The following is a 41,834-nucleotide window of genomic DNA, read 5'->3' on the forward strand; positions in this document are numbered from 1 at the left end:
CTTGCGCTTCATTCATTGTTTGTATCCGAAGATACGTTTTTTGCCTCATCGTTCAGTTTTCAAAGTTCGTCGTGTCGTTTTCAGCGACTTTAATATCTTACCAAGTCACCAACACGATTGTCAATAACTTTTTTTGATATTTTTTTCGGTGTGTCACAACCATTTGCGGCACAAGAAGTAATATACCATGGAGTTTTTATTTGTACAAGTGTTTTATTAGAAAAACATTTAAAAATTTATTGTTCCCGTTTCTAACTAAGAATAATCTCACTTCCCTCTCAAAACATTCCTTGTTAATAAAGAAGAAAACTCTCCACTTCCTTCTATAAAGAAGCGGAGAGTCCAACGTTCATTAGTTTTGTTGATGACGCATTGTCGGGAAGAGCAAGACATCACGAATTGAAGGCGCATTTGTCAATAACATGACAAGGCGATCAATCCCGATACCGAGTCCTCCTGTTGGTGGCATACCGTATTCAAGGGCTTCGATGAAGTCATTATCCATTTCATGCGCTTCATCGTTCCCGGCTTCTTTTTCAACAAGCTGTGCTTCAAAACGTTCACGTTGATCGATTGGATCATTCAATTCCGTAAAGGCATTGGCGTGTTCCCGACGAACGATGAACAATTCGAATCGATCCGTAAAACGAGGATCTTCCGGATTTTTCTTCGCGAGCGGTGAAATTTCAACCGGATGGCCATAGACGAATGTCGGCTGAACCAATGACTCTTCAATTTTCTGTTCGAAGAATTCATTGAGGATATGACCTGTCGTCATATGCGCTTGGACTTCGACACCGTGTTCATGCGCCAGTTCATGTGCACGCTCTTTCGAAATCTCTTCAAAGAAATCAACACCTGTTGCTTCTTTGACAAGATCCGCCATGTGCGCACGTTTCCAACCGACAGACAAGTCGATTACATCTTCACCGTAGGTCACTTGTGTTGTACCAAGTACTTCTTGTGCGACGTGGGCAATCAAGTTTTCCGTCAGATTCATGATATCGTTGTAATCCGCGTAAGCTTCATATAGTTCAATCATCGTAAATTCAGGGTTATGGCGTGTCGAGATTCCTTCATTCCGGAAGACGCGACCGATTTCGTAGACTTTTTCGAGTCCGCCGACAATCAAACGCTTAAGATGCAACTCAATTGCAATCCGCATGTATAGTGTCATATCAAGCGCATTGTGATGCGTAATGAACGGACGGGCTGATGCACCACCTGCAATCGTATGCAACATTGGTGTTTCGACTTCCAAGTATCCGAGGCTGTCGAGATACTGACGAATCCCACGAATGACTTTACTGCGTGCGATGAATGTCTCACGCGATTCCGTATTCGTAATCAAATCGAGGTAACGCTGACGGTACCGTTGTTCGACGTCTTTGAGTCCGTGATATTTATCCGGAAGCGGACGTAATGCTTTTGTCAGTAACGTAAACGATGTGACGTGAACAGATAGTTCACCGACATTCGTTTTGAACACGTAACCGCTGATTCCAACGATGTCACCTAAGTCACACGTTTTGTAGATTTCATACGCTTCTTCGCCAACATCGTCCTTACGTACATACAATTGAATTTGGCCATTCACGTCTTGTACGTTTGTAAAACCGACTTTCCCTTTACGGCGTGTCGTCATAACGCGACCCGCGATCGAGACGTCCGGCTTCAGTTCTGCCAATTCTTCTTTTTCATGTTCGCCGTAAGCGGCACGAATACTCGTCGTATCTGTCGTGCGTTCGAAACGGGCACCGAACGGATCGAGTCCTTGTTCACGCATTGCGTTCATCTTACCGAGGCGCACCTGCATTTGATCGTTCATTTCCATGTCCTGACTCACTGTCTTCACTCCTTTTATAATGGTTCACGACGGTTTTTACTTCTTCGATGAAAAAGCTGCCGGTATGACCGACAGCTCTTAGCAAAACCGATTCGCTCATCTTCAATGGCATTAGCGTACCATAAAACGGGTAATCCCGACTATACTTTACCTGTCACACATGTACTGCATTCATTTCCAATGTTTCGACATACTCATGCAACAACTTTTGCAGTCCGACATGAGTATCCGTATCAAATAATGCTTTTCGAACATGCCCGTTCCCACTTAATCCTTTTAAGTACCACGCGACATGGGTTCTCATTTCCCGCACCGCAAGTGCCTCTCCTTTAAGTGCGACAAGACGTTCGGCATGCAGCAGACAAATATCAATTTTCTCGCGTGGCGTCGGCTCGGTCGACAATGTGCCCGACTCCAGATATTGAATCGTCTGATACAACATCCACGGATTGCCAAGCGCCGCCCGCCCGATCATGACACCGTCCACCCCGATTTCGTCAATCATCCGTTTCGCATCTTGCGGGGTTTGAACATCACCATTTCCGATGATTGGGATATTAACGGCCCGTTTCGCTTCACCGATGATCTTCCAATCCGCGACACCTTCATACTTCTGCGAACGGGTCCGACCATGGATGGCGACAGCTTTCGCTCCTCCGGCTTCCGCAGCCCGGACGTTGTCGACACAATAAATATGATGGCTGTCCCATCCCGTCCGCATCTTGACCGTGACAGGTTTATCAACCGCTTGCGATACGGCATGAACCATCTCGTAGACTTTATCCGGATCAAGCAACCATTTGGCACCAGCGTCACACTTCGTCACTTTTGGTACAGGACATCCCATATTGATATCAATGATGTCCGCATTTGTATTGGCATCGACATATTGAGCCGCTTTGACTAACGTTTCCTTCGATCCTCCGTAAATCTGCAAACTGAGCGGCTTTTCCCGATCATCCACATATAACATCTGCATCGTTCGTTCATTTTCATAAAGAATTCCTTTATCACTGACCATTTCTGCACAAACTAGACCTGCCCCGAATTCTTTTGCGATCAAACGAAACGCAGGATTACAGACACCCGCCATCGGTGCTAAAATGACACGGTTATTCAATTCGACTTCTCCAATTTTAAATCCTGTCATTCTTTTTTTCCCTTCTTCCTTCAATCGATCCCGACTCAATCCGTCTGACATCTGTTCGTTCTGTTTCCGGTAAATCCTGATAGAGTTCAGCAACCGTCCGATTTAAACCGGGAACAATATAAGAGGATACGAGTTCGTCAAGCGGAGCCAATACGAATGCCCGATCCTGCATACGTGGATGCGGTACTGTCAGTCCATCCATATGAATCATCTCACTGTTATATAAAAGGATATCGAGATCTAGTGTCCGCGGCCCATTTTTAAACAGACGTTTTCTTCCTTCCTGCTGTTCAATCTGTTGGAGAACGTCCAACAGTTGTTCCGCCGGTAAATCTGTCTCCAGTTCAATCACCATATTATAAAACAGATCTTGATCAGTATAGCCGACAGGAGCCGTCTCATAAACGGATGAAGGACGGATTGCCTGTGTCGTCGGAAGATGACGCAGAGCGTCAATCGCAGCTGCCAAATGTCCCGCTTTATCACCGATATTCGATCCCAGTGCGACGTAGGCACGATTCATGCATAATCGCCCCGCTTCCGGTGGATTTCAACGGCAACATGTTCATAATGTCCCGCAATCGGCGGATCCGGTTTAATGACCTTGATCGTCGTCTCAAGAATTCGGGAATCGAGTAACAGCACCTGCTCTGCAATCCGGTCTGCGAGCGCTTCGACGAGTTGCAACGGCTTCCCCTCAACGACCTGCTTCGTGACTTCGTACAACTCCGCATAATTGACACTTTCGCGTAAATCATCCGTCTTACCGGCACTCGATAAATCAAGACCAATCGTCAGATCAACGTTAAAGCGTTGACCCAACTTCGTTTCTTCTGCAAACACACCATGGTATCCGTAAAAACGCATACCGGTCACCTGTATCCGATCCATTTTCATTCTCCTCCCGGTAATTCCGCAGCCAACATCGTATCCATCATGACGGCTGCCCGTTTAACTGCCTGCACATCATGCACCCGCATCCATTCACACCCTTGTTGAATACCGTAGCAGACTGTCGCAATCGTCCCTTCGACACGCTGATCCGCTGGCAAGCCAAGCGTCAGACCAATCATTGACTTCCGGGATGTCCCAAGCAGGACCGGATAACCAAAGTCCGTCGTAATCGACAGATGACGCATTAAAAATAGGTTTTCTTGATGCGTCTTCATGAAGCCGATCCCGGGATCCAACCAGATGTGGTTTTCTGACACTCCGGCTTGTTTCGCCAATCGAATCGAATCTTCCAAATCGGCCCGTACTTCAGCCAGCATATCTAGTCCATGAGGTTCTGAGCGGTTGTGCATTAAAATGATCGGGACGTCATGCCGGGCTGCCACCTCGACCATCGATCCATCCCCCCATTTCGATCCCCAGACGTCGTTGATGATATCTGCCCCGGCACGAACAGCGGCTTCGGCGACTTCCGGTTTATACGTATCAATCGACACCAATATATCCAGTTCACGTTTCAAGCGCCGAATGACCGGGACAACACGGTCGATTTCGTCTTCAGCCGAGACAAATGAAGCGCCCGGTCTAGTCGATTCACCGCCGACATCAATCGCGTCCGCTCCATCCGCGACGAGTTGTTTCGCATGCCGGACTGCTTGTTCGATATCCACATAGTTTCCACCATCAGAAAAGGAATCCGGTGTCACGTTGAGAATCCCCATGATTTTCGTCATCCTTTTTCCCTCCTTGACCACTTCGACTGGACGGCATCATCAAACAATCTCCGGACTGCTTGATATCCGTGTCCTTCGAGACCCGGGAATGTTCGACCATCCAAGGAAGAGACCGCGACCGCTTCTTGAACCGAGTTCGTATAAAGGATTTCATCCGCTTCCGTCAATTGCGGCAACAACGCCAGTCGTTCCTCGACAGGCAACTCTTCCATCAGGAATTGACGGGTGATACCATTGAGGGCACCTGTCTCAAGTGGTGGCGTATACCATCTTTCTCCGTAACGCCAAAAGATATTGGACGTGATGCCTTCACAGATGAAACCGTCTTTTGTCAAAAAGAGACCTTCTGCCTCTTGATTAAACAACTGACGTTTGGCGACCAAATTGTTCATATAGTGATGTGATTTCAACCGATAACTTGTTTCCGGTGTACTCCGGGGCAAACGAACGGTTTCAAGCGCCCGTTCCGCCATCTGTCTGGAACCGATCGATTTCGCATACAACAGAACGGTCGGCTGCTCATACGGTTCAATCGAAAGACCGATTTCACGTGCTCCGGCAGAGACGTTTAAGCGAAAGTACAGATCTCCCGTTCCATTCATACGACACAACGCTTCAACAGCCGCCAATAAGTCATCACGTACGTAAGGTAATTTGATACCGATTGCCGCGCAACTCATCTGCAGACGCTCGATGTGATCATCAAAGAGAAACGGATGTCCCGCATACGTCCGGAATGTCTCGAAGACCCCCATCCCGTATAGATATCCATGATCGAGCGGCGAGATGCGTACGTCTTCTTCTTGTTTTATCTGTCCATCATGCCAAAGATACATAGTGTGTCAACTCCAAAAAGTTTTTTAACATCTGTTTCCCGTCACGTGTCAAAATCGCTTCCGGATGGAACTGGACGCCGACGATCGGCAACTCCTTATGACGAAGGGCCATGATTTCCCCGTCTACTTCTGCCGTCATCGTCAAGGCGTCCGGGAAACTTTCCCGTTCGACGACAAGCGAATGATAGCGCGTCACCGGTGTCTCCTGTTCAATTCCGGCAAACATACCGGAACCGTCATGGGTAAGCAAAGACACTTTCCCGTGCATCAATGTCTTTGCCCGGACCACCTTTCCACCAAACACTTGACCGATTGCCTGATGCCCAAGGCAGACACCGAGGATCGGCAGACGACCGGCAAAGTAGCGGATGGCTTCTAAACTGATTCCGGCTTCGTTCGGAGTGCATGGTCCTGGGGAAATAACCAAATGATCCGGAGCGAGTTCTTCAATTTCCTCAATCGTAATCGCATCGTTTCGGAAAACACTTACCTCTTGTCCAAGCTCTCCAAAGTACTGTACTAAGTTATACGTAAATGAATCATAATTATCGATCAGTACAATCATGTCGTTCCCTCCGCTAATTCTTTGGCGACCCAAAGCGCCTTCGCCTTACTGAGTGATTCTTCATATTCGCTTTCCGAATCGGAATCTGTCACGATTCCGGCTCCCGCCTGAATATACGCCATCCCGTCTTTTGCGACAAGCGTCCGAATCAAGATATTAAAAATCGCATCATCCGCCCAGCTGATAAAACCGAGTGAGCCGGTATAAATTCCCCGACGGACCGGTTCAAGCTCTTCGATGATTTCCATCGTCCGGATTTTAGGTGCGCCGGTAATCGTGCCTCCCGGGAACATGGCGGCAAGGACACTGCTTCCGGTCTCCCCTTCCGCAATCTCACCCCGGACGTTCGAGACGATATGCTGAACGTGTGAATATTTCTCAATCACCATCAACTCATCGACATGAACCGAACCGTAGCGGCTGACCCGTCCTAAATCATTTCGTTCAAGATCGACGAGCATCACGTGTTCCGCCCGTTCTTTTTCGTTATCGAGCAACGTTTTCGCTAAAGCGAAATCCTCTTCCTCATCTTTGCCGCGCGGACGGGTTCCTGCAATCGGACGGGTCGCGAGGGATGAATCGATTTTTTCGACGAGCAACTCAGGTGACGCCGACACGAGAACCAGTTCCTGATCTGCAAAATAGCCCATGTAGGGAGACGGGTTGACAGTTCGCAAGACGTCATAAATGTGCGCTGGTGTCGTCTGGAGCGGCTCTTGCTGGCGGACAGCGAGATTCACTTGAAAGACATCGCCCGCCTCGATATACCGTTTGATCCGATCGGCGGCGTGGATGAAATCATGCCGTTTAAAGGAACGGTCCCGCTGAGGCCGCTTGACGTCTGGAACCTGAAAGACTGGTGCCGGACTCATTTGCCGCCACGAGGCGACTTCTTCGACTAATGCCAGACGGGCTTCCGCTTCTGTCTCACGGGTGACGGCAACAAATAATTGACTTTTCTCATGATCAAAGACGGCCACCTCATCATACCAATAGAGGGAAAGATCAGCCGTCTCCAGGTCGTCCGCCGCCTGATGCGGCAGGCGTTCTAAATAACGGACAGCATCATAACTGACGTATCCCGCCAGTCCTCCAAAAAACGGTGGCATTCCCGTCGGTCGAGCCGAAGCGTAACGTGAACGGATGTCCTCCAAGATCGTAAATGGAGCATCTGTCGTCTCTGTTCGTTCCCCGGACACCGTTACCGTCGTGAGACCATTTTTTGTCCGAATGTGTCCCACCGGTTGGATCCCCGCCATCGTATAAGCTCCGATTCGTCCGCTTTCAAGCCAGACGTGTCCGGTCTGGTTTGCCGTCAATTCGACGTACCGGTTATAAAATTGTTCCTTCGTCCATGTAAATGCTTCGTATACTGTCTGTCGCACGCTTGTTCCTCCACTTCCGAGCTATTCTGTTTTCATTATACGCAAAAAATCAGTCAGACGGACGACTCAAACGCAAGTCCTATTCTTTCCGACGAGGAAAAAGAGGTCCATTCCGAACAACCGGAATGGACCTCTGAGTCTGTTAAGATTATAGTTTTGAACTGTCCGCCTCTTCTTCCACTTGATACAGTGGCGTGCTGAGGTAACGTTCTCCGTTCGACGGGATGATCGCGAGAACCGTTTTTCCTTTGCCTAGACGCTTCGCTGTTTTCAAGGCAGCCGCAATCGCAGCACCGGAAGAAATTCCGCCAAGTACCCCGTTCGACTTCGCTGCACGACGGGCATGATCAAACGCTTCTTCCGTCGTCACCTGCTCGACACTGTCATAAATCTGCGTATCAAGAATCGACGGAACAAATCCGGCTCCGATTCCCTGCAATTTATGAGGTCCCGGTTTTCCGCCTGAAAGAACAGGAGAATCCGTCGGTTCAACAGCAATGATTTCGATGCCCGGGAATGCCTCGCGTAAAACTTTCCCGGCTCCTGTAATCGTACCGCCTGTTCCGATTCCAGCGATGAAGGCATCGAGCGTCAATCCTTCGAACGCTTCGACGATTTCCGGTCCGGTCGTCTTTTCATGAACAACAGGGTTCGATTCATTGTTGAACTGTTGCGGCATGAAATAGCCGTGTTCTTCTGCCTCTGCCGTTGCTCGAGCAATCGCACCCTTCATTCCTTCTGGACCGGGTGTTAAAATCAACTCCGCACCGTACGCACGAAGAAGAGTTCGGCGTTCCATGCTCATCGTTTCCGGCATGACGAGAATCGAACGGTATCCTTTGGCAGCAGCGACCATCGCTAATCCAATTCCTGTGTTGCCACTTGTTGGTTCAATGATAGTATCGCCTGCTTTTAAGTGACCCGCTGACTCTGCTGATTCGATCATCGCTAAGGCGATTCGGTCTTTGACGCTTGACCCCGGATTCATATATTCCAATTTCAAGTACACGTCCGCATCTTCCGGTCCTGTTAAATGATTTAATTTAACGATCGGCGTGCGGCCGACTAAATCTAATACTGAATTCGCAATGCGCATGACCATTCCTCCTCATAATGAAAAGCTTTAATTCCAAGTAATCCGATAGATCAATTATCCATGGACTGGATGGAAATTGTCAATCAAAGCGCTCCACGGTCGGCTTCGATCCATTTTTCGACTGTTTTTCAACTGCTTCCGCAATCAAACGGTCAATCGTCTCCCGTTCATGATCTTTTTTCATGACCTGATAGACATCAGCCCGTGTGATTTCCTCGTCTCCGACTTTGGCGACGACTTCTTCGAGTGGTCCGCCAATGCTGTCTTGGACAATTTTCGGTGAATCGACTTTCGGCAATTCACCCATGAACGCGTAAGCCCCTGTCAAAAAGTTCGTCAGTAACAAAATGAAAATCAACATCCACAAGTACTTAGAGTTTACAGTTCCCATTTTCAGACCCTCTTATGCTCTTTCGAGTGATTTTTCGCGAAGTGATTGTAATTCTTCCACATCGTATTGGTAATGTTCCGAACAGAAGTGACAGACAGCTTCCGCGCCGCCATCTTCGTCAATCATCGCCTGGATCTCATCAGGTCCCAGTGCGACGATTGCTGTGGCTAGTTTTTCACGCTCGCACGTACAGTTGAAAGCAACCGGAATCGTATCGAGCACTTCGAATGATTCACCGAGAACCAGACTGAGCATCTCTTCCGGTGTTTTTTCTTCACCGACTAGAATCGAGATTGGTTTCAACGCCGCGACCCGTTGTTCCAGCGCCGCAATCGTCTCTTCCGATGCACCTGGCATCAATTGAACGATCAGGCCGCCCGCTGCGATGACTGACTCATCTTCTGGATAGACGAGGACACCCGCTCCAACGACAGACGGACTTTGTTCAGACACAGCGAAGTAATACGTAAAGTCTTCACTGATTTCACCTGTCTGAATCGGAGACTGGCCACCGACGAAATCACGGAGACCTAAATCTTTGATGACGGAAATGTTTCCGCGACCAACAGCATCGCCGACTTTTAATTTCGTCAAACCGTCACTGTTAACGTACGTATCCATCTCGACACGCGGGTGGCTGACATATCCCCGGACTTGTCCTTTTGCATCGGCATCGACGATGATTTTTCCGATTGGACCATCACCTTCGACTTTTAATGTGACGCGGGTGTCACCTTTTTGCATCGTTCCCATCATGGCGCCGATCGTCAATGTCCGGCCGAGTGCTGCCGTAACGACAGGTGTCGTCTGATGACGGAGTTGTGCTTCGTATACCGTTTTGGTTGAACGGATCGCAAAGGCACGGACTTCCCCGTTGAACCCTAATGCTCTTACCAAATAATCCTCTTTTAATTGTGCCAATAATTCTTCACGTTTCATTATTTTTCCCTCACTTATTTCGTTCGTAGATAATCCGCAACCCGTCAAGCGTCAAAAATGGATCGACGATTTTAATCGTTGCAGATTCCTCACTGATTAGTCGGGCGAGTCCACCTGTCGCGATGACAGTTGCCTCTCCCATTTCTTCTTTCATCCGATGGACGAGTCCATCGACTTGCGCGACGTAGCCGAAGTATGTTCCGGACTGCATCGCATGTACCGTATTGCGGCCAATCGTTGATTGCGGTTTGGCAATTTCAATCCGCGGTAATTTAGCCGCCTTATTATAAAGTGCTTCTGTCGACACCATGACACCCGGTGAAATGATTCCACCGTAGTAGCGTTTTTGTGCGTCGATATAACAATAGGTCGTTGCCGTTCCAAAATCAACGATGATCAAAGGACCATCATATTTGACCGTCGCTGCGACGGCATTGACGATCCGGTCGGCTCCAACTTCTCTTGGATTGTCGACTTTCAGGTCAAGTCCTGTCTTGATTCCGGGTCCGATTACGAATGGGCGCCGGTTGAAATAACGGACGCACATGTTTTCGAGCGGAAACACGACAGGGGGTACGACAGATGATAACACGATTCCCTCAATGTCTTCCACGTTTAACTCTGCATCACGAAACAGGGCTTTTACCAACATCCCATATTCATCGGTTGTCCGGGTACGGTCCGTCGCAATCCGCCAATGTTGAACAAGTGTTTGTTCATCATATACCCCAAGTACGATATTCGTATTTCCTACATCGATTACTAAAATCATCTGATTCCCCACTTTTCTCTGACGATAACTGATATATACGTTGTGATTATACCATGCAGTTTAGGCATCACCTATCGAAGTGCGTGCTGCGGATTGGCGCCTCCACCAAAAAAAGAGGTCAGCACCCCGGTTGGGAATGCTGACCTCTTGCTCGAACGAATCATCCGTCTTATTCCTATCGTCACCCCGGTCGATTAGACCGGGAAGATAGAAAATCAGATTTGATCATCCCGACGTGGTTGATCTGGTTTTTCAGTATCGACATTTTGTCCTTCGTCGATGACAGAGCCGCGTTGCGTCGGAGATTCTGTTGGTTGATCGATGACAGGTGTCGTCGATTCCGGCGTTTTCTCGTCTGCTTTTGGTTCTGTAATAGCCGCAGGCTCATGTTTTTTATATTCGCCTGTCTCTAAGAGATGGTGAATTTGTTTTTGATCCAGTGTTTCGACTTCAAGTAACGTCGTCGCAATCAAATCAAGCTGATCGCGTTTCTCCGTCAAGATCGTCTTCGCCTTTTGGTAACAACGGTTGATGATCGCTTGAATTTCCATATCGATTTCATGGGCAATCGCATCTGAATAGTTCTGTTCGTTTTGGAAGTCACGTCCTAAGAAGACATTTCCACCTTGACCGGAACCAAACTGAAGCGGTCCGAGTTTTTCACTCATCCCGAACTCCATGACCATCTTACGGGCAAGTCCTGTCGCACGTTGGAAGTCATTGCTTGCGCCAGTGGAAGCTTCACCAAAGACGACATCTTCCGCAACACGACCACCAAGTAATCCGGTGATTTTGTCTTCAAGTTCAGGTTTTGTCATGAAGTAACGATCTTCTTTTGGAAGCATGATGACGTAACCGCCTGCATTACCACGAGGAACGATCGTTACCTTATGCACTTCATCCGCGTCATCGAGTGTGACACCGATGATGGTATGACCTGCTTCGTGCCATGCCACGATTTTTTTCTCTTTCGGTGAAATGATCCGACTCTTCTTCGCAGGACCTGCGATGACGCGGTCGATCGCTTCTTCCAAATCAACGATTGAAATCTTATCACGGTCTGTACGAGCTGCGATAAGTGCCGCTTCGTTCAACAGATTTTCAAGATCTGCACCAGAGAAACCTGGTGTACGTTGCGCGATGGCTTTCAAATCAACTGTTGTATCGAGTGGCTTGTTGCGTGCGTGTACTTTAAGAACCGCTTCACGTCCAACGACATCTGGACGCTCAACCGTGATTTGACGGTCAAAACGACCCGGACGGAGTAAAGCTGGGTCCAGGATGTCCGCACGGTTAGTTGCTGCGATCATGATGATTCCTTCATTTTCACTGAATCCATCCATCTCAACAAGAAGTTGATTCAATGTTTGTTCGCGCTCATCATGTCCACCACCGAGACCGGCGCCACGTTGGCGACCGACGGCATCGATTTCATCGATAAAGATGATACATGGTGCGTTTTTCTTCGCGTTTTCAAATAAGTCACGGACACGGGATGCCCCGACCCCAACAAACATCTCAACGAAGTCAGAACCTGAAATCGAGAAGAACGGGACGCCGGCTTCGCCAGCTGCCGCACGTGCTAACAACGTTTTACCTGTACCTGGAGGACCTACAAGGAGGACACCTTTTGGAATACGGGCGCCGAGACGTGCAAACTTACGTGGATCTTTCAAGAATTCAACGACTTCGACGAGTTCTTGTTTCTCCTCATCTGCTCCTGCAACGTCGTCAAACGTAATCTTTTTCTTTTCTGTATCATACAGGCGCGCCTTCGATTTACCGAAGTTCATGACACGGCCGCCGCCGCCGCCACCTTGTGCTTGATTAATCAAGAAGAAGAACAGGATGAAAATGATGATGAATGGCACGATTGTCGTCAACAGTGCAATCCAACCACCGTTTGTTTCTGCTGCTTTGAAGTCCATCTTGACGTTTTGACTACGCAATTGCGTATACAAATCCGTCAGTTCTGTATCAACAGCTGGTACGACCGTTTCATATGTCGTATCTTTTTCACGTAATTCACCTGTGACATTGTACGTCTGTCCCTCATACTGGAACGTCGCCGTCTTCACATCACCTTTTTCAACAGACTCGACAAACTGTGTGTAATTGATTTCTTTGCTTTTGTTCACTGGACTCTGCAAGTATTGCAGAAACAAGATCAAAGCTAGAAAAATGACCCCAAACACAAGGGTATTCTTCACTGCTCGGTTCATCGTAGGCCTCCTCTCCGCATCAACTGATTGGTTTTCTTCAATCGATACGAATCCTAACGCGGCAAAGCGCGCTTTGTAATTGGTTTCATCTTATCATGTGACAGTCAAGATTAAAAATAATTAGCCGCCGTAGACTGCTGGTTTCAAGACACCAACATAAGGAAGGTTACGATATTTTTCTTCATAGTCAAGACCATAACCAACAACGAACTCATGTGGAATAACAAAACCGCTGTAATCCGCATGTAAATCGTTTTTACGACCACTTGGCTTATCAAGCAATGTTACGATTTTTACCGACTTCGCTTTCCGGTATTTAAAGAGGTCCACGAGGTAGCCTAACGTTAATCCGCTGTCGATGATATCTTCGACAATCAGGATGTCACGTCCTTCTACGGATGTGTTTAAATCCTTCTCAATCTTCACTTCACCCGTCGATGTTGTACCGCCGTGATACGTCGATACATCCATGAAGTCCATTTCAAGATGCATGTCCATCTTTTTGACGAGATCTGACATGAACGGCATTGCGCCTTTCAGGACACAAACGAGGAGCGGGAAACGATCTCCGTAATCCGCTGTCAGTTCACCCGCTAGTTCACCGACTTTATGTTGGATCTCTTCTTCTGAAATCAGTACTTTTTCCATATCATTCATTAAGGTCATGCTAGGTATTCCTCCTCCATTTTAAACACTACATTACCATTCTATCATTAAACACGATTCTGCGAGGAGTTCAAATGACCCGAATATTGCAATTCGATGTCCGATGACCGCCAGAACTTGTCCTGCCGCATCCACGACAACCGGAATTTCCGTCCGTAACACCCGTGGAACCTTAGCATCCACAAGAATCCGACTCACTTTTTTCGTACCGACCGCTAACCGAATCCGATCACCTGGTAAAGGTCGTCGAATCGTTAGTGGAAAACGAATGGCCGAAAGTGGAATACCGGTCGTCGAGCGTGAGAACGTAATCGTTTGTTCACCATAATGATAAGTGCCCAAATCCATTCCCACCTCCAATGCTTCCGGGAGCAGGTTCTTTTCCGGACAACGGACACATGTCACATAGCCATATGTACGCTGTATCCTCCAGTTTCCATAATACACTTCACTGGACGGCATATCTACTCGTAACAATGTCAAAAATTGATTGTATTCCTCGGAAGTAAAGTCGCGTTCCGGCAATAAGGAACGCAGGACAAGCCGCTTGAAGTCTGACGGTAGTGTTTGAATCGCTTCAAGAGGAAGCCCGCGGTCCGTCATCTGTTTTTTAACAAAGGACATGACGTACGTGAAATGTTCCTGTTTTTGTTCATGACGGGACATCGCCGCCTGAACCGTTGCTTCTTCATAACCCGGACGAAGTTCCGCAAGCAACGGCAGGATCCGGTGCCGCATCTGATTCCGTAGATATTTTGTGCCGGCATTCGTCTCATCCTCATACCATGTCACATGATGGGCTCTTGCATAGTCATACAGTTGTTGTTTCGAGTACGTCAATAACGGACGATAAATCTGTCCCGTCGCAAAGGAACGGATTCGGGGAATGCCGTCGACACCTGCCTCCCCTCGGATCAATTGAATCAACAGCGTCTCCAATTGATCGTCCCGGTGGTGTGCGAGTACAAGATGCCGCCGTCCGGTCTCAGCCATGACCTCTTGAAAAAAGGCATAGCGTCTCGTCCGGCAAGCCGCCTGGCTCGGTGTTTGATTATCCCACTCGAGGCGTATCATCCGAATCGCCACTTGTCTGGCATTCGCCCAAGCCCGGACTGCTTCTGCTTCTTTATCCGATTCTTTGCGCAAACCATGATGAACATGAACAATCATTAGATCATGATTCGCTTCATACAAAAGATGTGCCAGTACCATTGAATCACAGCCGCCGGAAACAGCAACCAATAACTGTTCTTTCGGAAGATTAATCTCGAATCCCATGCCTGGTCCCCCTTGATCCATAAATGAATTAAACGAAAAAAGCTACCTCTATATAAATAGAGATAGCTTTTTTACAGAATGACCCGTACGGGAATCGAACCCGTGATACCGCCGTGAAAGGGCGGTGTCTTAACCGCTTGACCAACGGGCCAAAAAATATGGTAGCGGCGGAGGGAGTCGAACCCACGACCTCACGGGTATGAACCGTACGCTCTAGCCAGCTGAGCTACACCGCCATATTTTGAATGCGTGCGTCTTAAGCACATTTTCTATAATACGGTGGAGTCAAATAATTGTCAACGCTTTTTATAAAAATAATTTCAAAAAAATAAAAGATGGAATGAACAGCGTCATTCCATCTCTATTCTTATAAAGAACAGGTCAGCAAGTTATTGACGTTTAGCACCGCGTCCGCCACGTTTTGAATCGGTTTGTCGTTTCAATGTCGCAAGACGATCTTCACTATCTTTGAGGAAACTAGTCATCAACGTATCGAACGTTTGCTCTTTACGTGGAGCTGGTGCACCACGGCCACCTTTGTTAAAGCCACCGCGGTTTCCACCGCCGCCGCTTCCGCCACGTGGTCCTTTGTTATCGAACGAACGTGGTCCACGGTCTTGACCTGCTGGACGTGGTCCGCGATCAAATTGACGAGCTGGAGGACGAGGACGTTCGCCTTCTGGACGATCGACCGCTTTCTTAATCGAAAGACCAATCTTACCGTCGTTCTCTACACTCAGCACTTTAACCGTGATTTCTTGTCCGACTGTCAAGACATCATTGATATCTTTGACGTAAGAATCGGCTACTTCACTGATGTGAACAAGACCTGTCTTACCCGTCGGTAATTCTACGAACGCGCCGAAATTGGTGATGCCTGTAACTTTCCCTTGTACTTTGCTGCCTACTTCAATCGACATAAATTGTATTGCTCCTTTTTAGTTGATTCTTTCTTATTATACGAGTGATTCTACATTTTTTCAATCAATCGAGAACCTTCGTTTAATCTTCCGGTGAAAAATAGAAAATCGTTTCGCCTTTTTTCGAGTATAACAGTTCACTTCTCGCTAAGTTCGCAACATACTTCTTATCATTCAATCGTTCAATCTCTTCTTTCAGACGAACAGTTTCTTTCTCTGCTTTCGCCTGTTCTTGGTTCGCAACCTGAAACGACTGCTTCTGTTCAGCGATCAGTTGTTTTTTTTCGATATATGACCACCCCATCAGGGACAGGACAATAAGAAAGATCGACATACAGACTAAGAAGCGCCTCTTCAGACGTAAACGGTTTTCGATTGCATTTTGACTCAACTGTTTTTTCCGGTCATTAAGCGGTTTGATCTTGGGCGGTGTATCACGCCCTGATTCCAACGGTGCTGGCATATCATCCCTCCTTATCCGAGTGGTCATCTCTGACACTCTCTAGTATACTTCCTTTTTCAACCAAATTACATCGATTCTTCGGAATTCACTTTTTCTTCACGAATGATTTGATACATATCCGATGCTTCTTCTTTTTTCGCGTGTTCTTTAATACTGTCGATTTGAACGGTGACAATCTTATTTCCGAACCGGATTGTCATCTCGTCTCCGACCGCAACCGTGCTGCTTGCTTTTGCGACAAGCCCGTTGATCGTGATCCGACCTTGGTCGGCAACCTCTTTCGCCAGTGTCCGGCGTTTGATTAAACGAGATACTTTTAAAAATTTATCGAGTCTCATGACTGTTCCTCCTGCTTTGATTGATTCCATAATGCATCTTGTTCCGCTAGAGACAACTCTGTTAACGGCCGGGCCGCCAATTGCTCCATGCGTGTGAAACGACGAATGAACTTGTCATTCGTTTGCTGTAAAGCATCCTCTGCGGATAACTCCATGTATTTGCCGACGAGTGCGAGCGAAAACAGGATATCACCGAATTCACCCAACTGCTCCTCTGCCGGAGCCTCTTTTAATTCTTGAATCTCTTCCTGGACTTTATCGAGTGCACCGGCAACCGTCTCCCATTCGAATCCGACCCGGGCGACCTTTTTTTGAATCTGTTCCGCACGCAATAAGGCAGGTGCTCCCTTGGTGACGCCGTCCAACAGATAAGTCCGTTCCGATTTTTCCTGCGCTTTAATTTCCTGCCAGTTCGTGACGACGTCCGCAGCCGAGTTGACTTGGACATCTCCAAAGACATGCGGATGTCTGCGAATCATCTTGTCGCTGACACTCCCAATGACATCACGTACATCGAAATACCCTTCATCCAGACCGATTTGAGCGTGTAGCATGACTTGCAACAAGACATCTCCTAATTCTTCTATCATTAAGTTATCGTCCTGAAGGTCGATTGCTTCCAGTAATTCGTAGGATTCTTCGATTAAATGTTTTTTGAGCGATTCGTGCGTCTGTTCTTGATCCCACGGACAGCCGCCTTCTCCACGCAAGCGGGCGATGATTTGCTTGAGTGTCGTAAAATCACGATTCAAGATCGTTTGATCCGTGACCGGCGGTACATAAACCGTCGTCAAGTTACTGAGTGTCGTGATGTGATCCAGTTCATAAAGCGGAACCGTCATGACGTTTTGGCGACTCGTTCCTGCTGCCGTCACAAGTGTCACGTCATGTTCATCGGGATAACGCTCCATCAACATGACCTTTAAATCACCTGCAACCAATTGATCATAGACTTGTCCGATCAACAGATGCTGACGGATTTGCGCTTCATCGATATCAAACGCTGTCGCATCCAATAACTGAAACCCTTCAATCGGATCGACGCCAACTGCAGCAAACATCGGATCAAGGAAGCTTTGACCACCGATGATATCGAGGTGGTCTGTCTGGGCAAGTAGCTGTTGGATCGTACTCTCCGCGACGAGCGGATGACCCGGAACGGCATAGATGATCGGCTCCTTCTCGGATTGTTCAAGCAACGTTGCAACAATCTCACGATAAACGCCTTCAAACTGATCATGTTTTTCATAAATAAAATCAAACGATGTAAATTCCATTCCCTCTGCCATCAATTCTGAAACGACAGGATGATCCGCGGTTCGCAGATAAATCGGTTGTTTCGTTTCCTTCAAGCGTTTATAGATGCCGTACGGTAATTGTTCCAGTTCTCCGACTCCTAAGCCGACGACTGTAATCTGATGTTTCATATAATCCTCCTATGCTGATGCATTCGATATAGTTTTTCCCCAAACGGTAACAATGCCCATTCCCGCTCCGTCAAGACACTCATCCGTAAGGCAAAGAGACAAAAGACGCAGGCTCCGCCCAGGACGAGTAAAGCGACCTCAAGCGTCGCTCCAATCCGGTTTTCCCAGCCTGACAGACGGAAAAGTTGTTCGACGATGTATAAAAACAGAGCCATCGGGATGACTGCCTTCAAGAGACGGACATAAAAAGGGCGTCCTGCCGTCACCCGGCCAAACTTCCGATTGAGTAACAGTAACTGAGCTGCCGCCATGACCGCAAAACCACCAAAAGTCGCCATTCCGGCACCAATCATGCCATATAAGGGAATCAAGTAGATGTTGAGACCAAGCTTGATCAACAGGCCTGCGACGACACCGACAAACGCATATTTTTCCGCATCAACAGATTGAAGACACGATACGATGATCATCGATAAGGAGGCAGTGAACGCCGTTGCTGCCAACCAACTGAGTGCTGCTGTTCCGTTGTCATCCTGATACAAGGCAATGTTCAATGGACGCATGACACCCACTAATCCGACGGTTGCTGCTGCCGCTATCAATAGTCCGGATCGTAAAAGTGTCTCGAGATGCAGTTTTGTCGCCGCATCATTTCGCTTCCGGTATTCCATCAGCAACGTCGGAACGCTGGCTAAACTGATGGACGTCGCGAACAAGATCGCAAACTGTAACAGAGGGTATCCTCGATCAAAAATTCCTTTTTCGACTTTCGTCTCCATCGAATTCCCGAGTAAATTGACAAACGTCAATCCATCGATCAATTGCATCAGCAACAAGGCTAAAGACGCGATACTGACTGCTAGACCACTCGTCAACAGGACCCGTCCGACACGGCGAATGTGTCGTTTCGAGATGACGGGACGACCGATTTTATCTTTCGCAAAACGTAACAACAAGGCAAGCGACGCAATGCTTCCGCCGAGTGCCGTCATATGGGCGTTTGCTCCGACTTGATAGGGATTCGCACCTACCTGAACACCGTAATATGTCACGATCAACAATAAACAGACCCGAACGGCGTTTTCCGTGATTTGTGAGAAAGCCGTCGGACCCATCTCAAGATCCGCTTGAAACATCCCGCGTAAAACAGCAATGACCGGCAACAGGTAAAACGTAAAAGTGACGGCACGAAGCGGTTGGACGAGTTGTTCATCGCCGAATAAGAGTGCGACTTCAGGAGCGACCCACCAACCAATCGTTCCGAGTATAATCGACATCGCGAGCAGGACAAAGAAAATCGACCACAACACTTCGCGTTTCTCTTCCGGATGATGCAACGTTAACTTCGCAACGACGACCGGTAAGGCGTAAATGCCAAGCGCCGCCGCAATCGCAAATACCGGATAGACGGTTTGATAGACATATAACCCAAAGTCTCCCGCCATATTTTGATACGGAATCCGGTAAAAGAAACTCAACAGTTTTGAGACATAGCTCGAAATAGCAAGCAAAGCTGCCCCTTGCGCAATCGTCCTTCGTTGGCTCATTGTACGATCCGGCGGTCAATCTCAGCCAGTAACCGTTCAGCCTGCTCTGTCATCTGTTGTAAGTTTTGTTTCCCGCGGTTGAGCGTCAGAACAAGTTTACCTTCTTCCTGCCCCATGCCTAGACCACGTCCGATCGGAACGGTCCATTTGACGAAATCCGCTACATCCAGCGTTTGTGTCGTCTGTTCAGACAGAACGATTTCAATTTTCGGATCCGTTTGTTTGACCCGTTCCACCCGTGCCCGTTCGGCAAAGATTCTCATTCGAGTTAATTGAATCAACCGTGCCACTTCAGTCGGGAATTCCCCGAAGCGCTCCAGCATCTCTGTTTCCAGCGATTCCAGACTTTTTGGTGTATCGACATATTTCAAACGTTTGTAGAACTCGATTTTGAGTTCCGAATCTGCCATATAGTGACTTGGAATATAGGCATCCAAACTGAATGTGAAATCCGGAACGAATTTCTGAACTTTTTTTCTTCCTTTCATCCGTTCCTTCCGTTCTTCGACTGCTTCCGAAAGCATTTGTGAATACAGATCGAACCCGACAGAGTCGATGAAACCGGATTGTTGGGACCCGAGCAAGTTCCCGGCTCCGCGAATCGATAAATCACGCATCGCAATCTTAAATCCGCTCCCAAGCTCAGTGAATTCCTTGATTGCTTGCAGACGACTTTCCGCAACTTCCGTCAATCTTTTTTGCGGACGGTATGTGAAGTAGGAATACGCGACACGGCTCGATCGACCAACGCGACCGCGTAATTGATACAACTGGGAAAGACCCATCTGATCTGCATCGTTGACAATCAAGGTATTGACGTTCGGAATATCGATACCCGTCTCAATGATCGTCGTACTGACCAAGACGTCCGCATCCCCTTCGAAGAAGGCGATTAATTGACTCTCAAGTTCTGTTTCTGTCATACGACCATGGGCAGTAACGACACGTGCTTCCGGTACGAGTGCCCGGATTTCCTCCGCTTTCCGTTCGATTCCTTCGACGCGGTTATACAGGAAGAAGGCTTGTCCGCCCCGTCCAAGTTCACGCTCCAGTGCTTCACGCATGACGATTCCGTCATACTCCATGACATACGTCTGAACCGGGTAACGGTTTTCCGGGGGTGTCTCGAGCACGGATAAATCACGAATTCCGATCATCGACATATGCAGCGTCCGGGGAATCGGTGTCGCAGTCAATGTCAGAACATCGACGTTTGTCTTCAACTGTTTCAGTCGTTCCTTGTGTTTGACGCCAAAACGTTGTTCTTCATCGATGATCAATAATCCGACGTCCGCGAACTGGACATCTTTCGACAGGACACGATGGGTACCGACGACGACATCGATTGTCCCTTCCTTCAATCCTTTTTTCGTCGCTTTCAGTTCTGCCGCCGAGCGGAAACGACTCATGACGGAGACGTTGATCGGCCACTCGCTGAATCGTTCGAGCATCGTTTCATAATGCTGTTGGGCAAGCACCGTCGTCGGAACGAGTAAGGCGACCTGTTTTCCTGCCATGACAGCTTTAAAGGCTGCCCGAATGGCAACTTCCGTTTTCCCGTAACCGACATCCCCACACAACAGACGATCCATCGGGCGTGGTCGTTCCATGTCTTTTTTAATCTCTTCGATCGACCGGAGTTGGTCGACGGTTTCTTCATAAGGGAAGGACGCTTCAAAGGCCTGTGTACTGTCATCATCTTCCGGGAACGCAAAGCCGACGGCTGCTTCCCGCGCCGCGTAGAGCTTAATCAGTTCATCCGCGATATCCTCGACGGATTTTTGAACTTTCGCCTTGACCTTCTTCCATTCCATCCCGCCCAATTTATAAATCTTCGGCTCTTTTCCTTCTGCCCCGACATACTTCTGAATCAAGTCAATCTGGTCGACCGGGACATACAACGAATCTTCGCCGGCATAAATCAAATGCAGGTAATCTTGGTGATTGCCAGCGACATCAATCGTTTTGATGCCATGATAACGACCGATTCCATGATGGATATGGACGACATAATCGCCGGTCTTCAATTCCTGATAACTTTTGATCCGTTCGGCATTTGTCAGTTTCGTCGTTTGCTTCCGGCGTCGTGCCGGCTGTTTAAAGACCTCTTCTTCCGTGATGACGACGAGACGGGCATTTGTCATCTCGAACCCACCGTGAATACCACCGATTAAAATCGACGGATGCCCGCGGCGAATCTCATCTTCCGTCGTGTGCAAGGAAGCTTCGACTCCGTAATCCGATAACGTCTGACGCATCCGTTCCGCCCGTTCCCTGTTACTTGCCAGGAAGACCATCCACATATCGGCCCGGCCGTACCGGTCGACTTCCTGTTTCAATCGTTCCATCTGTCCATGGAAAGGTGCAATCGGCTTGATGCTGAAATGAATCGCTGCACTTTCCGGAACACCGCTGCGCCGTGTCGGAAGTAATGATAAATACAGCAACTGTCGTTGCTTGAACACCTGCAACATCGGAACCGATAACGTATAGTCGCTGATGCTTTGACCACGCTCAATCAAAGAGGCCATCCATTCGGCTTCTTCCGTATCCTGGACCTCGGCTGCTTCTTCAATCCGTGCCACCTCATCAACAATCAAAACAGCATCCTTGATATCGTCGAGTAACGTCGTTTCATATAGAAGTGGTGCATATTTTGCAAGTTGCTTCGGACGATCACCGCTTTCGAGGACTTCGACGTCGTAAGCAATTCCTTCTTCCAGTGCAGCCAACACTTCCGTACTTTGGACCCGTTCCTTCGTCGCTTCGTACAGATGGCGCAATTGTTCACCGGCCGACTTCAATCCGTCGCGTGTTGCAAAATGTTCCGTTGCCGGAGGCACTAATGCTTCGGCGATGACACCAAGCGAACGTTGGGTCTCCGCATCAAACGTATAGATGGAATCGACTTCCTCATCAAATAAATCGAGCCGATAAGGACGTTCGACGGTCAACGGGTATAAATCAATGATGCTTCCGCGAACAGCGAATTCTCCAGGTGTCGTCACCGTTGCCGTCCGTTCATAGCCGGCATCGACCAATTCTTGAATAAAGTCGGGAATCGACAGGACATCCCCCGGTTTGATTCGTTTCGTATGCCCTAAAAAGTCCGATGCCGTCGGGACATAACGTCTCAGCCCGACAAGCGGAATGATGAGAATTCCGTCGTCCGTCGTCAGCAGACGATGACGCGTTTCAATCCGGGTCGCGCGCAACTCCGGACTTGCACCGTATGACAGCTCCGCCGCAAGCGTTTCGTCGACCGGATACAACATCACGTCCTGCTCGGGTACAAGTTCAATTAAATCATCATATAATTTTTGAGCCTGGAACATGTTATGGGTCACGATGACGAATCGTTTTTTTGTCTCTTGGTAAATACCGGCGATGAATAATGCTTTTCCGCTGTTCATCAGTCCCGTGATCAGTTGAGCATTGACCCCGTCGCGGAACCGTTCCCGGACGGTTTTAATCTCCGGAATGCCGAGTAACAGATTTTGTAGTTGTTTCATACTTTCTTTCCCTCCTAGGACGACAGCAAAAACGCTTTGGTCACCCAAAGCGTTTTGTTCAGTTATAACGATTCATCAATGCTAAAAACGGCGTATCGATGAAATCGGTTGCGATATCGACGGAATCAGACAACACATGTTGCAACGTCGTCTGTTCTGATTTGGCGAATGGCATCAAGACCCAGTCGATGACTTGAATCGGTGCTGGCGGACGACCTACTCCGAGTTTCAATCGTTTGATGTCCTGTGTACCTAAATGTTGAATCAACGATTTGACCCCGTTATGACCACCGGCACTTCCTTTTGAACGCAGGCGCATCTTCTCAAGCGGCAAATCAAGGTCATCATAAATGACGAGGACATCCTCGACCGCGATTTTGTAGAAATCGAGCAACGGACGGACAGCTTCTCCCGATAAATTCATATACGTCAATGGTTTAACAAGAACCACCCGTTCCCCTTTAATCATTCCCGTTCCGAAGACGGCTTTAAACTTCGACTCCGTTAATTTTATGCCATGCTCCTTAGCGAGGGCATCGATGGCCAAAAAACCGATATTATGACGTGTATTCGTATATTTCGTACCTGGATTTCCTAAACCGACGATACATTTCATATCGTCACCTCCTCTACTTTTCTACTTTTCCGATTCGCATTCCGCTCACGAAAAATGGAACGCACAAGGGTCCGATTTCTAAAAACCGGACCTTGGCGTTCATATCTGTTTGTAATCAGCTGAAGAGCGGGCTGATTGATTTTTGTTCGTGGACACGGATAATGGCTTCTGCCAGCAAACGTGCAACTGAGATTTGTTTGATTTTGCTTGCACATTCACGTTTCGTCAAATCAATCGTGTTCAAGACGACGAGTTCTTCGATTGCCGAGTTTTCAATTCGCTCCATCGCCGGACCTGAGAGAACCGGGTGCGTACAGCAAGCGTACACTTGCTTCGCTCCGTTTTCAATCAAGGCGTTGGCAGCAAGCGTGATTGTACCAGCTGTATCGATGATGTCGTCGATGATGATGGCAATCTTACCATCAACTTGCCCAACGATGTTCATGACTTCTGCGACGTTCGGTTTCGGACGGCGCTTATCGATGATTGCGATTGGCGCTTTTAATTGTTCTGCTAATTTACGTGCCCGCGTCACACCGCCATGGTCTGGAGAAACGATGACGAGTTCGTTCGGGTCGATGTTCTTCTTCTCGAAGTACGAAGCAAGCAAGGGAACACCCATTAATTGATCTACTGGAATATCGAAGAATCCTTGGATTTGAGCGGCATGAAGATCCATCGTCACGACGCGTGTCGCACCGGCTACTTCAAGCAAGTTCGCCACAAGCTTCGCTGTGATCGGCTCGCGTGAACGGGCTTTGCGATCTTGACGTGCATATCCATAATACGGAATAACGACATTAATCGTCCGTGCAGAAGCGCGTTTTAAAGCGTCGATCATGATGAGAAGTTCCATCAAGTTTTCGTTGACCGGTTGGCTAGTCGATTGAATGATGTAGATATCATCCCCACGGACGCTTTCTTCGATGTTCATTGAAATTTCGCCGTCACTGAAGTGTTTGACTGAACTTTCGCTGACAGGAATTCCGATGACTTTAGCGATTTCCTCTGCCAGTGGTTTGTTCGAGTTAAGTGCGAAAATACGAATTTCATGTTCTAAGACAGTAGACATGGTTAGGTGGCCTCCATTTGTTTGGGTTTAGACGAGTAGAGCGACAAATAATGAACGAATAAAATTAACGGTAATCTGGTTTGGTAGTTTGACGTTCCCGTGCGATCGCGAGACCGTTTTCCGGAACATCATCCGTAACGGTTGATCCCGCTGCGACAAGTGCATTTTTACCGACCGTGACCGGCGCGATCAAATTGACGTTACAACCGATGAACGCATCATCTTCAATGACAGTTTGGAATTTATTTGTTCCATCATAGTTCACTGTGATCGAGCCGCAGCCTAAGTTAACGTTTGTGCCGATTGTTGCGTCACCCACGTAACTTAAGTGGGCAGATTTGCTGCCTTCACCAAAAGTTGATTTCTTCACTTCGACGAAGTTACCGATTCGTGTGTTGGCACCGAGAACCGCTTGTTGACGTAAATGCGCAAATGGACCGACTTGTGCAGCTGATCCAATTTGGCTGTCTGTTACAACTGATTGACGAACAACGGCCTGATCAGCGACTTCACTGTCACGGATATCCGAATTCGGTCCGATGATACATTCCGAACCAATCGTTGTTTTACCAAGCAATTGTGTCCCTGGGTACAAGACCGTATCTGAACCGATTACGACATCTGGTCCGATATACGTAGAGGCTGGATCGATGAACGTAACGCCTTGACGCATCCAATGTTCATTCGTCCGCTTACGCATTGATGTTTCCGCTTGCGCAAGCGCTACCCGGTCATTAACACCAATCGTTTCTTCAAACGTCGACGCTGCATAGGCTGCAATCGTTTCACCGTCTGCTTTTGCGATTTCGATGACATCCGGTAAATAGTACTCACCTTGGACATTATCATTATTAACTTCTTTTAAAGCCGCGAATAACATCTCATTATCAAATACGTACGTTCCGGTATTGATTTCTTTAATGAGCAGTTCTTCTGCGTTCGCGTCTTTGTGCTCGACGATTTTCGCGACGTTTCCATCTTCACCACGAACAATTCGTCCATAACCCGTTGCATCATCAGCATGCGCTGTCAAAACAGTCACTTTCGCACCCGCTTCTGCATGGTGTTGCAAGAGCGATTGTAACGTTTCACTTGTCAAAAGGGGTGTGTCTCCACAGACGACGAGTGTCGAGCCTTTTTCCTGTCCAAGAACAGGTTCTGCCATTTGAACAGCATGACCCGTGCCAAGCTGCTCACTTTGAAGTGCATATTCCACCGATGTGCCGAGCACTTCTTTAACAGACTCTGCACCATGACCGACGATGACGACTTGACGCGTGACACCGAGTGTCGTTAATTGATCAACGACATGTTGTACCATAGGTTTCCCAGCTACTGGGTGAAGTACTTTATATAGCTTTGATTTCATCCGAGTGCCTTTACCCGCTGCTAGAATTACCGCGAAATGATTCATCCTTGTCGCTCCTCCATGTAAATTAGTGTTGATTTCGTTCTGAAATAGTCCACTCGTTCCCACTATAACGAAAATGGCGCAACGAATCAATGACAGGACAGACTCGAAATCAACAAACACGCAAAAAAAGACAGGTTCTCCCATTGATGGAGACCTGCCAATCGAGTCAGGAAGGATCGGTTACTTCGAGCGCCGTCAGTTCAACTTCTGACGCCTCACCGTTTTCTTCACGAACTGCGTATGCTTCTAATACTGAATCTTCGACTTTTTTTCGCATTAATGCATTGATTGGATGGGCGACATCACGAAAGATGCCTTCCTGTGTCCGCTTGCTTGGCATCGCGACGAAAAGACCGCTGTTTCCTTCAATCACGCGTAAATCATGTACCACAAATTCGTGGTCGAGCGTAATCGAGGCCAGTGCTTTCATTCGACCCTCTGCTACGACGCGACGAATCTTGACGTCGGTGACATTCATTTTGTCCGCACCCCTTTTAATAACCGTTGTCACAACTCTTCGTTGTCTACTTCTACTTACGGCTTAAAACATTCAAAGGTTTAGCTTTTGCCAATCATTTCACGCATAATTTCCAAAAGTTTGATAATTACAGTATAGTTACAAAAAAAACGGGTGTCAAATTTAGGTATTTTCTCCGTCTGTGAAATACTGGTCGACATTTCCCCGTTTCACTTGAATCTGTCCCAGATCAACATCAACATCTGAAAGCTTCATCAGACTGACGTACTCATTAACCATCTTCTTCTCGGCACCTTCTGCTTCAATCAACACACCGACACCTGCCACGTTCGCTTCAAACTCACTCAGCAGACTCATCATCCCCCGGATCGTTCCACCAGCCTTCATGAAATCATCAATCAGCAAGACGTTGGCACCGCGTGGTAAACTGCGTCTCGCAAGGGCCATCGTCCGAATTGCTTTGGATGAGCCGGAGACATAGTTGATGCTGACGGTCGAACCTTCCGTCACTCGGCTGTCCGAGCGAACGATGACGAACGGTACACCCAACTGTTCAGCGACGGCATAAGCAAGCGGGATTCCTTTTGTCGCAATCGTCATGACGACGTCGACTTTTTTCTGGCTGAAGACAGAAGCAAACACTTGTCCCATCTGTTTCACCATCCGCGGATCTCCGAGCAAGTCCGTCAAATACAAGTAGCCCCCCGGTAACAGACGATCCGGTCGTGCGACGCGTTCACATAACTCATCGATAAATGGCAATGCCTTTGCGCTACTCCATGTCGGGATGAACATGACGCCTCCCGCGGCTCCCGGAACGGTTACCAATCGACCGGTTCCTTCATGCTCCAACATTTCGCTGACAATATCTAAATCTTCACTGATCGAAGATTTCGCAGAGCTATACCGTTCTGCGAAGATCGTCAATGAGACCAGATGATGCGGATGGTCTAGCAGGTAACGTGTCATGTCTACCAACCGACCGCTTCTCCGAATTTTCATCTAAATCGTTCCACCTCTCCGTAATTCCGAATATTCAATAGTGAATATATCATTTTCATACGGAAACTATCAATGGTTTTCCCCTAAAAGACGAACGACGTAGACTTCATTACAAAATCCTCGTAATCCGTTATAGAGACGTTGTGCCCGGTTTTCATGTTCCGTCAAGGCGAAGACAGTCGGTCCGCTACCGCTCATCAAGACACCTTCTGCCCCGCAACTCGTCATGAAGGCTTTGATTTGTTCGACTTCCGGATGCATCGGTAACGTCACCGATTCAAGGACATTGCCAAGGGCATCACAAATTGCCGTGAAATCTTGGTTCTTGACCGCATCAATCATCGCTTCGACATCTGGACGTTCCGCTGTTTCTAAATCAAGCGCTCCGTAAACATCTGCCGTCGAGACACCAATCGTCGGTTTCGCCAGTACGACCCAACAAGGCGGAGGGGATACTAATTTCTCAAGCTTCTCCCCGCGTCCCGTTGCAATCGCGGTTCCTCCCATGACACAAAACGGGACATCCGATCCGACTTCTGCCCCGATCTCCGCCAACTGTTCCAGTGTCAAGTCGAGCTTCCATAATTCGTTTAGCCCACGCAGCGTCGCTGCCGCGTCACTCGAGCCGCCCGCTAATCCTGCTGCGACTGGAATTTGTTTCTCTAAGTAGATTTCAACCCCGCTCTTGACGTCGAATCGTTCCTTTAAGACTGCTGCTGCTTTATACGCTAAGTTGCGTTCATCGTTTGGTACGTAAGCATGTTGGGCATTCATCCGAATCTCGCCGGACGCTAGTTCCGTCAATTCGAGACGATCTGCCAAATCCACCGTTGTCATCACCATATGTACATCGTGATACCCATCCGGACGTTTCGCCGTCGCATCCAATACTAAATTGATTTTTGCTGGAGCTTTTACAATAATCGTCATCGTGCCGTTCCTCCTCTAGTACGTTTCCTGTACGAATTGTATCAACCTTTGCACAAAAAAAGAAGCGAACATTTCTGTCCACTTCGGAAGGTAAGTTTACGAATTCGCGAATTCGATTTGTACGGAGTCGGTTAACACGTCGGCGTAGCTATAAGAAACTCGCTCGACATTGTGGCGCTCTGCGTCTAGCTTGACTACAAACACCGATGGATACGTCTCAACGAGCGTTCCGATTCGGGTTACGACCTTTTTACGACCGCCGCTTGCTTTTAGCGTCAGTCTTTCACCTACATGTGTTTCGAAAACATGTCTGATTTCGTTCAACGTCTTTGGCATACGCTTCACCTCACTAATATTTATTATAGCATATGAATTAAATATTAGAAAGGGCAAATATTATATCCGTTCTTTTGTCTACCGTCAACGTTTTTTAATTGGCAAAAGTGCATCGGCAAGCTGTGCAAATTCCTGCAGGCTGAGCGTCTCACCCCGACGGCGCGGATCAATGCCCGCTTCATGTAAGGCTGCTTCGACCGCCTCTTTTTCTGCTTTACCGAAATGGCTGGACAAGTTATTCAAAATCGTTTTCCGGCGTTGTGCGAAACTGGCACGCGTCACTTCGAAGAAGAGTTTCTCGTCCAGTGTCTTAACTGCCGGCTCTTTACGAATATTTAAACGGATGACTGCTGAATCGACATTCGGTGCCGGAATGAAGACGTGTTTCGGTACCGTGAAACAAACTTCTGCCTCCGCGTAGTATTGAATGGCGATCGACAATGAACCGTACGCCTTCGTTCCCGGTTTTGCCCCGATTCGTTCCGCCACTTCTTTTTGAATCATCATGATAAGGGTCCGGAACGGGGTCCGGGCTTCGAGAATTCGCATGATGATCGGTGTCGTCACATAGTAGGGAAGGTTCGCGACGACAGCGAGATCCGTGATTCCTTGCTGCGTAAACTCTTCGTCGACGATGGTTTCGAGATCCAGTTCGAGCGCATCCCCATGAATGACTTTCACGTGAGGGTACGGAGCAAGTGAATCTTCAAGAATCGGTAAAAGTCGCTGATCGATTTCGAGAGCTACGACTTTTTTCGCCTGTTTTGCTGATTGTTCCGTTAATGAGCCGATACCGGGACCAATCTCAAGCACACCGCTTTCCGGTGTCAAATTAGCGGCACCAACGATGTTTCCGAGTACATTTAAATCGATTAAAAAGTTTTGTCCCAAGGACTTTTTAAATGAAAATCCGTGTTTGGCCAAGATTTCCTTCGTCCGGTGCAATGTAGCGATGTCTTTCAATCCTGTTCCTCCTCTATCTGTTTCAAAGCGTCTTCCCATTCCTGTTTCGTAATTCGGATCGACGCGACACGTTTGACGAGTTGTTTGGCATTCGGTTCACCAATGGCAAGCACCTGTCCCAACCGTTTCCGGCGTTTCGAGGCTGCCGGTCCCCCGATCAGATCGGCGGCGAGAATCATATCCCGCGTCACTTCCGCATCATGCTGCTCTTCCGTCTCATATACTGCACCTAGCGCCCGCTCAATCGCTTCCGGTGACGCATGTTCGACACCGATTTTCCCACGTTTATCTTTTGCGTCTGCCCGTGGCAGGTAGGCCTGTTTACATCCCGGTACCCGTTCATTGATCCGTGCCCGGATCCGGTCACCCGGGAAGTCAGGATCGGTAAACACGATGACACCTCGGCGTTCAAGTGCTTTCGCAATGCGTTGTAATGTCTGCTCGTTAACGGCAGAACCGTTTGTTTCAATTGTATCGACATCGAATACTTCCTGTAAGCGTGTCGTATCATCGCGTCCTTCAACGACGATGACTTCTTTTAAGCGTTTCCGCATCATATCTTCTCCACCTTTTTCAAACACTTCCGTAATTGTACCTGTTTCCACAAAAAAAACAAGGAAGCGTCAAGTGCCCGCTTCCGTCGTGTCGTTCGGGATGACCCAGACTTGGATCGTCTTCCGGCCAAACTGTTTGGCGGTCGACTCCCCTTCAACGAGCACATCGATTTTATTGCCTTTGATGGCACCACCTGTGTCGAGGGCAATCGCCAGTCCGACCCCTTCGACGTATACTTTGGTTCCAAGTGGAATGACTTTCGGATCAACGGCGATAATCGGCAGTCCTTGATACGTGATCGTATCCGTCACGTCATAACCGGTTGCCGTCAAAGCCCGTCCATCATACAGCTGACTTCCATTGGAAGCCGGATCATTCGTATAGGCCGTTGCTTCGACCATCAGGGTTTTTGCTTTGCTAAAATCCAAATCGGTTGCCGCTTTCGGTACTTCTGCTAACGGTACCGTCGCTTTTTCCGTATCGAATGTCGGTGTCGGTGTCATCGCCGCCTCAACCGGTTCGACAGGTTTCGTCCCGACCTTGACTACTTGTTTGACCGGTTCACTCGTGACTTCATTAGCAATCAACTTCTTTTCCTTACTCAAACCGTCTGCAAGGGTCAATTGATATTTTTGTGTCTGGATACCCGGCCGGCCGGATTTCGTCACCAACTGTTCGCCCACCGGCAATGTGTCGTCTTCGACGGTCTCGACTTCAAACGGTAACAGTTGTTGTTCCGTCAGTACGGCACGTCGCGTCGTATTGACCGTGACCAGCATATCCTTTGCGACGACTGTATCCAGACCAGGCATGACCTTGTCTTCCGTCTGGAGCTTAACCCCCTGCATCGACAACAGCTCCCGCACCGTCGTCTGGTACGTATAGACTTCGCGGGCTTTTCCTTCGACAATCAGCTCGATCGGGAATGCTTCCCGGTACCGGACCGTCATTCCGCTCGTCAACACGGCTTCTTTTGAAGGATACACGTCATCCGTCTCTAACATCTGACTGATTCCCTGTTCTTTTAATAGATCGTCGACACGGCGGGCTTGCGTCCGGATCGTCCGTGCTTCACCATATCCCATGATTAATGTAATTTCTTTAGCCGGTTGAATGACGATCAAATCATTTTTCGGAAGATCAGCACTCAGTGCCGGTTCGATGACATCTTGTGATCGAACCGAAATACCGGCTTCCTGCAAGACCCCAAAAACTGATGTCTCAAGCGTCTCGATTTTTGTTTGCCGACCATCCACCATGATCGTGACGTCACGCGGATGGTCCATCATTACATAAAGCAGGCTCGCAACCAACAATAGGATACAGCCGATTGTCATATACGTGATCGATCGAATCATGGAAGGCGGAAGACGCGTTTTGCGTTCTCAGTCGTAGCCTGTTCGACATCAGCGTACATCATTCCACGCAACTGTGCGATTTCTTCCGCAACGAAACGGACATAAGCCGGCTCATTCCGTTTTCCGCGATAAGGCGTTGGTGTCAGATACGGACAGTCCGTCTCGACCAATAACCGATCAAGCGGCACTTCTTGTGCCACGCGTTTAGGCATCTTCGCATTTTTGAACGTCACCGGTCCTCCCAGTGAAATGTAGAAGTTCATGGCCAGACAGCGCGGTAAGAGTTCTGCACTCATGCTGTAACTGTGCAAAATCCCGCCGACTTCTTTTGCGTCTTCTTCTTCCAAAATGCGGAGCGTATCTTCCGTCGCCTCCCGGTTATGGATGACGATCGGTTTATTTTTTTGTTTCGCCAAACGAATCTGCTTTCGAAACGCTGCGTCCTGAACGTCCTTCGGAGAAGTATCCCAGTGGTAATCCAGTCCGATTTCTCCAAGGGCAACGACTTTCGGATGGTCCATCAAACGTTCTACCTTTTCATAGGCAGCGTCGTCGAAATCAATCGAATCGACCGGATGCCATCCGATGACGGCATACAGATCATCATACTGTTCAACCAGTTCCATTGCCCGGTCAATCGTTTTATGATCAAAGCCAACGACGATCATCGGAGATACGCCGTTTGCACGTGCCCGCTCAATCGTCTCATCGACATCTCCGTCAAACTGATCCGAGTTTAAATGTGTGTGTGTATCAATCAACATACTATTCGACTCCTTCTTTCAAAAAAATGCCTGTGACATCAAGTCCACAGGCATCTGGATTATTTTACACTTGCCCCGTTCGCCATCGTTGATGGTACGGTAGCTAATTCAAGTTTACCTGATTTCTCGGCAGCGAGCACCATCCCTTGCGACAATTCTCCCCGCAATGTGACAGGTTTTAAATTGGCGACGACGATGACTTTCCGGCCGACTAAATCTTCCGGCTCATACCATTCAGCGATTCCTGAAACGATTTGTCGTGTTTCTTTCCCCATGTCGACCGTCAGCTTCAGCAATTTTTTTGCTTTTTTGATTTTTTCAGCTGTGACGATTTCTCCGACACGTAACTCGATTTGGTCAAACACATCAATCGTCGTTTCCGGACGAACATCGGTATCTACCTCTTCGACTTCCGTCTCTTCTTCGACGCGTGCAGCAGAAGCTTGTTTCATCATCTCAACGATGGCTTCGACCTCTTCTTTCATATCACGGCGTGGGAAGATTGGTTCTGCCGTACCGACCTTCGTTCCCTCTTCAACAGCCGCGAACTGTTCAAGTGCTGCCCAGTCCATCGGTTGTCCTTCAAGACCGAGTTGACGGAAGATTTCTTTTGGCGAACGTGTCATGAACGGTTGCAACATGATCGCGACGTGGCGTAACGCACCAACCAGGTGGACCATCGATGAAGCGAGTTCTTTTGTTTTCGTTTCATCTTTTGCAAGTACCCACGGTTGTGTCTCATCGATGTATTTATTGGCACGGCTGATCAATTGCCAGATGTGCGATAAAGCAACCGAGAACTCCATGTGTTCCATCGAAGCTTCGACCTTCTCGACCGTTTCTTTGGCCAGTGTCGACAACGTTTCGTCAAACGGTGTGACGTTTCCGGCATACGTCGGAATGACGCCGTCGAAATACTTCGTGATCATCGCAATCGTGCGGTTGAGTAAGTTCCCCAGGTCATTCGCCAGATCAAAGTTCATCCGTTCGACAAATGCTTCCGGTGTGAACATCCCGTCTGAACCGAACGGTACTTCCCGAAGCAGGTAATAACGTAACGCATCAAGTCCGTACCGATCAATCATCGGAACCGGATCAACGACGTTTCCTTTTGATTTCGACATCTTGCCGTCTTTCATCAGCAACCAGCCGTGTGCGAACACTTGCTTCGGAAGCGGCAGGTCGAGTGCCATCAGCAAGGCCGGCCAGACGATCGTGTGGAAACGAACGATTTCTTTTCCGACAAGGTGTACATCTGCTGGCCAGTACTTATCAAAGTTTCCTTGGTCGTCTGTTCCGTATCCAAGTGACGAGATGTAGTTCGTTAACGCATCAACCCACACGTAGACGACGTGTTTCGGATTCGACGGAACTTTGACACCCCAGTCGAATGTCGTCCGTGAGACGGCAAGGTCTTGTAAACCGGGTTTGATGAAGTTGTTGATCATTTCATGTTTCCGTGATTCTGGTAAAATGAACGATGGGTTTGCTTCATAATATTCCACTAGGCGATCTGCGTATTGACTGATCCGGAAGAAGTAACACTCTTCCCGGACGAGTTCGACCGGATGACCGCTGTCCGGACTTTTACCGTCGACCAGCTGTGATTCCGTATAATACGTTTCGTCTGGAACGGAATACCATCCTTCATATTCGCCGAGATAAATATCACCTTTTTCGAGTAATGTCTCGAAAACGCGTTCAACGACTTCTTTATGACGTGGTTCTGTCGTCCGGATATAATCATCATAGGAAATATCAAGACGGTCCCATAAGACTTTGATTTGTTCGACGACACCATCGACGAACTCCTGCTCGGAAACGCCGGCTTCCTTCGCTTTTTCTTGAATTTTTTGCCCGTGCTCATCCGTTCCGGTTAAGTAACGAACATCAAATCCCTGAAGGCGTTTGTAACGCGCCATCGCGTCCCCTGCGACTGTCGTATAGGCGTGACCGATATGTAGCTTAGCGCTAGGATAATAAATCGGTGTAGTGATATAAAATGTTTTTGCCATGATATTCCTCCGTTCTGTATTTCATTTCATTATTATACGCTGTTCTGTCGTCTGTGTCGAAACTCGTTTTTTGTCGAATCCAAACATTTTTTGACATCAGACATCGAATACCAAAAAAACACACTCAATAGTTTGATTTCCTTTAAAAAGGGAAAAACTATTAATAAATCGTTTCAGATATGGTTTTTTTGAGAAATAAATGACATTTTGATTTCAAGCTATTCAGATTGGTTGACTACTTTTGGAAAGTTTAGTATTCTACATTCTATAGAAGTGATGTCGAATTTTGACGATTTTCCAAAAAAAAAGAGAACCTAGACATCAGAGGAGGAACAACAAAATGAAATCAACAGGTATTGTACGTAAAGTAGATGAGCTCGGCCGGGTCGTTATTCCAATCGAACTCCGTCGGACACTTCAAATCGCAGAGAAGGATGCGCTTGAGATTTATGTCGACAACGAGCAGATCATCCTTAAAAAATACAAACCAAACATGACTTGCCAAGTAACAGGTGAAGTATCGGAAGATAACTTCAAATTAGCAGACGGTAAATTGATTCTCTCTCCAGACGGCGCACAACGTGTCCTCGTTGAGTTAAAAGACTTCCTCGACCGTCATTACGCAGGAAACGAATAAGTAAAAAGAAGCGATTCCAAACGGAGTCGCTTCTTTTTTTAGGATTCATGATAACGCAAATACAATTCCTGACGATCGAGTCCCCGCTCTTTGGCAACTCGTTTCAGGGCAGCATTCGGCTTTTCACCTTGTTCGATATACCGTTCAATTTGTTGTAACGGATCCGCTTCCTGTTCCTCTTCCGCCGGTCGCTCCTCGGTCGACCCTTCGACGATGACGACAAACTCCCCCCGGACTTCTTCTCCGGCCCATTCGAGAGCTTCTGTCACAGAACCCCGAATATACTCTTCATACCGTTTGGTCAGTTCGCGGGCTAACGTCAGTTGACGCTCTCCGAGTACATCCCGTAAGGCGCCTAACATCTCTTTAAGACGATGCGGTGCTTCATAGAAGATAAGGCTACCTTTTTCATAACGGACGGTTTCAAGCGCCTCACGACGTTCTTTTTTCTTACGCGGTAAAAAACCATAGTATAAAAATCGTTCTGTCGCAAGACCCGAGGCGACGAGCGCCGTTAATGCGGCGTTTGCTCCCGGTAAGACGACGACCGGAATATCCTCGGCAATCGCTTCTCGAATCAAATCACTGCCTGGATCTGAGATTCCCGGCATCCCGGCATCCGAGACCAGGGCGACCTGTTTTCCCGCATGCAGGTCGGCCAATAGCCGTGCCCCGCTGACTTGTTTATTATGTTCGTGATAGCTGACAAGTTTCGTGTCGATTTTAAAATGATTAAATAATTTCATCGTTTGCCGTGTATCTTCCGCCGCGACGAGATCGGACTCTTGCAAGATGCGGACAGCCCGATAAGTCATGTCTTCGAGATTACCGATCGGTGTCGGCACGATGTACAAACCGGTTGTTTGTCCTTTAAAACTGCTTGTTGCTTTCATGAGATGACCTCCCTCCTTGAATAAGTTGTTCTTTTTTAAGACGCGTCAATTGTTTAATGGCATACTCACGTTTTAAGGCTTCCGACTTTGTTGCGAACGTTTCTGTATATTCGAGCACGACCGGCAGTCTGGCACGGGTATACTTTGCACCTTGTCCGGCATTGTGTGTCGCCAACCGTTTTTCGACATCAATCGCGTATCCCGTGTAGAGACTGCCGTCCCGGCAACGGACGATGTAGATGGCATGTTCAGACATCAAACTGAGTCCGCATCTGCAACGTGTACGTATCGTCTTGTTCGTAGACGATGAAGGGAGGCAATACCTTTAGACCCGGCTTGGCATCTTTGATCCCCTCAATCAACAACATGTTGGCCTCTTTCCCTTCTTTCGGGTAGATAAGCTGCATCCGCTTCGGTTCAAGCCGGTACTGACGCATCAAGGTGACGATATCGAGAAGGCGCTCCGGTCGATGGACGAATGCCGTTTTCCCACCTTGTTTCAAAAGATCTGCGGCCGACCGGATACAATCCTCAAGTGTACATAATACTTCATGCCGGGCAATCGTATAATGTTCACTTATGTTTCGGTTCGACGAGTCATTTGCCAAGAAGTAAGGCGGATTACATGTGACGGCATCGTACAGACCATAACCCAATCGTTTCCCGGCTTCCTTGACGTCACCTTCGATCATTTGCAATTGATCTTGTTTTTCATTCATTTGAATACTACGCTCGGCCATATCAACGAGACGGGGTTGAATTTCAAGCCCTGTGATCGTTCCTTTCGTCCGGTAAGACAAAAATAACGGAATGGCTCCGTTACCGGCACATAAATCGACCAACTTCCCTTGTTGGATCGGCACCCAGGCAAACTGCGCCAGCAATGCGGCGTCCAGAGAGTAGGAAAATACGGTGGGACTTTGAATGATTCGTCCTTCTTTTCCAAGCAGATGATCCAGTCGCTCATCTGATAATAGTTCAGGCATATCGTTCTTCCTTTCTGAAAAAAAGACTGACTCCTAGGAAGTCAGCCTCTCAATGTTTCGTTAACATGGACAAGCAGAACAGACAATCTCCGTCTTTACGGACTTGACCATAATGCAGGTTACAAATATGGAATCCTTCTTGATACAGTCGTCCTAGATTATCATAGCCAGCACCTGTACCGGCTTCCGCCTGCGCTTCTTCTGTAATCGGTTGTTGCTCATCGCGCTCTACCTTCTCACGGAGGTGATGATTCTCAAGATACAGATGTTGGTTCTCTTCCATCATGTAAGCAAGCTGATCCTTCAAAACGCTCAGATGCTCAGTCAGCAAGTGAATCTGTTGCTCGATCGCATCAACACGCGTAATGATTTCTTTTTTATCGACTCTCTCCACGCGTATGCACCCCGTCATTCTTTTGGTCGTTTTTGTTTTACGGCACCGACAGACAGTAGTTCCTCCATCGAGTATGTCAGGACCCGCGAACGGTCTTTCAACTCAATTTGGACGATTTGATCGAGAATGTTCAGACCTACAACCCGTCCTTCACCTTCCGGAACAGTCAATCGTTTTCCGTAATCCGGCAAATCCCGTCGCATTTCTTCGTATGTGTCATTTTCATATTTTAAGCAACACATTAAACGACCACAGACACCAGAAATCTTCGTCGGGTTCAAGGATAGATTTTGATCTTTCGCCATCTTGATCGAAACCGGTTCAAATTCACCTAAAAATGAAGAGCAGCAGAGAACACGACCACACGGACCGATTCCTCCCAGTAACTTCGCTTCATCACGGACGCCGATTTGTCGTAACTCAATGCGTGTCCGGAAAACAGCAGCCAAATCTTTGACGAGTTCCCGGAAATCGACACGACCTTCTGCCGTGAAGTAAAAAATGACTTTATTTCGATCAAATGTATATTCGACGTCGACTAATTTCATATCGAGCTTGTGCTCACGAATTTTTTCGACGCAGACAGCGTGCGCATCAAACGCCGCCATTTTATTTTCACGGACGATCATCGCGTCTTTATCATCCGCGACGCGAAGAATCGATTTCAGCGGCAAGACCACATCATCTTCGTCCATTTGTTTATCGGCAATTACCACTTCACCATATTCAATGCCCCGCACTGTCTCAACGATGACGGATTGTCCTCGTGATAATGACTCTTGTCCAGGTGCAAAATAATAAATTTTGCCCGCTTCTTTAAAGCGAACGCCTACTACTTCTAGCATATCGCTCTACCCTTTCTGTAAGTCAAACATGAGACGCTCAACTGTTAATTGAGGATTAACATTTGCTTCGATCCGCTTAACGGCTGCGAGTACTGCCTGCAACCACCGAGTGATCGTCGTCTGACTTTTTCCACCCATTTGTTCCAGTAATGGTCGGCTGTTTGCATATGTGATCGTTTCCCATGACGGATTCAGTTTAAGATGAAGAACATCTTCAAAGAAACATGTCACAAGTTCCAGACCAATTCGTGCATCTTGCCGATTTTTAAATTGACTCATCCATTTTTCCTGGACAAACAACGGTAAATCCGCCGGACGATTCGCTAATTCCTCCATCAATTGTACCACTGACACTCGCGCATTTACAAACCAGTCTTCGACTAATGCCTGTTCTGCATCCTCGATTTTCGGATAGACCCGGGCAGCAAGTTGCGTTAATTCGTTATCCCGTCCCGTTTTTTCAGATAAGACTTGTCCGATCAACAAACGATCTGCCGGACGAAAACTTAGTAATTGTCCCCGCGAACGAATCGTCGGCAACAATAACTGTGGCTGATTCGTAATTAAAATTGCTACTTTTCCTGCACCTGGTTCTTCAAAGAACTTCAACAGACTGTTTGCTGCCTGGGGTGTCATTTTATGTGACTGTGTCACGACATAGATTTGACGGTCGCCTTCAAGACCCCGTAACGATAAATCATGCATCAACTGCTGAATCTGTTCTTTTTTAATGGTAGCCCCATCTGGTTCGATTTGGTAGTAGTCGACCAAGTTTCCGCTGTCCATGCGACGGCAACTCCGGCATATTTGACATGGTTCGATTTGATCTCGTCGTTCACAAAACAGACTTTTGGCGAACAACTGAGCCGCCTCTAAAAGAAGCGGCTCATAGTCCCCCGTAAAGATATAAGCATGGTTAATGCGATTCGTCTGTAACGAGTTACGCAAAATCGTCGCGATGACCGATTGGGTTTGTTCTAGTTCATGAAATGTCTGCATTAGAATTGATGAAACCCTTCGATTGGTAAGACGAACACTGTCGCTCCCCCAACCTGTACTTCGACTGGGTAAGGGATGTATGAATCGGCATGACCGCCCATCGGCGAGATCGGTGAGACCATTTGTTCCCGGCTCGAACAGTTCTTTTTAATCAAACGCATTAAATCATCCAATCGTTCGCTTTGGACACCAATCATGAACGTCGTATTTCCTTCTTTGAGAAAACCGCCTGTCGTCGCAAGCTTTGTTGCCCGAAAATCGTTTTCGACCAATGCTTCTGCTAAACGTAGGCTATCTTTATCTTGAACAATCGTAATGACCATTTTCATGATAATCTCTCCCTTTTTTTTAAATACGTCAGAACATCCTGACATAATGTCGTTTGTAATGCTTCAATCGATTGATTTGCATCGACCAGCTGAATTCGTTCCGATTCCTGTTCTGCTAACTTCAGGAACCCTTCATACACCCGTTGACGGAATACGTCATCGCGTTGCTCGATTCGATCCAGTGCCCCTCGGTCCATCATTCGTTGCTTCGAATCCGAGACTGACAGGTTAAACAGATACGTTCGATCCGGTGTTAAATGGTTGGTGGCCTGCTGATTGATGGAACGGACCTGTTCAATTGAATATCCAAGTCCATATCCTTGATAAGCAATCGATGCATCGATGAATCGATCGCATAAAACAACTTTTCCGGCAGCAAGGGCCGGACGAATCAATTCATTGACATGTTGTGCCCGAGACGCCGCATACAGAAGAATTTCCGTCATCTCATCCATCTCTTGAAAGTCGGGATTTAAGATCAGTGATCGAATCTTATTTCCGATTCGTGTGCCACCGGGCTCACGTGTCATCACGATATCATATCCTTCAGCCGTTAAACGATCTGCAAGCAATTGCAACTGGGTCGTTTTCCCAGCACCATCTGGTCCTTCGACCGTAATAAATGTTCCTGTCATTCTATAATTCCTTCCTGTATCACACGCAATTTCCCCTGATGGAGAAACTCACCGCCTTGCAGATGAATAGAGGTGTTTGTATAATGTTCAATCCTTGTAATATGTTCTGCCGTAATCCGTTCTCCCCGTAACAGTAGTGGTATGCCCGGTGGATACGGAATGATTGTTTCAAGTGAAACTAAACCAACTGCTTTTTCAAAAGTCTGCTCGACTGCCTGAACGTATTCCAATTGATCAAGTGGGTAAGCCAGGGACGATACCTTTATTTTACCCATAATCGGTTGTTCCATATACCTTTTATCTGGAATTCCTTCTGCTTTCAGGATCTCGATTGCTACTTGGATCTGATTGACCCAAGTATCCCGTTCAAATGGTTCGATGATTCGTAACGGTAAGATACAAACTACATGTGCTCCAAGAGCAAACTCGGCATCAAGTCCTTGATCTGCTAATGCATCCAACAACTGACTTCCTGAATACATTTCACAGGAAAGAACCATCCGCGACCAATCATCAAAAGTAAAGGCCGTGATGCCTGCTAATTGATTGATTTGCTGATGAAGGAGTTCGTGACTAGTTCGAACAGATATCATGCTTGAAACAGTCCAATGTTCGCGGTAATCACGAGCAAAGTCCAGTGAAGCCATCAAAAGATAAGACGGACTAGACGTTTGAAATGCCTGAAGAGCCCGGATTAACCGTCTCCGTTCGTCATCCGTAAAGCGTTCATGAATCCAGGCGCCCATCGTCAGAGCAGGTAATGTCTTGTGTGCTGATTGAACCACGGCAGTTGCTCCAAGTTCAAATGCCGAACGGACGCCAAACGCTTCGCCGAAATGAGCGCCATGGGCTTCGTCGATCAGTAACGGTATAGCAGATGATTTTGTGACTCGAACCACCTCTTCGATTCGGGCGGTTTCACCATAGTAAGTCGGCGATGTTAAAAACACGGCTGCTCCTCCCGGAAAAGTCGCTAAAGCTTCCTCTAATGTTTCACGTGAAACATTTCCGCTAATACCTGTTGTTGGATCGCTTTCGGGTTCCAGTAAAATCGGTGATAATCCTAACCATTCCATCGCATTGAAAACAGATTTATGTGAATTACGCTGAACGTATATCCGATCTCCCCGTTGTGAGACAGCGGCTAACATCGCCCAATTGCCGACCGTCGATCCGTTGACCAAAAAATGACTGTCTGATGCTTCATAGATTCGGCGCAATAAAAGTTTTGCTTCGTAAATTGCTTCTTCCGGATGATGAAAATCATCTAGACCACGCAACTCCGTTTTATCCCATTCAAAAAAAGAAGGTAATCCATCGAATAACGTTCCATTCTTATGTCCTGGAACATGCCAGGAAGTAGCTTTTCTTTCTACATGAGCACAAAGTGCTTCAATAATCGGCATACGACCTTCCATACCCTACAGTCCTTTCTAAATCTAAACTACAAAAAGACCGACCTGCAGATGCAGATCGGTCCTTCACTTGCCTGGCAACGTCCTATCCTCACAGGGGGAAGCCCCCAACTACTTTCGGCGTTCAAGTGCTTAACTTCCGTGTTCGGCATGGGAACGG

The 41,834-nt window shown here is 47.7% G+C and carries 43 protein-coding genes, 2 tRNA genes and 1 rRNA gene; 1 reads left to right on the plus strand and 45 read right to left on the minus strand.

The window, feature by feature from the left end; translation table 11 throughout:
• Positions 1-352 precede the first annotated feature (352 nt).
• The 35 genes from lysS to metG all read right to left on the minus strand — a co-directional run bounded on the left by lysS (position 353) and on the right by metG (position 34,541).
• A complete protein-coding gene (lysS, locus tag P402_RS0100670) occupies positions 353-1,834 on the minus strand; it encodes a lysine--tRNA ligase (protein ID WP_147269823.1) in 1,482 nt (493 codons plus the stop codon).
• A gap of 166 nt (positions 1,835-2,000) precedes the next feature.
• Complete coding sequence (dusB, locus tag P402_RS0100675; RefSeq protein ID WP_026826978.1) at positions 2,001-2,996, minus strand: tRNA dihydrouridine synthase DusB; 996 nt, start codon at positions 2,994-2,996, stop codon at positions 2,001-2,003.
• On the minus strand, positions 2,983-3,519 hold the full coding sequence (folK, locus tag P402_RS0100680) for a 2-amino-4-hydroxy-6-hydroxymethyldihydropteridine diphosphokinase (protein ID WP_026826979.1): 537 nt from the start codon (positions 3,517-3,519) through the stop codon (positions 2,983-2,985). The genes dusB and folK overlap by 14 nt, the downstream gene beginning before the upstream one ends.
• Positions 3,516-3,887 (minus strand): dihydroneopterin aldolase, encoded by a 372-nt coding sequence (folB, locus tag P402_RS0100685; RefSeq protein WP_026826980.1) that lies wholly within the window; start codon positions 3,885-3,887, stop codon positions 3,516-3,518. The genes folK and folB overlap by 4 nt, the downstream gene beginning before the upstream one ends.
• A gap of 2 nt (positions 3,888-3,889) precedes the next feature.
• The gene (folP, locus tag P402_RS0100690; protein WP_026826981.1) at positions 3,890-4,681 is read right to left on the minus strand and encodes a dihydropteroate synthase; all 792 of its coding nucleotides are present in this window, start codon (positions 4,679-4,681) and stop codon (positions 3,890-3,892) included.
• On the minus strand, positions 4,678-5,517 hold the full coding sequence (locus P402_RS0100695; RefSeq protein ID WP_026826982.1) for an aminotransferase class IV: 840 nt from the start codon (positions 5,515-5,517) through the stop codon (positions 4,678-4,680). Before P402_RS0100695 ends, folP begins: the two co-directional genes overlap by 4 nt.
• Positions 5,501-6,082, minus strand: a complete 582-nt coding sequence (locus P402_RS0100700) for an anthranilate synthase component II (protein ID WP_026826983.1) — start codon at positions 6,080-6,082, stop codon at positions 5,501-5,503. The genes P402_RS0100695 and P402_RS0100700 overlap by 17 nt, the downstream gene beginning before the upstream one ends.
• Positions 6,079-7,467, minus strand: coding sequence for an anthranilate synthase component I family protein (locus tag P402_RS0100705; RefSeq protein ID WP_026826984.1), 1,389 nt, complete (start codon positions 7,465-7,467; stop codon positions 6,079-6,081). The genes P402_RS0100700 and P402_RS0100705 overlap by 4 nt, the downstream gene beginning before the upstream one ends.
• A 148-nt stretch (positions 7,468-7,615) precedes the next feature.
• Positions 7,616-8,563: a cysteine synthase A gene (cysK, locus tag P402_RS0100710; RefSeq protein ID WP_026826985.1), complete on the minus strand. Its 948-nt coding sequence runs from the start codon at positions 8,561-8,563 to the stop codon at positions 7,616-7,618.
• Positions 8,564-8,642: 79 nt separating this feature from the next.
• Positions 8,643-8,924: a hypothetical protein gene (locus P402_RS0100715; protein ID WP_026826986.1), complete on the minus strand. Its 282-nt coding sequence runs from the start codon at positions 8,922-8,924 to the stop codon at positions 8,643-8,645.
• A 42-nt stretch (positions 8,925-8,966) separates the two neighbouring features.
• Positions 8,967-9,893 (minus strand): Hsp33 family molecular chaperone HslO, encoded by a 927-nt coding sequence (hslO, locus tag P402_RS0100720; protein ID WP_026826987.1) that lies wholly within the window; start codon positions 9,891-9,893, stop codon positions 8,967-8,969.
• 10 nt (positions 9,894-9,903) lie between these two features.
• Positions 9,904-10,665, minus strand: a complete 762-nt coding sequence (locus P402_RS0100725; protein WP_026826988.1) for a type III pantothenate kinase — start codon at positions 10,663-10,665, stop codon at positions 9,904-9,906.
• Positions 10,666-10,880: 215 nt separating this feature from the next.
• Positions 10,881-12,887: an ATP-dependent zinc metalloprotease FtsH gene (gene ftsH / locus P402_RS0100730; RefSeq protein WP_026826989.1), complete on the minus strand. Its 2,007-nt coding sequence runs from the start codon at positions 12,885-12,887 to the stop codon at positions 10,881-10,883.
• 120 nt (positions 12,888-13,007) lie between these two features.
• Positions 13,008-13,553, minus strand: coding sequence for a hypoxanthine phosphoribosyltransferase (hpt, locus tag P402_RS0100735; protein ID WP_012368964.1), 546 nt, complete (start codon positions 13,551-13,553; stop codon positions 13,008-13,010).
• A 33-nt stretch (positions 13,554-13,586) separates the two neighbouring features.
• Positions 13,587-14,831, minus strand: coding sequence for a tRNA lysidine(34) synthetase TilS (gene tilS / locus P402_RS0100740; protein WP_026826990.1), 1,245 nt, complete (start codon positions 14,829-14,831; stop codon positions 13,587-13,589).
• Between the two features lie 79 nt (positions 14,832-14,910).
• Positions 14,911-14,982: transfer RNA gene (locus P402_RS0100745), tRNA-Glu, on the minus strand.
• A gap of 8 nt (positions 14,983-14,990) precedes the next feature.
• A tRNA-Met gene (locus tag P402_RS0100750) sits at positions 14,991-15,067 on the minus strand.
• A gap of 153 nt (positions 15,068-15,220) precedes the next feature.
• Positions 15,221-15,751 carry a S1 domain-containing RNA-binding protein gene (locus P402_RS0100755; RefSeq protein WP_012368962.1) on the minus strand — a complete coding sequence of 177 codons (531 nt, stop codon included), beginning with the start codon at positions 15,749-15,751 and terminating at the stop codon, positions 15,221-15,223.
• An 82-nt stretch (positions 15,752-15,833) separates the two neighbouring features.
• Complete coding sequence (locus tag P402_RS0100760) at positions 15,834-16,214, minus strand: FtsB family cell division protein (protein ID WP_012368961.1); 381 nt, start codon at positions 16,212-16,214, stop codon at positions 15,834-15,836.
• Positions 16,215-16,279: 65 nt separating this feature from the next.
• Positions 16,280-16,552: an RNA-binding S4 domain-containing protein gene (locus P402_RS0100765; protein WP_026826991.1), complete on the minus strand. Its 273-nt coding sequence runs from the start codon at positions 16,550-16,552 to the stop codon at positions 16,280-16,282.
• Positions 16,549-17,979 carry a nucleoside triphosphate pyrophosphohydrolase gene (gene mazG / locus P402_RS0100770; protein ID WP_026826992.1) on the minus strand — a complete coding sequence of 477 codons (1,431 nt, stop codon included), beginning with the start codon at positions 17,977-17,979 and terminating at the stop codon, positions 16,549-16,551. Before mazG ends, P402_RS0100765 begins: the two co-directional genes overlap by 4 nt.
• Positions 17,976-19,526, minus strand: coding sequence for a polysaccharide biosynthesis protein (locus tag P402_RS0100775; protein ID WP_026826993.1), 1,551 nt, complete (start codon positions 19,524-19,526; stop codon positions 17,976-17,978). The genes mazG and P402_RS0100775 overlap by 4 nt, the downstream gene beginning before the upstream one ends.
• A complete protein-coding gene (gene mfd / locus P402_RS0100780; protein ID WP_026826994.1) occupies positions 19,523-23,038 on the minus strand; it encodes a transcription-repair coupling factor in 3,516 nt (1,171 codons plus the stop codon). The genes P402_RS0100775 and mfd overlap by 4 nt, the downstream gene beginning before the upstream one ends.
• Before the next feature lie 58 nt (positions 23,039-23,096).
• On the minus strand, positions 23,097-23,654 hold the full coding sequence (gene pth / locus P402_RS0100785; protein ID WP_026826995.1) for an aminoacyl-tRNA hydrolase: 558 nt from the start codon (positions 23,652-23,654) through the stop codon (positions 23,097-23,099).
• Between the two features lie 115 nt (positions 23,655-23,769).
• Complete coding sequence (locus P402_RS0100790; protein WP_014969100.1) at positions 23,770-24,726, minus strand: ribose-phosphate diphosphokinase; 957 nt, start codon at positions 24,724-24,726, stop codon at positions 23,770-23,772.
• Positions 24,727-24,790: 64 nt separating this feature from the next.
• Positions 24,791-26,140 carry a bifunctional UDP-N-acetylglucosamine diphosphorylase/glucosamine-1-phosphate N-acetyltransferase GlmU gene (gene glmU / locus P402_RS0100795; protein WP_026826996.1) on the minus strand — a complete coding sequence of 450 codons (1,350 nt, stop codon included), beginning with the start codon at positions 26,138-26,140 and terminating at the stop codon, positions 24,791-24,793.
• A gap of 166 nt (positions 26,141-26,306) precedes the next feature.
• Positions 26,307-26,618 (minus strand): septation regulator SpoVG, encoded by a 312-nt coding sequence (spoVG, locus tag P402_RS0100800; protein WP_026826997.1) that lies wholly within the window; start codon positions 26,616-26,618, stop codon positions 26,307-26,309.
• Positions 26,619-26,780: 162 nt separating this feature from the next.
• Positions 26,781-27,620, minus strand: coding sequence for a pur operon repressor (gene purR, locus P402_RS0100805; protein WP_026826998.1), 840 nt, complete (start codon positions 27,618-27,620; stop codon positions 26,781-26,783).
• 69 nt (positions 27,621-27,689) lie between these two features.
• Complete coding sequence (gene ispE / locus P402_RS0100810) at positions 27,690-28,550, minus strand: 4-(cytidine 5'-diphospho)-2-C-methyl-D-erythritol kinase (RefSeq protein ID WP_026826999.1); 861 nt, start codon at positions 28,548-28,550, stop codon at positions 27,690-27,692.
• Positions 28,551-28,646: 96 nt separating this feature from the next.
• Positions 28,647-28,886, minus strand: coding sequence for a Veg family protein (locus P402_RS0100815; RefSeq protein ID WP_012368950.1), 240 nt, complete (start codon positions 28,884-28,886; stop codon positions 28,647-28,649).
• Positions 28,887-28,970: 84 nt separating this feature from the next.
• Positions 28,971-29,849: a 16S rRNA (adenine(1518)-N(6)/adenine(1519)-N(6))-dimethyltransferase RsmA gene (gene rsmA, locus P402_RS0100820; protein ID WP_026827000.1), complete on the minus strand. Its 879-nt coding sequence runs from the start codon at positions 29,847-29,849 to the stop codon at positions 28,971-28,973.
• The gene (gene rnmV, locus P402_RS0100825; protein ID WP_081776591.1) at positions 29,846-30,406 is read right to left on the minus strand and encodes a ribonuclease M5; all 561 of its coding nucleotides are present in this window, start codon (positions 30,404-30,406) and stop codon (positions 29,846-29,848) included. The genes rsmA and rnmV overlap by 4 nt, the downstream gene beginning before the upstream one ends.
• 66 nt (positions 30,407-30,472) lie before the next feature.
• A complete protein-coding gene (locus tag P402_RS17225; RefSeq protein ID WP_026827002.1) occupies positions 30,473-31,762 on the minus strand; it encodes a ubiquitin-like domain-containing protein in 1,290 nt (429 codons plus the stop codon).
• Entirely contained in the window at positions 31,759-32,526 is a 768-nt protein-coding gene (locus P402_RS0100835; protein WP_026827003.1) for a TatD family hydrolase, read from the minus strand. Before P402_RS0100835 ends, P402_RS17225 begins: the two co-directional genes overlap by 4 nt.
• A gap of 59 nt (positions 32,527-32,585) precedes the next feature.
• Positions 32,586-34,541: a methionine--tRNA ligase gene (gene metG / locus P402_RS0100840; RefSeq protein WP_026827004.1), complete on the minus strand. Its 1,956-nt coding sequence runs from the start codon at positions 34,539-34,541 to the stop codon at positions 32,586-32,588.
• 340 nt (positions 34,542-34,881) lie between these two features.
• Here metG and P402_RS0100845 point away from each other — a divergent pair, with 340 nt between their 5' ends.
• Complete coding sequence (locus tag P402_RS0100845) at positions 34,882-35,178, plus strand: AbrB/MazE/SpoVT family DNA-binding domain-containing protein (RefSeq protein ID WP_012368944.1); 297 nt, start codon at positions 34,882-34,884, stop codon at positions 35,176-35,178.
• 38 nt (positions 35,179-35,216) lie between these two features.
• On the opposite strand, the gene rsmI is transcribed toward P402_RS0100845, so the two are convergent.
• The 10 genes from rsmI to rrf form a co-directional block, all read right to left on the minus strand.
• On the minus strand, positions 35,217-36,071 hold the full coding sequence (gene rsmI / locus P402_RS0100850) for a 16S rRNA (cytidine(1402)-2'-O)-methyltransferase (RefSeq protein WP_026827005.1): 855 nt from the start codon (positions 36,069-36,071) through the stop codon (positions 35,217-35,219).
• A complete protein-coding gene (locus tag P402_RS0100855) occupies positions 36,049-36,327 on the minus strand; it encodes a GIY-YIG nuclease family protein (RefSeq protein WP_026827006.1) in 279 nt (92 codons plus the stop codon). The genes rsmI and P402_RS0100855 overlap by 23 nt, the downstream gene beginning before the upstream one ends.
• Positions 36,320-37,057, minus strand: a complete 738-nt coding sequence (locus tag P402_RS0100860; RefSeq protein ID WP_026827007.1) for a tRNA1(Val) (adenine(37)-N6)-methyltransferase — start codon at positions 37,055-37,057, stop codon at positions 36,320-36,322. The genes P402_RS0100855 and P402_RS0100860 overlap by 8 nt, the downstream gene beginning before the upstream one ends.
• Before the next feature lie 49 nt (positions 37,058-37,106).
• Positions 37,107-37,469 (minus strand): DNA replication initiation control protein YabA, encoded by a 363-nt coding sequence (gene yabA / locus P402_RS0100865; protein WP_026827008.1) that lies wholly within the window; start codon positions 37,467-37,469, stop codon positions 37,107-37,109.
• Positions 37,466-38,296 (minus strand): PSP1 domain-containing protein, encoded by an 831-nt coding sequence (locus P402_RS0100870; RefSeq protein ID WP_026827009.1) that lies wholly within the window; start codon positions 38,294-38,296, stop codon positions 37,466-37,468. The genes yabA and P402_RS0100870 overlap by 4 nt, the downstream gene beginning before the upstream one ends.
• 6 nt (positions 38,297-38,302) lie before the next feature.
• The gene (locus P402_RS0100875) at positions 38,303-39,295 is read right to left on the minus strand and encodes a DNA polymerase (RefSeq protein WP_026827010.1); all 993 of its coding nucleotides are present in this window, start codon (positions 39,293-39,295) and stop codon (positions 38,303-38,305) included.
• Positions 39,295-39,624, minus strand: coding sequence for a cyclic-di-AMP receptor (locus P402_RS0100880; protein WP_014969082.1), 330 nt, complete (start codon positions 39,622-39,624; stop codon positions 39,295-39,297). Before P402_RS0100880 ends, P402_RS0100875 begins: the two co-directional genes overlap by 1 nt.
• Positions 39,621-40,259 (minus strand): dTMP kinase, encoded by a 639-nt coding sequence (gene tmk, locus P402_RS0100885; RefSeq protein WP_026827011.1) that lies wholly within the window; start codon positions 40,257-40,259, stop codon positions 39,621-39,623. Before tmk ends, P402_RS0100880 begins: the two co-directional genes overlap by 4 nt.
• Positions 40,256-41,665, minus strand: coding sequence for an aminotransferase class I/II-fold pyridoxal phosphate-dependent enzyme (locus P402_RS0100890; protein ID WP_026827012.1), 1,410 nt, complete (start codon positions 41,663-41,665; stop codon positions 40,256-40,258). Before P402_RS0100890 ends, tmk begins: the two co-directional genes overlap by 4 nt.
• An 81-nt stretch (positions 41,666-41,746) precedes the next feature.
• A 5S ribosomal RNA gene (gene rrf, locus P402_RS16680) occupies positions 41,747-41,834 on the minus strand; the annotation flags it as partial.

It is taken from the genome of Exiguobacterium sibiricum 7-3, assembly GCF_000620865.1.
GTDB lineage: Bacteria > Bacillota > Bacilli > Exiguobacteriales > Exiguobacteriaceae > Exiguobacterium_A > Exiguobacterium_A sibiricum_A.

Excerpts from the sequence above, each read along its gene's own strand:
- P402_RS0100870 (WP_026827009.1), bottom strand. The coding sequence starts at position 38,296 with ATGCTAGAAGTAGTAGGCGTTCGCTTTAAAGAAGCGGGCAAAATTTAT.
- ispE (WP_026826999.1), bottom strand. The coding sequence starts at position 28,550 with ATGACGATTATTGTAAAAGCTCCAGCAAAAATCAATTTAGTATTGGAT.
- cysK (WP_026826985.1), bottom strand. The coding sequence starts at position 8,563 with ATGCGCATTGCGAATTCAGTATTAGATTTAGTCGGCCGCACGCCGATC.
- P402_RS0100855 (WP_026827006.1), bottom strand. The coding sequence starts at position 36,327 with ATGTCTGAACATGCCATCTACATCGTCCGTTGCCGGGACGGCAGTCTC.
- P402_RS0100790 (WP_014969100.1), bottom strand. The coding sequence starts at position 24,726 with ATGTCTACTGTCTTAGAACATGAAATTCGTATTTTCGCACTTAACTCG.
- P402_RS0100875 (WP_026827010.1), bottom strand. The coding sequence starts at position 39,295 with ATGCAGACATTTCATGAACTAGAACAAACCCAATCGGTCATCGCGACG.
- metG (WP_026827004.1), bottom strand. The coding sequence starts at position 34,541 with ATGGCAAAAACATTTTATATCACTACACCGATTTATTATCCTAGCGCT.
- P402_RS0100725 (WP_026826988.1), bottom strand. The coding sequence starts at position 10,665 with ATGATTTTAGTAATCGATGTAGGAAATACGAATATCGTACTTGGGGTA.
- tmk (WP_026827011.1), bottom strand. The coding sequence starts at position 40,259 with ATGACAGGAACATTTATTACGGTCGAAGGACCAGATGGTGCTGGGAAA.
- P402_RS0100860 (WP_026827007.1), bottom strand. The coding sequence starts at position 37,057 with ATGCCTGAACTATTATCAGATGAGCGACTGGATCATCTGCTTGGAAAA.
- P402_RS0100880 (WP_014969082.1), bottom strand. The coding sequence starts at position 39,624 with ATGAAAATGGTCATTACGATTGTTCAAGATAAAGATAGCCTACGTTTA.
- tilS (WP_026826990.1), bottom strand. The coding sequence starts at position 14,831 with ATGGGATTCGAGATTAATCTTCCGAAAGAACAGTTATTGGTTGCTGTT.
- P402_RS0100760 (WP_012368961.1), bottom strand. The coding sequence starts at position 16,214 with ATGCCAGCACCGTTGGAATCAGGGCGTGATACACCGCCCAAGATCAAA.
- folB (WP_026826980.1), bottom strand. The coding sequence starts at position 3,887 with ATGGATCGGATACAGGTGACCGGTATGCGTTTTTACGGATACCATGGT.
- glmU (WP_026826996.1), bottom strand. The coding sequence starts at position 26,140 with ATGAATCATTTCGCGGTAATTCTAGCAGCGGGTAAAGGCACTCGGATG.
- P402_RS0100700 (WP_026826983.1), bottom strand. The coding sequence starts at position 6,082 with ATGATTGTACTGATCGATAATTATGATTCATTTACGTATAACTTAGTA.
- mfd (WP_026826994.1), bottom strand. The coding sequence starts at position 23,038 with ATGAAACAACTACAAAATCTGTTACTCGGCATTCCGGAGATTAAAACC.
- P402_RS0100695 (WP_026826982.1), bottom strand. The coding sequence starts at position 5,517 with ATGTATCTTTGGCATGATGGACAGATAAAACAAGAAGAAGACGTACGC.
- yabA (WP_026827008.1), bottom strand. The coding sequence starts at position 37,469 with ATGACGGGGTGCATACGCGTGGAGAGAGTCGATAAAAAAGAAATCATT.
- folK (WP_026826979.1), bottom strand. The coding sequence starts at position 3,519 with ATGAATCGTGCCTACGTCGCACTGGGATCGAATATCGGTGATAAAGCG.
- ftsH (WP_026826989.1), bottom strand. The coding sequence starts at position 12,887 with ATGAACCGAGCAGTGAAGAATACCCTTGTGTTTGGGGTCATTTTTCTA.
- rsmI (WP_026827005.1), bottom strand. The coding sequence starts at position 36,071 with ATGAAAGCAACAAGCAGTTTTAAAGGACAAACAACCGGTTTGTACATC.
- P402_RS17225 (WP_026827002.1), bottom strand. The coding sequence starts at position 31,762 with ATGATTCGATCGATCACGTATATGACAATCGGCTGTATCCTATTGTTG.
- P402_RS0100835 (WP_026827003.1), bottom strand. The coding sequence starts at position 32,526 with ATGTTGATTGATACACACACACATTTAAACTCGGATCAGTTTGACGGA.
- P402_RS0100765 (WP_026826991.1), bottom strand. The coding sequence starts at position 16,552 with ATGAGACTCGATAAATTTTTAAAAGTATCTCGTTTAATCAAACGCCGG.
- pth (WP_026826995.1), bottom strand. The coding sequence starts at position 23,654 with ATGAAATGTATCGTCGGTTTAGGAAATCCAGGTACGAAATATACGAAT.
- spoVG (WP_026826997.1), bottom strand. The coding sequence starts at position 26,618 with ATGAATGTCACCGACGTCAAGATTCGTCGCGTCGTAGCAGAGGGTCGA.
- lysS (WP_147269823.1), bottom strand. The coding sequence starts at position 1,834 with ATGGAAATGAACGATCAAATGCAGGTGCGCCTCGGTAAGATGAACGCA.
- mazG (WP_026826992.1), bottom strand. The coding sequence starts at position 17,979 with ATGAAACATCAGATTACAGTCGTCGGCTTAGGAGTCGGAGAACTGGAA.
- P402_RS0100775 (WP_026826993.1), bottom strand. The coding sequence starts at position 19,526 with ATGAGCCAACGAAGGACGATTGCGCAAGGGGCAGCTTTGCTTGCTATT.
- P402_RS0100715 (WP_026826986.1), bottom strand. The coding sequence starts at position 8,924 with ATGTTGATTTTCATTTTGTTACTGACGAACTTTTTGACAGGGGCTTAC.
- dusB (WP_026826978.1), bottom strand. The coding sequence starts at position 2,996 with ATGACAGGATTTAAAATTGGAGAAGTCGAATTGAATAACCGTGTCATT.
- P402_RS0100845 (WP_012368944.1), top strand. The coding sequence starts at position 34,882 with ATGAAATCAACAGGTATTGTACGTAAAGTAGATGAGCTCGGCCGGGTC.
- P402_RS0100755 (WP_012368962.1), bottom strand. The coding sequence starts at position 15,751 with ATGTCGATTGAAGTAGGCAGCAAAGTACAAGGGAAAGTTACAGGCATC.
- P402_RS0100815 (WP_012368950.1), bottom strand. The coding sequence starts at position 28,886 with ATGCCAAAGACGTTGAACGAAATCAGACATGTTTTCGAAACACATGTA.
- purR (WP_026826998.1), bottom strand. The coding sequence starts at position 27,620 with ATGAAAATTCGGAGAAGCGGTCGGTTGGTAGACATGACACGTTACCTG.
- hslO (WP_026826987.1), bottom strand. The coding sequence starts at position 9,893 with ATGAAACGTGAAGAATTATTGGCACAATTAAAAGAGGATTATTTGGTA.
- rnmV (WP_081776591.1), bottom strand. The coding sequence starts at position 30,406 with ATGATGCGGAAACGCTTAAAAGAAGTCATCGTCGTTGAAGGACGCGAT.
- hpt (WP_012368964.1), bottom strand. The coding sequence starts at position 13,553 with ATGACCTTAATGAATGATATGGAAAAAGTACTGATTTCAGAAGAAGAG.
- folP (WP_026826981.1), bottom strand. The coding sequence starts at position 4,681 with ATGACGAAAATCATGGGGATTCTCAACGTGACACCGGATTCCTTTTCT.
- P402_RS0100890 (WP_026827012.1), bottom strand. The coding sequence starts at position 41,665 with ATGCCGATTATTGAAGCACTTTGTGCTCATGTAGAAAGAAAAGCTACT.